This is a genomic window from Paenibacillus sp. KACC 21273, from assembly GCF_028736095.1.
GTDB lineage: Bacteria > Bacillota > Bacilli > Paenibacillales > Paenibacillaceae > Saccharibacillus > Saccharibacillus kyungheensis.
Window position 1 is genome coordinate 1,356,029 of the sequence record NZ_CP117876.1, and the last position, 57,671, is coordinate 1,413,699.

The 57,671-nt window shown below is 40.2% G+C and carries 47 protein-coding genes (1 of these 47 cut by a window edge); 39 read left to right on the top strand and 8 right to left on the bottom strand.

The annotated features are described in order from the left end of the window. The 15 genes from PQ460_RS06325 to PQ460_RS06395 all read left to right on the top strand — a co-directional run. A protein-coding gene (locus PQ460_RS06325; RefSeq protein ID WP_274172084.1) for a helix-turn-helix domain-containing protein crosses the window boundary here: on the top strand, nucleotides 1-2,357 show its 3' portion. 76 nt of this gene lie to the left of the window's left edge; only the last 2,357 of its 2,433 coding nucleotides appear in the window; the start codon falls outside the window, past its left edge; it ends in the stop codon at nucleotides 2,355-2,357. A 259-nt stretch (nucleotides 2,358-2,616) separates the two neighbouring features. Continuing rightward, complete coding sequence (locus PQ460_RS06330; protein ID WP_274172881.1) at nucleotides 2,617-3,516, top strand: ABC transporter permease; 900 nt, start codon at nucleotides 2,617-2,619, stop codon at nucleotides 3,514-3,516. 102 nt (nucleotides 3,517-3,618) lie between these two features. After that, complete coding sequence (locus PQ460_RS06335) at nucleotides 3,619-4,491, top strand: carbohydrate ABC transporter permease (protein ID WP_273613309.1); 873 nt, start codon at nucleotides 3,619-3,621, stop codon at nucleotides 4,489-4,491. Between the two features lie 565 nt (nucleotides 4,492-5,056). Next, nucleotides 5,057-6,559: an extracellular solute-binding protein gene (locus tag PQ460_RS06340; RefSeq protein ID WP_274172085.1), complete on the top strand. Its 1,503-nt coding sequence runs from the start codon at nucleotides 5,057-5,059 to the stop codon at nucleotides 6,557-6,559. Nucleotides 6,560-6,595: 36 nt separating this feature from the next. Further along, complete coding sequence (locus PQ460_RS06345; protein ID WP_274172086.1) at nucleotides 6,596-8,095, top strand: extracellular solute-binding protein; 1,500 nt, start codon at nucleotides 6,596-6,598, stop codon at nucleotides 8,093-8,095. A gap of 271 nt (nucleotides 8,096-8,366) precedes the next feature. Further along, on the top strand, nucleotides 8,367-9,221 hold the full coding sequence (locus PQ460_RS06350; protein WP_274172087.1) for an SDR family oxidoreductase: 855 nt from the start codon (nucleotides 8,367-8,369) through the stop codon (nucleotides 9,219-9,221). 149 nt (nucleotides 9,222-9,370) lie between these two features. Next, nucleotides 9,371-9,943, top strand: coding sequence for a DUF2569 family protein (locus tag PQ460_RS06355; RefSeq protein WP_274172088.1), 573 nt, complete (start codon nucleotides 9,371-9,373; stop codon nucleotides 9,941-9,943). A gap of 68 nt (nucleotides 9,944-10,011) precedes the next feature. Continuing rightward, complete coding sequence (locus PQ460_RS06360; RefSeq protein ID WP_273613304.1) at nucleotides 10,012-10,530, top strand: GNAT family N-acetyltransferase; 519 nt, start codon at nucleotides 10,012-10,014, stop codon at nucleotides 10,528-10,530. A 246-nt stretch (nucleotides 10,531-10,776) separates the two neighbouring features. Beyond that, nucleotides 10,777-11,523 (top strand): type I methionyl aminopeptidase, encoded by a 747-nt coding sequence (gene map, locus PQ460_RS06365; RefSeq protein ID WP_273613303.1) that lies wholly within the window; start codon nucleotides 10,777-10,779, stop codon nucleotides 11,521-11,523. 466 nt (nucleotides 11,524-11,989) lie between these two features. Then, nucleotides 11,990-14,884 carry a type I pullulanase gene (pulA, locus tag PQ460_RS06370; protein ID WP_274172089.1) on the top strand — a complete coding sequence of 965 codons (2,895 nt, stop codon included), beginning with the start codon at nucleotides 11,990-11,992 and terminating at the stop codon, nucleotides 14,882-14,884. A 294-nt stretch (nucleotides 14,885-15,178) separates the two neighbouring features. Beyond that, nucleotides 15,179-16,138 (top strand): Ppx/GppA phosphatase family protein, encoded by a 960-nt coding sequence (locus PQ460_RS06375; protein WP_273613301.1) that lies wholly within the window; start codon nucleotides 15,179-15,181, stop codon nucleotides 16,136-16,138. Between the two features lie 249 nt (nucleotides 16,139-16,387). After that, entirely contained in the window at nucleotides 16,388-17,764 is a 1,377-nt protein-coding gene (locus PQ460_RS06380) for a GntP family permease (protein ID WP_273613300.1), read from the top strand. Between the two features lie 45 nt (nucleotides 17,765-17,809). After that, nucleotides 17,810-19,393, top strand: a complete 1,584-nt coding sequence (gntK, locus tag PQ460_RS06385) for a gluconokinase (RefSeq protein WP_273613299.1) — start codon at nucleotides 17,810-17,812, stop codon at nucleotides 19,391-19,393. Between the two features lie 208 nt (nucleotides 19,394-19,601). Further along, nucleotides 19,602-21,179 carry a PTS sugar transporter gene (locus tag PQ460_RS06390; RefSeq protein WP_274172090.1) on the top strand — a complete coding sequence of 526 codons (1,578 nt, stop codon included), beginning with the start codon at nucleotides 19,602-19,604 and terminating at the stop codon, nucleotides 21,177-21,179. Then, on the top strand, nucleotides 21,176-21,652 hold the full coding sequence (locus tag PQ460_RS06395; protein WP_274172091.1) for a GNAT family N-acetyltransferase: 477 nt from the start codon (nucleotides 21,176-21,178) through the stop codon (nucleotides 21,650-21,652). Before PQ460_RS06390 ends, PQ460_RS06395 begins: the two co-directional genes overlap by 4 nt. Nucleotides 21,653-21,809: 157 nt before the next feature. Here PQ460_RS06395 and PQ460_RS06400 read toward each other — a convergent pair whose 3' ends face one another. Together PQ460_RS06400 and PQ460_RS06405 are read right to left on the bottom strand one after the other, a co-directional pair. Next, nucleotides 21,810-23,534 carry a glycoside hydrolase family 13 protein gene (locus PQ460_RS06400; RefSeq protein WP_274172092.1) on the bottom strand — a complete coding sequence of 575 codons (1,725 nt, stop codon included), beginning with the start codon at nucleotides 23,532-23,534 and terminating at the stop codon, nucleotides 21,810-21,812. 103 nt (nucleotides 23,535-23,637) lie between these two features. After that, nucleotides 23,638-24,192, bottom strand: a complete 555-nt coding sequence (locus PQ460_RS06405) for a GNAT family N-acetyltransferase (protein WP_274172093.1) — start codon at nucleotides 24,190-24,192, stop codon at nucleotides 23,638-23,640. Nucleotides 24,193-24,436: 244 nt separating this feature from the next. Here PQ460_RS06405 and PQ460_RS06410 point away from each other — a divergent pair, with 244 nt between their 5' ends. Further along, a complete protein-coding gene (locus PQ460_RS06410) occupies nucleotides 24,437-25,636 on the top strand; it encodes an acyltransferase family protein (protein ID WP_274172882.1) in 1,200 nt (399 codons plus the stop codon). Here the strand turns inward: PQ460_RS06410 and PQ460_RS06415 are convergent. Further along, complete coding sequence (locus PQ460_RS06415) at nucleotides 25,552-26,406, bottom strand: LysR substrate-binding domain-containing protein (RefSeq protein ID WP_274172094.1); 855 nt, start codon at nucleotides 26,404-26,406, stop codon at nucleotides 25,552-25,554. The genes PQ460_RS06410 and PQ460_RS06415 overlap by 85 nt on opposite strands. Before the next feature lie 81 nt (nucleotides 26,407-26,487). Between PQ460_RS06415 and mdcA the strand changes: the two genes are divergently transcribed. From mdcA to PQ460_RS06470, 11 genes are all read left to right on the top strand, one after another. After that, nucleotides 26,488-28,155, top strand: coding sequence for a malonate decarboxylase subunit alpha (gene mdcA, locus PQ460_RS06420; RefSeq protein ID WP_274172095.1), 1,668 nt, complete (start codon nucleotides 26,488-26,490; stop codon nucleotides 28,153-28,155). Between the two features lies 1 nt (nucleotide 28,156). After that, on the top strand, nucleotides 28,157-29,128 hold the full coding sequence (locus tag PQ460_RS06425) for a triphosphoribosyl-dephospho-CoA synthase (protein ID WP_274172096.1): 972 nt from the start codon (nucleotides 28,157-28,159) through the stop codon (nucleotides 29,126-29,128). Beyond that, on the top strand, nucleotides 29,128-29,427 hold the full coding sequence (locus PQ460_RS06430; RefSeq protein ID WP_273613291.1) for a malonate decarboxylase subunit delta: 300 nt from the start codon (nucleotides 29,128-29,130) through the stop codon (nucleotides 29,425-29,427). The genes PQ460_RS06425 and PQ460_RS06430 overlap by 1 nt, the downstream gene beginning before the upstream one ends. After that, nucleotides 29,417-31,147 carry a biotin-independent malonate decarboxylase subunit beta gene (locus PQ460_RS06435; RefSeq protein ID WP_274172097.1) on the top strand — a complete coding sequence of 577 codons (1,731 nt, stop codon included), beginning with the start codon at nucleotides 29,417-29,419 and terminating at the stop codon, nucleotides 31,145-31,147. Before PQ460_RS06430 ends, PQ460_RS06435 begins: the two co-directional genes overlap by 11 nt. Beyond that, nucleotides 31,138-31,800, top strand: coding sequence for a malonate decarboxylase holo-ACP synthase (locus PQ460_RS06440; protein ID WP_274172098.1), 663 nt, complete (start codon nucleotides 31,138-31,140; stop codon nucleotides 31,798-31,800). The genes PQ460_RS06435 and PQ460_RS06440 overlap by 10 nt, the downstream gene beginning before the upstream one ends. A 28-nt stretch (nucleotides 31,801-31,828) precedes the next feature. Next, nucleotides 31,829-32,761 (top strand): malonate decarboxylase subunit epsilon, encoded by a 933-nt coding sequence (gene mdcH / locus PQ460_RS06445; RefSeq protein ID WP_274172099.1) that lies wholly within the window; start codon nucleotides 31,829-31,831, stop codon nucleotides 32,759-32,761. Nucleotides 32,762-32,941: 180 nt separating this feature from the next. Then, entirely contained in the window at nucleotides 32,942-34,411 is a 1,470-nt protein-coding gene (locus PQ460_RS06450; protein WP_274172100.1) for a carboxylesterase/lipase family protein, read from the top strand. A gap of 398 nt (nucleotides 34,412-34,809) precedes the next feature. Further along, nucleotides 34,810-35,856 (top strand): HD-GYP domain-containing protein, encoded by a 1,047-nt coding sequence (locus PQ460_RS06455; protein ID WP_274172101.1) that lies wholly within the window; start codon nucleotides 34,810-34,812, stop codon nucleotides 35,854-35,856. Nucleotides 35,857-36,050: 194 nt separating this feature from the next. After that, complete coding sequence (locus PQ460_RS06460; protein WP_274172102.1) at nucleotides 36,051-37,010, top strand: DNA-3-methyladenine glycosylase family protein; 960 nt, start codon at nucleotides 36,051-36,053, stop codon at nucleotides 37,008-37,010. A 476-nt stretch (nucleotides 37,011-37,486) separates the two neighbouring features. After that, nucleotides 37,487-39,529: a S9 family peptidase gene (locus tag PQ460_RS06465; RefSeq protein WP_274172103.1), complete on the top strand. Its 2,043-nt coding sequence runs from the start codon at nucleotides 37,487-37,489 to the stop codon at nucleotides 39,527-39,529. A 59-nt stretch (nucleotides 39,530-39,588) separates the two neighbouring features. After that, nucleotides 39,589-40,140, top strand: a complete 552-nt coding sequence (locus PQ460_RS06470; RefSeq protein ID WP_274172883.1) for a GNAT family N-acetyltransferase — start codon at nucleotides 39,589-39,591, stop codon at nucleotides 40,138-40,140. A gap of 190 nt (nucleotides 40,141-40,330) precedes the next feature. Here PQ460_RS06470 and PQ460_RS06475 read toward each other — a convergent pair whose 3' ends face one another. Further along, complete coding sequence (locus PQ460_RS06475) at nucleotides 40,331-41,053, bottom strand: S-layer homology domain-containing protein (RefSeq protein WP_274172104.1); 723 nt, start codon at nucleotides 41,051-41,053, stop codon at nucleotides 40,331-40,333. Between the two features lie 402 nt (nucleotides 41,054-41,455). Between PQ460_RS06475 and PQ460_RS06480 the strand changes: the two genes are divergently transcribed. Beyond that, a complete protein-coding gene (locus PQ460_RS06480; protein WP_274172105.1) occupies nucleotides 41,456-41,602 on the top strand; it encodes a hypothetical protein in 147 nt (48 codons plus the stop codon). A gap of 250 nt (nucleotides 41,603-41,852) precedes the next feature. Then, nucleotides 41,853-42,644, top strand: coding sequence for an alpha/beta hydrolase (locus tag PQ460_RS06485; protein WP_274172106.1), 792 nt, complete (start codon nucleotides 41,853-41,855; stop codon nucleotides 42,642-42,644). A gap of 137 nt (nucleotides 42,645-42,781) precedes the next feature. Here PQ460_RS06485 and PQ460_RS06490 read toward each other — a convergent pair whose 3' ends face one another. From PQ460_RS06490 to PQ460_RS06500, 3 genes are all read right to left on the bottom strand, one after another. Then, nucleotides 42,782-43,867, bottom strand: a complete 1,086-nt coding sequence (locus tag PQ460_RS06490; protein WP_273613281.1) for a mechanosensitive ion channel family protein — start codon at nucleotides 43,865-43,867, stop codon at nucleotides 42,782-42,784. A gap of 154 nt (nucleotides 43,868-44,021) precedes the next feature. Continuing rightward, entirely contained in the window at nucleotides 44,022-44,279 is a 258-nt protein-coding gene (locus tag PQ460_RS06495; RefSeq protein ID WP_069329254.1) for a GlsB/YeaQ/YmgE family stress response membrane protein, read from the bottom strand. 263 nt (nucleotides 44,280-44,542) lie between these two features. Beyond that, nucleotides 44,543-45,445: a manganese catalase family protein gene (locus PQ460_RS06500; protein ID WP_273613280.1), complete on the bottom strand. Its 903-nt coding sequence runs from the start codon at nucleotides 45,443-45,445 to the stop codon at nucleotides 44,543-44,545. Nucleotides 45,446-45,794: 349 nt separating this feature from the next. Here PQ460_RS06500 and PQ460_RS06505 point away from each other — a divergent pair, with 349 nt between their 5' ends. From PQ460_RS06505 to PQ460_RS06515, 3 genes are all read left to right on the top strand, one after another. Next, nucleotides 45,795-46,730 (top strand): DNA-binding transcriptional repressor DeoR, encoded by a 936-nt coding sequence (locus PQ460_RS06505; protein ID WP_273613279.1) that lies wholly within the window; start codon nucleotides 45,795-45,797, stop codon nucleotides 46,728-46,730. A gap of 174 nt (nucleotides 46,731-46,904) precedes the next feature. Continuing rightward, the gene (locus tag PQ460_RS06510) at nucleotides 46,905-47,363 is read left to right on the top strand and encodes a MarR family winged helix-turn-helix transcriptional regulator (RefSeq protein ID WP_274172107.1); all 459 of its coding nucleotides are present in this window, start codon (nucleotides 46,905-46,907) and stop codon (nucleotides 47,361-47,363) included. A 93-nt stretch (nucleotides 47,364-47,456) separates the two neighbouring features. Continuing rightward, the gene (locus PQ460_RS06515; RefSeq protein ID WP_273616341.1) at nucleotides 47,457-48,791 is read left to right on the top strand and encodes an MFS transporter; all 1,335 of its coding nucleotides are present in this window, start codon (nucleotides 47,457-47,459) and stop codon (nucleotides 48,789-48,791) included. Nucleotides 48,792-48,888: 97 nt separating this feature from the next. On the opposite strand, the gene PQ460_RS06520 is transcribed toward PQ460_RS06515, so the two are convergent. Further along, entirely contained in the window at nucleotides 48,889-49,896 is a 1,008-nt protein-coding gene (locus PQ460_RS06520; protein WP_274172108.1) for a formylglycine-generating enzyme family protein, read from the bottom strand. Nucleotides 49,897-50,201: 305 nt separating this feature from the next. On the opposite strand from PQ460_RS06520, the gene deoC reads away from it, so the two are divergent. The 7 genes from deoC (at nucleotide 50,202) to PQ460_RS06555 (ending at nucleotide 57,109) form a co-directional block, all read left to right on the top strand. After that, on the top strand, nucleotides 50,202-50,867 hold the full coding sequence (deoC, locus tag PQ460_RS06525; protein ID WP_069329256.1) for a deoxyribose-phosphate aldolase: 666 nt from the start codon (nucleotides 50,202-50,204) through the stop codon (nucleotides 50,865-50,867). A gap of 147 nt (nucleotides 50,868-51,014) precedes the next feature. After that, nucleotides 51,015-51,422, top strand: coding sequence for a cytidine deaminase (locus tag PQ460_RS06530; protein WP_273613276.1), 408 nt, complete (start codon nucleotides 51,015-51,017; stop codon nucleotides 51,420-51,422). 148 nt (nucleotides 51,423-51,570) lie between these two features. Next, a complete protein-coding gene (locus tag PQ460_RS06535; protein ID WP_274172109.1) occupies nucleotides 51,571-52,755 on the top strand; it encodes a NupC/NupG family nucleoside CNT transporter in 1,185 nt (394 codons plus the stop codon). A 246-nt stretch (nucleotides 52,756-53,001) separates the two neighbouring features. Beyond that, nucleotides 53,002-54,183 (top strand): phosphopentomutase, encoded by a 1,182-nt coding sequence (deoB, locus tag PQ460_RS06540; RefSeq protein ID WP_274172110.1) that lies wholly within the window; start codon nucleotides 53,002-53,004, stop codon nucleotides 54,181-54,183. A gap of 394 nt (nucleotides 54,184-54,577) precedes the next feature. Beyond that, complete coding sequence (gene deoD, locus PQ460_RS06545; protein ID WP_069329260.1) at nucleotides 54,578-55,291, top strand: purine-nucleoside phosphorylase; 714 nt, start codon at nucleotides 54,578-54,580, stop codon at nucleotides 55,289-55,291. 24 nt (nucleotides 55,292-55,315) lie between these two features. Beyond that, nucleotides 55,316-56,617, top strand: a complete 1,302-nt coding sequence (locus tag PQ460_RS06550) for a pyrimidine-nucleoside phosphorylase (protein ID WP_273613273.1) — start codon at nucleotides 55,316-55,318, stop codon at nucleotides 56,615-56,617. A gap of 309 nt (nucleotides 56,618-56,926) precedes the next feature. Further along, complete coding sequence (locus PQ460_RS06555; RefSeq protein ID WP_274172111.1) at nucleotides 56,927-57,109, top strand: aspartyl-phosphate phosphatase Spo0E family protein; 183 nt, start codon at nucleotides 56,927-56,929, stop codon at nucleotides 57,107-57,109. Nucleotides 57,110-57,671: the final 562 nt, after the last annotated feature.

Here is a 57,671-nt window from a genome sequence, read left to right on the forward strand (position 1 = left end):
TTTCGTATACATTAGCAGCCGGTGATGTGGAACAAAAAGTACAGGATGGGAATGCACAGTTATTAAATGAGACTCAATTACGTGTAGATCAGGTGCTCAAAACGTTGCAGTTATCGGCAGTACAATATGTTAATTCTCCATTAGTGACTGAAACAATGAAACAGCCGTTACAGTCAGGAGACTTTGAAAAGATACGAAATTTAACAACAGGCTTTAATAATTTGCAAACGATTACATCACTGGATCAAATACGGTTAATTAACTTTGAACACAATTGGGTGGTATCGGGAACATCATTTAGCCAGGTGTCTGATGCAGACGATCAAGCTGTGCTTCGCTCTTATCGACACAATCGAAATAGCATGTTCTGGGTAACAGATACTTCTATCGCTAATAACGGATATACGTCAAATATAGATATGATGACTGAAAATGAATTAACCTCGATCTCTTCCGAAAAGAAAACCAAAGTAGTCAGTATGGTGTTCAAAATTCCATTATTGCCTTCAACCGGTGAACCACGTGGACTGTTAGTTTTAGATATTGCTAATGATGAGATTGATAACTGGGTCACCAGCAGTACTCGTCTTGGACAAATCTATGTATTTGATCAATATCAACAAGAATTTCTAGATAGTGGTCAGAATACGCAATATCCAGGCTTGCAGAATGAAGTGTTTAAACATGTGGAACAAGGGGAACGACAAGGATTTTTTAATTGGAAAAGTGAAGGCAAAGAAGTAGGTGTAACTTATTCTTCGTCCACATTAAATGGATGGGTGTATGTATCTGTGGTATCAATAGGACAGATTACGTCCCAGACACGAAAAATAGCGATTTTGACAATTAGTGTCTGTGTAGCGATGTTGTTATTAACGGCTTTATTAGCTTTTCTTAGCAGTCGGCGTATGTATTCCCCTGTCTCCAAATTAATGCAGTTGTTGGGAGCAGGAGATTCAGCAGATTATCAGGCAGGACTGAACGCAGAGCAACCGTCTACAACGATCAGGCAGCTACGGTTTCCATTTGGAAAAAGCAATTCACTCACTGGATATGACAAAAAGTCTGTGAAGCGAAGAGATGAATTTGCGTATATTGGTGAACAAGTAGAGCGGATGCGCTTAACAGGAAAAGAGCTTGAAGAGCAGATTCGAGAGCAAATCCCGCAGTTACGTGAATTATCGGTTATCAAGCTGATTAGCGGACAGATTCCAGCTAATGAATTTGAACGTCGTCGCCAAATCTATGGATTCCCTAAACCTGTGCATTCTATGGCGGTATTGGTATTACAGATTGATACAGTGCAAGGAACACGTTATGAAGAGACGGATCGTGAACTGCTTCTATTTGCTATTAATAATATGGTGTCTGAATTGATTTCGGCAGAGCATCGATTTAGCCCTGTATTGATAGAACAATCTCAAGTCAGTATTCTGGTAGAACCTCTAGATAATGAAGATGCGACCTTATGGTATCATGCTCAAGCAGAACGGGTGCGTACACAGGTTCAAGACTATTTGTCGTTATCGGTAAGTATCGGGATTAGTCGTCCTTTTGAACATTATCAAGGTGCTCCTGATGCGTATGGAGAAGGATTAGAAGCGCTCAAGCAACGAATGAGTCTGGGGAACAAATTAATTATCCATTTTGAAGATATCGATCATAGTACTTCTATGGAAGTGGCTGTGTATACTCAGCTCAAGCAGTTAGAAGATCGGGTGATTCAATCGCTCCAAAATGGAGATTACGAGCAGACACCTCTTTATTTTGATGAGTATATTACTCATGTGATGGAAAAAGAAATTCATTTTCGCGATTATCCGGTGTTGTTGACTCAATTAGCGGCTCGTGTCTATGAGATTGTGCAACAAAAAGGTGGAACTGTAAATAGTGTATTAGGCAAAAAAGCATCGCTTCATAAATTGCTAGAATTGCAGATGGTAGAAGAAATCAGGCAGTGGTTTACACACTCATTATTTGAGCCGTTACAGCAGTTTTTGCAAAGTCAGGCAGAGTCACAATATATGAATATCGCCGATCAGATGATCCAGATGATTCATCAGCGGTATGAGCAAGATTTGTCATTAGAAATGTGTGCAGAACAGCTTAATTTCCATCCCGTGTATCTGAGTCGTGTATTCAAAAAAGAAACAGGGATTAAGTTCAGTGATTATGTAGCTGAATATCGAATGAATCAGGCGAAGAAGTGGTTAGAAACGACAGACTGGCGAATTGCCGATATTGCAGAAAAATTAAGCTATAGTAACACGACCGCATTTATTCGTACTTTCCGCAAAATCGTCGGCACTACACCTGGTAAATATCGAGAAGAACATCGCAGTCGGAAGTTAATATAAGAATATTATAGTTGAATCTAGCATATATAGAGGTTGAAAAAAGGTTATTCTTTCTCGAAAAAAAGAAGCTAAAACCCTGATACAGCAAGGATTAGCTTCTTTTTTTACATATAAAGCTAAAATTGGATGATAGCCTGTTATCCTTCTGGAAGCGACAATAAGTCTATACAAATGTTAACGCTTTCAAGGAGGGTGAAGGATGGAAGCCAAATCAGTCAAATCATCTACACGTATACGTACAAAAGAAAGCCAAGCGAATATGTCATGGAGGGAATTTTACAAAAATCGTTGGTTATACATTATGTTGTTACCCGGGATTATTTATTTTGTCATATTCAAGTATGTACCGATGTACGGCATTGTAATGGCATTTCAAGATTATGTTCCGTACCGTGGAATATGGGAAAGTAACTGGGTAGGATTCAAGCACTTTGAACGCTTTTTCAGTGAACCGCAGTTTTGGATGTTATTTCGTAATACATTGATTCTGGCGTTATACAATATTATTTTCTTTTTCCCTTTACCTATTATTGTATCGTTGATGTTAAATGAAGTCGTGACAGAACGATTTAAACGTTTTGTGCAAACATTAATCTATGTACCGCATTTTGTCTCATGGGTTGTTGTTGTCGGTGTATTTTATATGATCTTTACGACAGAAGGCGGAATTTTAAACGAATTGATCTTTGCGATAACCGGTCAAAAAATAGCGTTTTTACTTGAGCCGGGTTGGTTCCGTACGATGATTATTTCGCAATCGATCTGGAAAGAAGTCGGTTGGGGAACGATTATTTTTCTAGCGGCGTTGTCAGGTGTAGATACTCAATTGTATGAAGCTGCGCGAATGGATGGAGCAAGCCGTTGGAGACAGTTGTGGCATATTACTTTGCCTGCTATCCGCAGTACGATCATCATTTTACTTATTTTGCGTCTGGGTACTTTTTTGGATACCGGATTCGAACAAATTTTCTTAATGTTGACTTCCACAAATCGGGATGTGGGTGAAGTCTTTGATACGTATGTGTATGTAAAAGGAATGACGCAAGCGCAGTATAGCTATAGTGCTGCTGTTGGATTGTTCAAATCAGTGATTGGCTTGCTGTTAGTGGTCGGAGCGAATCAGTTAGCGAAAAAATGTGGAGAAGAAGGTATCTATTGATTTATCTATTTTTTGTAGAAAGAAATCAAATAGTATAAAAAATCTTTTGCAAACGATGTTATGCATTCTAAAGTTACCTATCGTCCGAAAGGAGACAACATCATGAAACAAGATCGTACATTAGGGAATCGGCTATTTGATTATACCAATCATACCTTGTTGTTATTGTTAGGGATTGTAACGGTATTGCCTTTTATCTATATCACTGCTGTATCATTTACCAGTCCAGCAGAAGTCGCTAAAGGGGGATTTATTCTTTTTCCGAAAGAATTTTCGCTTGCTGCGTATCGGTATATTTTCTCTACATCTACACTATTGAATAGCTTATGGGTATCAATCTATATTACAGTGCTCGGCACATTTATTAATTTACTGCTGACCACCTTGATGGCGTATCCGTTATCACGTCCTTATTTGCGAGGCAGAAAGTACATTATGCTCGGTGTATTGTTCACGATGTTATTTAGTGGCGGTATGATTCCGACGTACTTTGTTGTCAATTCTCTTCATTTGACCGATACGTTATGGTCGCTAATGATTCCAGGCGCGATCAGTGCTTTTAACTTGATCGTACTCAAAAACTTTTTCCAACAAATCCCTGATGGACTGGAAGATGCCGCCAAAATCGACGGATGTAACGACGTCTCAATCCTTTTCCGTATCGTGTTACCGTTATCGCTACCAGCCATGGCAACATTCGCATTGTTCTACTCGGTAGCTCACTGGAATAGCTTCTTCAGCGCTATTCTGTATATTAACGATAGCGACAAATGGCCTGTACAAGTGTGGCTACGCGAAATTGTTATTCTAGCTCAAAGCCGAATCGGAGACACCAGCATCGAAGAAGCCGATATCCAACCACTTACGATTCGAATGGCAGTTATCGTATTCTCAACATTGCCTATCTTAATGGTCTACCCATTCCTACAAAAACATTTCGCCAAAGGCGCACTTCTAGGCTCAGTCAAAGGCTAAATTGCATCCATAACCATGATTACTTAATAACGTAATTTAAAATAACTTAAATAAGTAAAATGAACCAAATCCTTATTCTCACCATTTAATTCAATAACCAAACATCACACCCATACATGTCCATCACTAACCATTACACTAACTACCTACAACAATTGTCGCACCCAAAAAAATCATTACCAAACCCAATAAAACCTACATTACATGCTAAAAAACCATCTCAACTCGCACTACAATAATTATTAAATCCTTAAATCCTTAAATCCTTAAATCCTTAAATCCTTAAATATTTAAAACTTTAAAACTCAAGTCCCTAATCCCTAATTTTCAAAAACTCAAAAACTCAAATCCCTTAAAACGATCTTAAAAATCTTTACATCTTTTCTGCCACTACCCACCCAATTGTGCTAGGCGGAGGGGGAGATGGATTCTGAAAGTCGCCTTTAAGACTGGGATATCGACCGCCAGCGGTCAAATCAAGATATCCCTGTCTTACCAGCGACTGCAAGAACCATCTCCCCCGCAGCCCTCCACAACCCCCCTCAACGAAAGGAGATAATTATTTATGAAAAAACAAACAGCAGTTTTAATGTGCCTTGTATTAGCAACATCTACTGTACTGAGTGCATGTGGAAGCAAAGGATCTCAGGGAGCATCGGTCGATGATACGATCACGATGGCGATTTCTCAAGTAGGCGATATTCCATCCGCAGGCAACCCGATTCAAACGCAAATTGAAAAATACACGGGCAAAAAATTAGACGTTCAATGGATACCGAACTCGGCATATGATGACAAGATCAATGTCATGATCGCTTCAGGAGATATGCCTGATATTTTAAAAGTGAATTACACACCTGCTGTCACTAACGCGATGCGTAACGATGTATTCTGGGAAGTCGGCCCGTATCTCAAAGATTATCCTAACTTAGCGGCACAAGCAGATGTATTTTACGATAATGTTAAAGTCGATGGCAAAATCTATGGGGTACCTCGCTTTTCCGATATTGCACGTGCGACATTGCTCTACCGCTCGGATTGGTTTAAAAAGCTCAAGCTAGATGTACCGAAAAGCACAGAAGACTGGTACAACGATGTGAAAGCGTTAACATTAAATGATCCTGATGGAAATGGGAAAAAAGATACGTATGGCATGATGTTGTTCAAAAAATATAACGAAGGCGAGTATGCATTTACAACACGTCTAGCTGTCAGTCTAGGAGCACCGAATAAGTGGAAAGTGGAAGATGATGGTTCGTTTACTCCAGAATTCATGACTGCTGAATATAAAGGTGTAATGGATCTACTCAAGCGTCTATATGATGAGCAATTGATCAATCAAGATTTTGCAGTATTTGATTCAACTGAAGCAGATAAGAAATTCGATTCCGGTCTAACCGGTATGAAGATCGCTGTGGCACAGACTGCCAAAAGTCAGCTTGAACGTTTGCAAGAAAATGTACCTGATGCCGAAGTCGATCTTGCCAAATTAGAAGGGCCGGACGGTTATCGTGTACCTGCTCAATCCGGTAATGCAGGTATTCTGGTATTTCCCAAAGTCTCTGTGCCTACAGAAGAAGACCTCAAAGCGCTGTTGTCTTTTTTGGATAAATTAATGGACCCTGAAATGTCTACACTGTTATTGCGTGGAGTCGATGGAAAGCATTATAAAAAGTTAGAGGATGGACGGGTAGAAATGACCGATTTTGCTGCTTTTCAACGTGAAGTAAAGCCTTATCGTGATAATCTGCCACTGGTAGAAGGATATAATGTGCCTGCGCAAAAAGATACCAAAATTGGCGAAAAAGGAGTAGCAATGGCAAAAGAAATTACGCAGTATGCTATTCCGAATCCAGCATTGACGTTGTATTCACCAACATATGAAGAGCGCGGTGGGGATCTCGATCAATTGATTAACGATGCACAAACCAAATATATTATGGGCAAAATTGACGAAAACGGCTGGCAACAACAAGTGGAACTATGGAAAACATCCGGCGGCGACAAAGTGATGCAAGAATACGCAAGCTCCTACAAAGAACAGCAACAACAAAAGCAAAGCAAATAACCATGTTCATACCATAATGACCGGGAGGAAATAATAATGAAATTTGTGGTTAAACAAACTGCTTGTTGGACACTTACTGCTGTATTGGCTTTGGGATTAACAGGTTGTGGGAACAGCGATTCAGGAGCGGCAACAGCGGATTCTTCAACCGTACGTATTTCACTCATGCAAGTCGGCGATATTCCCAAAACTGGAAATGATGTAGAGACAGGACTGGAAAAGCATATCGGCAAAGATTTGGATATTCAATGGATTCCCAGCTCTGCGTTTAACGATAAAGTCAATGTCATGATCGCTTCAGGCAATTTGCCTCATATTATGCGTCTGAATTATATTCCAACAACAGTGGGTGCGATTCGTTCAGATCAATTTTGGGAGATTGGCCCTTATCTTAAAGACTATCCGAATCTAGCGGCTCAAGATCCTGAGTATTACAGCAATATCACGGTCGATGGTAAATTGTACGGCGTTCCGAATTTCCGCGATATAGGGCGGGCTGCTATCGTATACCGCAAAGACTGGTTTGATACATTGAAATTAGGGGTGCCCAAAAGTATAGATGATTGGTACAACGCCGCCAAAGCGATAGCCACTAAAGATCCTGACGGTAATGGCAAAAACGATACGTATGCTTTTCCATTATTCAAAACATATACTGAAGGTTCTCAAGCTCCTCTGACTCGTATTGCAGTCAGTCTGGGTGGCGTTAATCGCTGGGGAGTAGATGACAATGGCAAATTCACGCCTGAATTTATCACACCGCAATATACAGAAGTGTTACAAATGATGCATCGTCTTTATGCTGAAAAATTAATCAATGCTGACTTCCCTTCACTGGATTCTACAGAAGCCGATAAAATGATGGCCTCCGGTAGAATCGGTATGAAACTAAATGGCGTAGCAACCAACGGAAAAAGTACACAACAATTATTAACAGCGGCTGTACCGGATGGAGTGGTTGATATTTCTCCATTTGTCGGACCAGAAGGGATTCGTATTGCAGGTGAACCGGGTAACTTTGGTTTTCTAGCTTTCCCCAAAGCGACCGTCCAAGACGAAGCACAACTGAAAGAATTATTAGGTACACTCGATAAACTGATGGACGAGCCTACAAGTACATTGCAATTGCGCGGGATCGAAGGCAAGCATTACAAAAAAACAGCAGACGGCAAAACAGAATTTATCGATTTCGATGGATATCAACGAGATGTGAAGCCTTATCGTGATAATTTGCTAAATATTGAAGGTTATCATGTACCTGAATTGGTCGATACCGAACTTGGAACCAAAGGAGTAAAATTATCAAAAGATGATCGCAAATATGCTATCTCCAATCCTGCGTACAATCTCGTATCGGATATCTATACAGAGCGCGGACAAGAGCTAGATCAGATGATTAGTGATGCACAGACCAAATACATTATGGGTGAGTTAGATGATGCTGGCTGGCAACAAGCGATTACAAACTGGCGTACTGCCGGTGGTGATCAGTTGATTAAAGAGTACGAAGAAGCGTATGCCAAATTAAAGCAGTAAATCATTTGTTGCATAAACAAATAAATGATCAGCGATAACGAAATGTTTATCAAAACGATTCTATAATGCTAGGTAACAAAAAATGCTAGATACCAAAAAACTGTAATTTACTTCTTGTGCTATTCTGCTCAGACAGAGTAGGCAATGAGTTGTAGTTACAGTTTTTTGGTATGTCATCTGCATGATTTGAATCTATTACTAATCAGCAGATGCGTAGAAATAGATGGACTGGTTTATTAACAAGAAAAGAATCACTTACAGGAGGAACATCATGAATACAAAACGTGTATTGATTACAGGTGCCAATTCCGGCATGGGACTTGCTTCTACTATAGAATTAGCCAAGCGTGGCTATGAAGTTATTATGGGCTGTCGCAATGAAGAACGTGGACAGAAAGCATTACAAGAAGCACGTGAAAAAAGCGGTTCTGACCAGATTACACTGATGAAATGTGATCTAGGGTCACTGCAACATATTCGTGAATTTGCAGAACAATTTAATCAGAAATATGATCGGTTGGATGTTTTACTTAACAATGCAGGTGTGGTGAATTTGAAGCGTCAAGAAACAGAAGATGGATTTGAAATGAGTATCGGGGTCAATCATCTCGGTCATTTTTTGCTGACTCATTTGCTGTTAGATGCACTCAAAGCTTCCCCACAAGGACGAATCGTTGTTGTCAGTTCAGGTGCGTATAAGATTGGTAAAATTCATTGGGATGATCCTCATTTACACAACGGATATACAGTCATCAAGTCATACGCTCAATCCAAAATCGCGAATATCTTTTTTACACGTGTTATGGCGGAAAAGTTAAAAGATACTCAGGTAACGATCAATTGTCTGCATCCTGGAGCAGTAGCGACTAATATTGGAGTAGATCGGGATACCGGATTTGGTAAGCGCATTTTGGCTGGAGTAGCGTATCTTCCTTTTTTCCAGACACCCGAGCAAGGCGCAGAAACGGCTATTTTCCTTGTAGATGATTCTTCTGTAGCTCAACATTCAGGAATGTATTATTATCGCCAAAAGATCCATAAGCTCAAGCCCAAAGCACTGGATGATGCAGAAGCGCTTCGTTTCTGGGAATGGAGTCAAGAGCAGGTGGGCTTACAAGAGCAATAAGAAAGTAATTTCGGTCAAAGACAGTATCAGGTCTAATCGTTGTAATCTGTTATGCGATCTGTCTTACATGATCTATCATCTACTGGTACAATAGAATCATCTGATATTTGTTATAATCAGAACAAAAAAAGAAAGGATGATGATACCGAATGAGTAACGAATATCCGCCGAATCCTAATGACGTTCAGCAGAATCCGTATCAAGCTCCACCTCAACAGCAATATGGAGGAATGCCACCATACCCGCCGTATATGCAACCACCTTTGCAAGGATTAGGCGGCTGGTTAGCTTGTTTTCAAGTGTATATGTATTATGTACTTATTGCTTTTATGTTTACTATTCCTAGTTACATATTTTTAATCTGGATGTATAAGAATCCAGGGCAGTTTGATGCGGTAGTACCTGGTATGACTAATAGTGTATTTTCTGTTTATGGCAACAACTTTATGTTGGTGATGATTATGGGGATCGTCTTATCTATTATTTCGTTTCTGTGGATGATTACTAATCTAGTGTTCTTTTACAAACGTAAAAAATTCTTGCCACGTGTTATGATTGCATACTGCTTATTCCAAATCGCTGTAAGCGTTGTGACATTGTTGTTGATTCCAAAGGTAGGTATATCACCAACAATTAGTAGCATTTTTGGTATTGCTACGCTGGTTGCTTGGATTTTCTACTTTATGCGTTCTGTACGTGTCAAAAATACATTTGTTCGTTAATCCGTCACGTAATCTTTCGTCAATCACGCTGATCTTTACATTTGTTTTTATACAAGGAGGCAGATTAAATGAGTGATCAACATTTACCTTACACGATAGAAATAGCTAGACAAGAAGATTTACCTGCTATTGTCGATATCTACAATTCTTCTATTCCTGCAAGGTTGGCTACTGCGGATACAGAACCTGTAACAGTAGAAAGCCGACAAGCGTGGTTCGATGAGCATGTTCCTGATCGTCGTCCATTGTGGGTGCTGTGGCAAGATGGACAGATTGCAGGTTGGGCAAGTCTACAGACTTTTTATGGACGACCTGCTTATAACGGTACGGTAGAGCTAAGTGTATATGTACACAACGATTATCAAGGAAAAGGTATCGGTAGCAAATTAGTCTCTTATGCGATTGAGCAAGCTCCAGCAATGCATATACATACGCTGCTTGGTTTTGTTTTTGCTCATAATGATCCAAGTCTGAATTTGTTGCGTAAATTTGGATTTGAAGATTGGGGACATTTGCCGCGTGTTGCTATTTTGGACGATGTAGAACGTCATTTGGCGATTGTAGGCAAACGTATAGAAGCCAAGTAACAGAGGTTAAAACATTAACTGTATAGATGCAACCTAACACCTGATAATGCGTCTAATGATTATCAGGTGTTTTGGTCTATTTCGGCAAACAACAACTGATTGCTAGCATGATATGATCCGCTCGGTAGGTTGCTCAAAGATACAGTTGACGGTAATATGTATGAGGAACCATATCAGTTATATAGAGATAATACGTATTCGGGGCAGATGCCCAAAGGAAATAGCTTGTGGAAAGGAAGCCGATCAATGATCATACTGAAATCACCTCAAGAAATAGAAGAAATGAAAACGGCTAGTCAGATCGTAGCAGATTGTCATCGTGAAATTGCCAAGCTGATTCAACCGGGAATTACAACGATGGAAATCAATGAATTTGTCAAAAAGCATATTACTAAATTAGGTGGTAAACAATTCACCAATGGATATAATGGGTTTGAATATGAGACTTGTGCATCGGTTAATGATGTAATCGCTCATGGTTTTCCAAATCGTACGCCTTTACAAGAAGGCGATATTGCCAAAATCGATATCGTTGCTGAATATAATGGTTGGCTAGGCGATTCTGCATGGTGTTATGCAGTCGGTAACATTTCGCCAGAAGCTGAAAAGCTAATGCGTATTACCAAAGAATGTCTTTATATCGGAATAGAACATGCTATCGTAGGCAATCGTCTAGGAGATGCGATGGCTCCGCTACAACATCATGCCGAAAGCAATGGATTCCATGTGGTACGTGATCTATTGGGTCATGGCATCGGACGTGATCTTCATGAAGAACCTAACTTTACCCATACAGGCAAACCGGGCAAAGGTACACGTTTAAAAGAAGGTATGGTATTTACGATTGAACCGATGATTAATGAAAGCACGTATCGGATGACGATTGATGCTGATGGCTGGACAGCACGCACAGCCGATGGAGGATGGTCTGCTCAGTATGAACATACTATAGCGATTACAGCAGATGGCCCGATTATTTTGACAGCTCAATAATAGTTTGCTGCGATAAAGTGGTTGAACATATCGATGTAGTAGCAGTTTTAACAAGTGCATTGTTGAGACTGCTATCATGGTATTATCATAGGTAGCAGAGATAAGGTTTAGGAATTGTTATCCTTTTTTGTATTCAAAAGCAAGTTATTGAGGTAAATAATAAACACACGATATGCAATACAACCTCCGCTTTTCCAACTATACAATCGCTAATCGGATAAATAATAATAGTCGGTATGATATTCATTAAATATTTGTGCCAACGATTGCACGTTTTGAATATTACAAAAACCCCCATGACATAGGACTAAAGTTCCATCAAACCTTCAACAATTCGACAAAATTTCCGATACTATTATTATAAGCATTTGTAAATAAATACTAGACTTGTTAGTAAAGCTTGATGGTATGAAGTGAAGATGAGCATTGATGCTCATTGTTAACCTAAAATATGGTGGTGAATATAATGTTAGATAAAATGAATCATTCCTTAATTCGAAACTTAGACGTAGCGGCTGACTACTTTTACGATATAGATGATCTTGGACTGCACTATACGCCTCAGCAAAGTATATTCAAACTTTGGGCACCTGATGCAATTCAAATGGATCTAATGTTATATACAGATATGGGTGTGTATGATGAAGATGGTCTTGTACATGATCATACAACAGGTGAAGCTCATAAAATGAAAGCAGAAGAAGGCGGCGTATGGCAATGTGTGCAATACGGCGATCTTGCAGGTCAATATTATATGTACCGTGCTACATTTGCTGACGGTTCTGTACAATACGCTGTTGATCCTTATGCTCGTGCAGTGTCTCCGAACGGGCAACGTACGGCTATTGTAGATCTACAGACAACCAATCCTGAAGGATGGGAAAATGATATCAAACCTCGTATGTCCAGTGTTACTGATGCGGTGATCTACGAATTGCATGTGCGTGATTTCTCGATTGATGAATCTTCGCGTATGAAGCATAAAGGTCAATATCTTGCTTTTACTGAAAAAGGTCTGCAAGATGAACATGGCAATTCTATCGGTATCGATCATCTTAAAGAACTGGGTGTGACTCACGTTCATTTATTGCCGATTGCTGATTTTCATACAGTCAATGAATTAAAAGTACAAGATCCTGAGTCTACTCAAATCAAATACAATTGGGGTTATGATCCACAGCATTACAATGTGCCTGAGGGTGCTTATGCGACCGATCCTACAGATCCAACATCACGTATTCGTGAATTTAAGCGTCTGATCCAAGCATTGCATGCCCAAGGTCTGCGTGTAGTCATGGATGTGGTATATAACCATACGTATTCTGTAGATGATGGACCTTTTGATCGTTTGGTGCCGGGATATTTCTATCGCACTGATGAAAAAGGTCAGTTAACCAATGGTTCGGGTGTTGGTAACGAGATTGCAACAGAGCGTCCAATGGTACGCAAATATATCAAAGACTCACTACGTTACTGGGCGAATGAGTATCATTTGGATGGATTCCGCTTTGACTTGATGGGCTTGATCGATACAGATACAGTTACTCAATTGACACAAGAGCTACGTCGTGATGTAGACCCTTGTATATTGATCTACGGAGAGCCGTGGACAGGTGGTTGGTCACTTCTTCCACAACAGACATTGAAAGGCTCTCAACGTGGTAAAGGATTTGCTGTATTCAATGATAATTTCCGTGAAGCGATCAAAGGTGATAGCGATGGGGATACACAGGGATTTGCTACAGGATCATTTGGCGTAGAAGGCGATGTTGTCAAAGGCATTTATGGGGCTATCGGAGACTTTACCGATCATCCTAGTGAAACGGTCAACTATGTGACTGCTCATGATAATTTGAATCTATGGGACAAGCTTGTACGCACTTACGGGCAGGATGATGCACTTTCATTCCTGCATATGGATAACGGTCAATTAGCCGATGGAAGCAGTGTAGAAGAAGCGGTACAAGCGGCAGAGCCTTACAAATATATCGATCCTGAACATGTATTATCGAATGATTGGGTTCGTCGTTCTTTATTAGCTAATGGTATTGTGTTAACCAGTCAGGGGATTCCATTTATCCATGCTGGTGATGAAATGTTACGTACCAAATTTGGCGATCATAACAGTTATCGCAGCCCTGATGTGATCAATGGATTACGCTGGGGAAATAAACATCGTTTCCGTCCGGTGTTTGATTACTATCAAGGTCTAATTCAGTTAAGGCGTTCTCATCCTGCTTTTCGTATGGATCAACGAGAAGATGTCGAAAAACATTTAAAAGTATTGCGTAGTGATAAGCAAGTGGTTGCATTTCAACTGGGAGAATATGCGCATGGTGATAAATGGAACCGAATTATAGTCATTTATAACGCTAGTACTCATGATCAGACCGTGTCTTTGCCAGCGTCGGTCAGTCCATGGCAAATCGTTGTTAATGAGAACCAAGCCGGTATTCATCCATTAGCAAGTGTAGTCGGTCAAGAAGTGATCGTTCCTCAGTTGTCTATGATGGTATTGTACGATGAAGAAGATCAATATATTCCAGTAGCAGCTAGCTTGGAGTGGGATTATACGCCAAGTATTATGGAGCCAGGTGAAAAGTTACAACTCAAAGTAACTCCACGCGATCAACGTGGACGTATTTTTGAAGCAGAAGCTGTAGTGTTCCGTTCTTCCAATGAGCAAAATATTATCGTTCGTGAAAATGGACAGATTATTGCTCTACACGAAGGAGACAGTACAATCTGTGCTTCTTGTGGCAGTGTGAAAAGTACGCTTTTGTTACATGTAGAAACTTTGGTGCCACATATGATTCATTTACATGGAGAACATCAGGTGTATGGTGGCAAACGCATTCCGTTAAAAGCGGAAGTGCTAGATCAATACAGTCGTCCTATTGCTCGCCCGAAAGTATACTGGGATTCCAGCGACAAACGAATTATTCGTGTTAACAAAGATGGATTGGTGCGTGGCATTCGTCCGGGTACAGCGAAGATTACAGCTTCTTGTGGCAAAGCGACTGCACAGTGGTTAGTAGAAGTGTTGCCTTATATTCCTCGCAGTATTGAAGTAGAATACGAACGTCCGAATCAAGATTACAAAGGTTGGAATCTGTGGGTATGGGGGCCGATTTTAGGTCACAGACAGGTGGATTTTGAACGGATCGAAGAAGGCAGAGCGGTTGCCAAAATTATTGTAGCCCCTGAGGAGACCAGTGTAGGCTTTATTATCCGTCTGAAAGACTGGCAAGCCAAAGATGTCGATACCGATCGTTATATTTTCGTAAATACCAATCAAGACGCGATCAAAGTATTAATTAAAAGCGGCGATCCGCAATTTGAAATAGAACCTGTTATATAATGACTCCAAATAGCTACTTCTTTATAAACAAAGAGTGGCTATTTGTTGTTATTTTTGATAATAAATAGGGTTTCTACAGAGTAATTATGGAAATGAGAGACCGTTCCTGATAAAATCATAACCAACTAAACATTTGACAATATAGATCTGGTGTCAAATGAACAAGATGGTTGCAAAGTCAAATATGTATAAAGAGGTTAAGAATGTGGAATAGCCAGCACCTAAATTAGATAGAAGGAGGAACTCGTTAATGGCGATTAATGGAATAGCGGACGCGTTCATGGCAAATATACGATGAGCGAAAACCGGAATCGACTCGGAGTCATTGATATTGGTTCAAACTCAATCCGTCTGATCATTTATGAAGCAGGTGCAGATGGAACCTGTCGTATGATACACAAAGCCAAAGAAACGGTTCGACTCGGTGTACGCAGGGATGAGAATGGCAGCATGATTGAGGAAGATATCCGAACGGTTATTCCTATCCTCCAGAAGTTTAAGCATATTTGTGCAACCAATCATACAGGTCAGATTCGCGCTGTAGCTACAGCCGCAGTCAGACAATCAACCAATACCAAAGATATTATTGCATGTTGGGAAAGCCATACAGATATCAAAGTTCAGATATTATCAGGTGAAGAAGAAGCTTATTTTGGATTTTTGGGTGTGATGCGCTCAATGCCAGCTTATGTCACAGAAGGATTTATTGTTGATATTGGTGGCGGCAGTACAGAGATTTCATATTTCAAAAATAATCAATTAATACAAAGTACATCATTGCCTTGCGGGGCAGTGAATATGACGATGCAAAATGGTGGAACAGACCATTGGAGCGAACAATCGACAGCGCAGTTGGAACAGAAAATCAATCAGCAATTAGCAGATTATCCCTGGACAGCGATGCATCCTGATTTGCCTTTAATCGGTCTGGGTGGAGGGATTCGTGCTCTGGCAAGAATGGAACGAGAACGCAAACGTCAATCCAAGCCAGCTAGTGATCCTTATCGCATTGATCCCGATACTATTTTCTTTTATGCAGAAGCGCTAGCAACGCTTAGTCTGGAAGAACGTGTTAATCAATTTGATCTTGGTAAAGACCGTGCAGACATTATTGTAGCAGGTACACTTATTTTGCGTACGCTGTTAAAGCATATGAAATGTTCGGCATTGCTCGCTAGTTGGCGGGGGCTCAGTGACGGTCTTTCGCACCATTTTTTTACAGCTGAATCTGCTTCTTCACGTCCTCGTTCATAAATACAAAAAAGCTGTTAGTACACATCTAACGATGAAGTGCTAACAGCTTTTTTTGCGTTGTATACGTGTTATCTGCAAAGGTATGCTCAGTCTGTCTCTTTTCTGTATTCTCAGAAAATGTAAACGGTCACAAATGAGCATGAAATAATTAAAATGACATTATCGTTTGAAAAATCTTTAATTTGGGGTAATAATAGAAGGGGTTTATTTGGGAAAAGATGTACATAAGCAGAAAAAGGAGGAAAATGAATGTATTCCATTTTTGGTTTGAGCCATGAAACCACACTATTGGTATGGGCTCTTGTTGCTATTGTTATTTTGATTGTCATGATTGCGAAGTACAAATGGAATCCATTTGTCGTTCTGCTCATGGCATCCTTGTTTTTGGGATTGATTATCGGGATGGAGCCACTAGACGTGGTCAAATCGGTACAAAGTGGTCTAGGTGGGACACTGGGTTCGATAGCGATCGTTATTGGTCTGGGTACCATGCTTGGTAAAATGATGGCTGAATCGGGTGGTGCGGAACAGATTGCCACGACGATGGTCAATCGATTTGGGGAGAAAAATATTCCCTGGGCGATGCTGATTGTAGGGATTATTGTAGGGATGCCGGTCTTTTTTGAAGTCGGTATTATTTTGCTGATTCCTATTTTATTTACCGTCATTCGCAAAACGAATATTTCGCTATTGCGTGTCGGGATTCCGATGCTGGCAGGTCTATCGACTGTACATGGACTGTTGCCTCCGCATCCTGCACCTATGATTGCTATTGATGCTTTTGGAGCTAGTATTGGGAAAACGATTATTTATGCGTTGATTGTAGGGATTCCTACAGCGATAGTAGCTGGGCCGTTATTCGGTTCATTTATTGGGAAACGAATCATCGTGCATCCGCCTGAAGGATTGGCAGAGCAATTTACAACGAATAATAAATTAGATCGTCCAGACAAACCGTTGCCGGGATTCGGTATTACGATGTTGACGATTTTGATGCCCGTTATTCTGATGTTAGCAGGATCTATCGCTGAAATTGCTGATCCGCAAAGCACTCATGGTATAAGTGTATTTTTGCGATTTGTTGGTAATGAGATTGTAGCGATGTTTATTGCGACCGTGTTTGCCTTTTTCTCTCTTGGATTTGCACAGGGCTTCACCAAAGAACAAGTATCCAAATTTGCAGGAGATTGTCTGGCGCCAACAGCTTCGATTATTTTGATTATCGGTGGTGGTGGAGCATTCAAACAGGTATTGATTGATAGTGGTGTCGGTGATGCGATCGCCGCAGTGGCTACATCAGCCCATGTAAATGTAATTGTATTTGCTTATCTGGTTGCTGCATTGATTCGTGTCTCGACAGGATCAGCTACAGTAGCGATGACAACCGCAGCAGGTATTGTTGCGCCTGTACTGGCTTTGACACCGGGAGCAAATATTGAGCTGGTTGTACTGGCAACAGGTGCAGGTTCATTGATCCTTTCTCATGTGAATGATGCAGGTTTCTGGATGGTCAAAGAATTCTTTAATATGACCGTTCCACAGACACTGAAATCATGGACAGTGATGGAGACCTTATTGTCTCTAGTGGCGTTTGGTTTAATTTTGCTACTGAATGTAGTAGTCTAAATAAGAAAAGAAGTTCTGGAAATTAGAGCGAAAGTAGGTTAGATCATGAGCACGGCAAAATATATGATCGGTGTAGACATCGGAACAACCAGTACCAAAGCTGTATTATTTGAAGAAGATGGCAAAATTGTAGCACAAGGTGGAGCAGAATATCCTTTGCATACACCTGTGCCTTCCATTGCTGAACAAGATCCAGATCAATTGTTCCGTGCAGTGATTGATTCTGTAAGACAAACGATGGACAAAAGCAGTGTAGCACCGGAAGATATTTTATTTGTATCTTTCAGCTCAGCGATGCACAGTATGTTAGTCGTGGATAAAGAAGGCAAGCCGATTACACAGTGTATGACATGGGCGGATAATCGGAGTGCAGCGTATTCTCGTCAATTGCAAAAAGAGAAAAAAGGGCATGAGATTTATATGCGCACAGGGACACCGATTCACCCGATGTCTCCATTGACCAAAATTATGTGGATTACACATGATCGCAAAGAAATTGCCAATGCAGCGTACAAATACATTTCGATTAAAGAATATATTTTCCTAAAATTGTTCGGGGAGTATGTTGCTGACCATTCGATGGCTTCTGCGACAGGCTTGATGAATTTGAAGGAACTCGATTGGGATCAAGAAGCGCTAGAAACAGCAGGCATTACGCGTGATCACCTATCTACATTAGTACCTACAACACATGTGATGCATGGCTTACATGCGACATATGCCACTGAAATGGGTCTGATCGAAAGCACTCCATTTGTACTCGGAGCAAGTGATGGAGTACTTTCGAATCTAGGTGTAAATGCGATAGAACCGGGTGTTGTAGCAGTAACGATCGGAACCAGTGGAGCGATTCGTACAGTAACAGATAAGCCGGTAACCGATCCTAAAGGACGCTTTTTCTGTTATGCACTTACTGAAGATAAATGGGTTGTCGGTGGGCCTGTAAACAATGGTGGTATTATTTTCCGCTGGATTCGTGATGAATTCGCCGCTTCTGAAGTAGAAACAGCGAAGCGTCTTGGACTTAGTGCGTATGATGTACTGACTCGTATCGCTGAAAAAGTACATCCTGGCGCAGACGGACTACTATTCCATCCGTATCTATCAGGGGAACGCGCTCCGTTATGGAATCCAGATGCAAGAGGTTCATTCTTTGGACTTGCATTGCATCATAAAAAAGAACATATGATTCGCGCGGCACTGGAAGGCGTTTTGTTCAATTTGTATACAGTGATGTTAGCAGTAGAAGAGCAAATCGGTGTACCGAAAAAAATCCATGCGACAGGCGGATTTGCACGTTCTGAATTGTGGCGTCAGATGATGGCTGATATTTTCGATCAGACAGTAGTCGTTCCTGAAAGTATCGAAAGTTCTTGTCTGGGTGCGGCAGTACTTGGATTGTATGCTCTTAAACGGATCGATTCTTTAGATGAAGTGTCCAAAATGATCGGTACAACGTATGAGCACAAACCATACAAAGAACATGTTGCCATTTACCGCGAGCTATTACCGATCTATATTCGCATATCTCGTAAATTTGAAGAAGATTATGAAGATATCGCTGATTTCCAGCAAAAAATGTTGGATAAATACACACCTATCGACAAAAAAGATAGCGATGATCTGTAATCATTGATAATAGTAGAAATAATGAATAAGCAAACAACATAGATATTTACTGAAAAAAGATTACTGTGTATATTAGCAGTAATCTTTTTTTCGTTTACAATAGGTTACTTCCGGTTAAGTATATCGGGTTAATGAGTTATCGCTTTACCACAGAATCGTTAAAAAGGTATAGTAATTAGAATCGAACACATAGACAGGGGAGGATCGTATGAAAAATATTATTATCTTAGGGAGTAGCGGAGGCAATTTATATAGTCTTGGTGGCAAAAATCCAGAAGGGCTATTGCAAGAATTACTGATACAATTAGAGGCAGCAGAGCTTCATTGTGCAGGTATCCAATTTATTGCTGCGCAAACATCTATGGATCATATCAAAGAATCCACCCCTGCTTCTTTATACATATGGAACGAAGAAGAACAACGTCCGGTGATTAGTGTGGAAGGCACGTTAGAAGAAATCAATCAAGCGGCTGTAGCCCAAGATGAGCGATTAGCTGCGATGATTGCTAGTGGTGAAGTCGATGGTGTGATTTTGATGAGTGCAAGCCCTGGTGGAGCGAACCGATTAGCGATTGAAGCGGCGGCAACTGCTCAATTGCCCGTTACAGGTACAGGTGGAACATCGATGGCGGCAGCGGCAACCAAAGGACTGAAAGTGATCTCTACGTCCGGCACCACAGGAACAACGAACCGTACGCGTGCAGTTTCTTTTGTTACTTCTTTGAGCAAGTATTGGGGTCTGTCGTACCGTCCGGTGATCGGCAAAGCTTCCAGCGGGCAAGGGATACAGCAAGGTACAGGATTTTCACGTATTAATATTCGAGGGATTATGCTGGCATCACTACCGGGATTTATAGCGATGGCGTTGATTCTAGCGGCAAGTCAGATTCCTGGATTGACTGCTTTGAGTAAAGTGTTTGATATTATGATTGCGGCATTGCCTGTTATTATTGCAGTGGTTGCCGCTAAGCAAGTGGCTGAATTAGATGAAGTATCGATTGTAGCTGGGATTGTAGCCGGGGTATTGTCTGTGAATGGTGGTATTATTGGCGGATTGATTGGCGGGATCGGAGCTGGATTGTTAGCCAATTATTTATTTCGTAAATGTGTCGAATGGCGATTTCCTGCCACAACCGTTAATATAGTAGCAGGTGGAGTATCGGGTCTTGTAGCAGGATTGGTGGTGTACTTTTTTATCGCACCTCTTGCCGCTCAAGCTGGTGAAGGGATACGATATTTATTAGAAACACTGGTAGCCGCCAATAGTGCACTTGCTGGTCTAATTGCTGGATTGTTAATCTGGCCTGCTATTTTGGGTGGAGTCTACCATGCTGCCATTTTGCCAATCGTATTGTTAGAAATGGAACGAAGCGGTAACAGCTTTTTGGGAGCTGTCGATATGACAGGCTTGGTGATGGTGTCTGCCGGAATTACACTTGCCAATATTATTGCTCCACAAGATAAAGGCGCAGCCGCTGTAGCCGCACCCGGATTTCTAATTAATATTGGCTTTGGCACATTTGTAGAAGCGGCTTATCCGTTTATGTTTGCAAGTAAATGGGTATTTGGAGGAGCGATTGTATCTGCTGGGTTAGGTGGATTGTTAGTTGGTGTACTAAATGTACGTGGGATTGCGTATGTTCCAGCATTTGCCGCTCCATTCTCATCGAATCATATCGCAGGTTTTGCTATCGCTATGCTAGGAAGTCTTACCTGTTCGTTTGTAATTACGTTGATCATTAATCTTATTTTTAAAAACCGCAAAAAGAAAGAGGCTATTGTATGATTGAATTAGTATTGATGAATCAGGAGCAATATGAAGCTTTTCGCGATCAATCGGCAGCGGATTATGCTGCTGAAAAAGTATTGGCAGGTACATGGGATGCTGCCGATGCACAGCGATTAGCCCAAGAAAGTTTTGCCAAATATTTGCCTCAGGGAAAAGATACACCGGGAGCTTATATTTATCATATTGTTGAGGTAGCGAGTGAGCAGATTGTCGGATATATCTGGTTACATATCAGTGATGCTCCAGCAGGGAAGCAAGCCTTTTTATACGATATTTTGATCTATGAGGCACATCAAGGCAAAGGATATGGTCAAGCAACGATGCAAGCACTTGATCAGGTGGCAAAACAAGAAGGAGCAGTCAAAATAGGACTGCATGTATTCGGTCATAATCTTAAAGCGCTCCATGTATACGAAAAAGCAGGCTATCAGATTACAGACTATCAAATGTCCAAAACATTAACTCTATAAATAAATACAACATTATTTATACATTTAAAAAAGCTAAAAATCACAGAATTTTATTAAAAAGACCTTTTTCTAATCTGCTTGATTGTGCAGAAGAAAAAGGTCTTTTTGATCATTAGATTCATTTATTCGATGATAAGTATTGATTGGATCGGCGGAATTACATCCGATAAATCAATACTTCATAAGGACGCAAATATTGCAGATCATCAATATGATGTTCTTCTTCCAGATGAGGAGGATGAGCGTTATGAGGATAATTGCCGAGAATTTTGACCATCGAAGTAGGAAAGACTCTATACTCCTGTGTCCAATCAATCTCGGCTTCTATATCAGCAAAATTCAATAAAATTAACCATCGTTGTCCTTGCCATTCTCGTATAAAAGCAAACACTTCTGGATGATCTTTTAATAACATCGTAAACGAACCATGAGACATAATCGGGAACTGCTTACGCATTGCAATCAGATGACGGTAATACGAAAGTACAGAGCCGCGCTGTTCTTCTTGTTCAGTCACACTCAAGTGGGTTAGATTCTCTTTAGCTGGAAAAGGAATCCAGGGTGTTGTAGTAGCAGATGGGCTAAAGCCAAAGTTCTCACGATTTCCATCCCACGGCATAGGTGAACGTGAACCATCACGACTGCGCTTATGAATACCAGATAACACTTCTTGCGAAGACTTACCTTCTTGTATCGCTTCGTTATAATAATGAATTGTTCCTTGATCACGGTAATCTTCAATTCGATCGTAAGTAGTATTACGCAGTCCCAATTCTTCACCTTGATACACCAGTGGTACACCGGGAATAAGATGGAGAAATGTGCCTACTAATTTGGCGGCTGTCATATTATGTTCATTATGCCCGATCACATCAGGAATCATACGTGGATGATCATGGGTACTCAAGTACACACCATATTCTCCACGTGCAAAAACATGTTCATACCATTTGGATACTGATTCTTTTAACTGTAATACTGACCAATCGGCTGAATCCCACGGATCATGAGGATCTTTACCAATACGCATCATATCCATTGCCAGTACCATATTCAATTCTTTACGTTCAGGCAACGTATATTCCAACACTTGTTCCATCGTTAATGAAGGCGCTTCTCCTATCGTCAAAATATGTGGATAATGAGCAAACGTTTCTCGATGTAACTCTTGCAAAAACTCATGAATGCGAGGGCCATTTTTATAAAGTTTTTGTCCGATTGGATGTGGATCTTCTTCTGAAGCATCAGGAAGATCAGGATGCTTGGAGATCATATTAATCGCATCCAGACGAAAACCATCAATCCCTTTATCTAACCACCAGCGTATCATTTTGTAGACTTCCTGCCGTAATGGTGGATGTTCCCAGTTCAGATCAGGTTGTTTGCGGTCAAATAGATGTAGGTAATACTCGTCAGTCTGCTCATCATACGTCCAAGCCGATTCACTTTGAAAAGAACGCCAGTTGTTCGGTTCAGTGCCATCGCTTTTGGCAGGTCGCCATATATAGTAATCCCGATAAGGATTGTCTTTCGCACTCTTGGATTGTTGAAACCATGGATGTTCGTCTGAAGTATGATTAATGACTAGATCCATAATTAGCTTCATATCTATATCATGTAACTGATCAAGTAGAGATTCGAATTGTTCCATCGTGCCATATTTGGGATCAATCTGATAATAATCTCTGATATCATAGCCATTATCAATCATCGGCGAATCGTAAATAGGGCCGAGCCAGATCGTATCAATGCCCAGTTGATGAAGATAAGGAATCCGCGAAGCAATCCCATTGAGATCTCCCCAACCATCGTTGTTGCTATCCATAAAACTAGGCGGATAAATCTGATAAATAACAGATTCTCTAGCTTTTTTGTTTTCCATGATGATCCTCCTATGCATGTTAACCAAGCTATTAATTTCAATTATTTAACATAATTAGCCTTTAATACATGGTTAAACATCGGAGTACATGTTCAAACAATAGCTACACTATCTTAATCATCCGATAAAATTCATGTCCATTCACAGTGATCTGACCATCTTCGGTATAGCCTAACCGCTCATATAATTTTCTCGCTTTAGGATTTTCTTTATCAACAATCAACATTACTTTGTGATGCCCTAATTGCTGTGCTTGCTGTTCAAAAGCATGAATTAATACTGTTCCAATTCCTTGTCCTTGATAAGCCGCATCGACAGCAAGTGAGTCGAGATAATATTCGTCTTCCCGAGCTTCAGGAATAATAGCTGATGGATCTTGTCCACGTTGTCGAACACGTTCGATAAGGGGCGCATCGAGAGAAGCAATCTGACTGCCATGATAAGCAAGCACAAAGCCAATCACTTGATCTTCACGTTCTTCTACGAATATATTTTCATAACTGATTCGATTGCCGGTTTGCTCAAACAATGGACGAAGAGCAATTAGAGATTGTTCTTTGTTATTTGTCCCTGTAAAAGCATGGGCAATATCACCAATAGCGGTATACATTAATTCTAAAACAACAGGTGCATCTGTAGGTGTAGCGGGTCTTATCATAATATCCTCCTGATTTGAAACATGATTTGTACGTCTTGTTCTATACCAAATAGGTTATAAGCTGATAACTCGTTCTGTATTATACATAGCCGTATATCTGTTCTACTATTATAAATGTAAGGGAATTGAATATGAGATTTCAAGCGCTTGATGATACATATTCATCGTAAGGATTTTATTCAAAAAGAACCGTTAAGCCATGTGCAATACATTGTGGCTGGTCACTGGAGGTGTCATTTTGAGTATGTCATCCACATCTCCTGCTGTGCGTGTAAGTGGAGCGACTGAGCCGGAGATCATGAAGACGTTAGCGGTAAGTGCTGTAATATGGCAATTGATGTTAAATGTTATGTTACTTCATTACCATAGTACAGCCCAAAAGATAGAAATTGGCATATTATACGATCTGGTTAAATTTTCAGCACCTATGTTTATTTTTGCGATTGCGTTTGATCTGGCGAAGTTAAGAGACCCCCATTATTCTCATTATGTATGGCACAAAACGAAAGAGATTATAGGGCCTTATCTTGCCTGGACAGCGGTCTATATGATTGCTTTTAATGCAGGTCATTATTCAACGATCTGGAGTGTTGTTAAAGGTATTTTACTTGGCGGTGCCGCACCACAGCTCTGGTATACGATTATGATGTTTCAGATTCATCTGTTGTTGCCACTGCTTACAGGATTGGTATTCTTTTTACTGAAAAATAAAAAGAATACGATTGGGGTAATGATCATTACCATAATCATCTATGCAGGGTTGATTGCATGGTACTCTATTTATGCGTTCCATAATCAAGAACATCCCGGCTGGGTTCAGTGGGATCGATTGTTGTTTATGTTTGGCATTTATGCAGTACTCGGTGTGATTGCTTCTACGTACAATCAGCAATGGCGTGCATTAGTAGAACGTATTCGCTGGTGGGCATTACCTATCGGTGCATTACTATTTATACTGGTCAATCATGAATTATTTTCATTCGGACTGGATACGCTAAATTTACTAGATGCCAGTTATTTGAAATGGTCGATGGTGCTATTCAATATTACATTGATTATTATCGTGTATGGATTCACTGTATCGTTAATCAACACAGGCTCCAAATCGTTACAGCACTTTAAATTTATCGCTAAATATGCATTTCGTGCGTATCTCGCCAGTTATTTTGCGCTCCAACTTACAGTGGCTTTGATAGGAAATTATTTTAGTGAGATTCCTTTAGGTCTGAATCTGTTGATAACTTTTGGAATAACTGCTTTTTTCTCCTTTGCTATCGTGTATATCGTAGAATGGATTTGCAAAAAAATAATGGCTTTATTTCGCAAATCATCCCTACCGACATCACAGCAGACGACTACTCAAGACAATGTGGTAGGATCAGAAGCATTGGCAAAAAATTCAATCGTAAATTCACGAAATACGAGTGCAGCACGAGACAAATAATGATCTCCACGCCATGAGATACCAATCGTGCGCTGACAGACAGGTGTATGGATAGGAATAAGCGAAATATCCGGTCCTGTCGATCCTTCCCACGAGACAGCCGGAATAAAAGCAACACCTTGTCCAGCTCGAATCAGTCCGCGCACTGTAGCAGGATCGTCACTTTCAAAAATATGCTTAGGCTTAAAGCCAGCCATATGACAATAATCATCGGTCGTCTCACGCAGGCTATGTCCATGACGAAGCCCGATAAAATGTTCGTGAGCGGCTTCAGACAGAGCAATACTAGGGCGATCTGCTAGAGCATGACCTTTGGGTACAGCTAGAAATATCTGTTCTGTTACCAGTGGAATACTTTGCATATGTTCATAATTCAGCGGCAATGAAGAGATGCATAGATCGAATTCAGGTTTGACATTTTCTTCGTAATGCTGAAGCAATTGAAAATGAATATCAGGATATTGTTCACGAAAAGCTGTGATTAGATTCGGTACGATATGTGAGCCAACAGGAAAAGCAAGCTTAATATAGCCTACAGTACCTGTCGCCAGATCATGAACTTCGCGGGTAGCGTCTTCCAGCGATTGTAGCGCCTTTTCCACATGTTTGAGAAATGTTTTTCCATATTCGTTGAGTGTAATATAACGTCCGGTACGGTCAAATAAAGAAACACCGAGTTCGGTTTCGAGCATTTTAATCGATTTACTCAGTGCAGGTTGAGCGATATGAAGTTCTTCCGCAGCATGGGTCATATGTTGAAGTTTTGCCACTTTGCAAAAATATTTTAAGTGAAGCAGTTCCATTCAGAACACCATCCAATCTCAGTTAATCAAACATCAAGGAGGAGTATCATGTCAACCCACATCAGCAAGTTGAAAACTGGAACACCGCGTATTTGGACGACCCGTCGTGATGAAAAAAAACGTCGTATGGAAAAAGTTCGCTCGATGTTAAACGGTGTGATTTTGCCTACAGATCATATTGTAGATGCACTGGAAGTACTATTGGTTAGCGGTGATCGAGTAGCCTTAGAAGGTAACAATCAGAAGCAAGCTAGCTTCTTATCTCAAGCATTATCCAATGTGAATCCGCAAGTAGTGAACAATCTGCATATGATTATGTCCAGTGTATCTCGTCCCGAACATTTAGATATTTTCGAGAAAAATATTGCGAGCAAACTCGATTTTTCTTATGCAGGGTCTCAAAGTCTGCGGATTGCACAAATGGTGGAAGATCAGACACTAAGTATCGGTTCGATTCATACGTATCTAGAATTGTATGGTCGAATGTTTGTTGATCTGACTCCTAATATTGCACTGGTTGCCGCAGACAAAGCGGATCGTCAAGGAAATCTCTATACAGGAGCCAATACCGAGGAAACGCCAACGATTATTGAAGCCGCTGCTTTCCGTGATGGGATTGTAATTGTACAGGTCAATGAAATTGTAGACGAATTACCACGTGTCGATGTGCCAGCTTCATGGATTGATGTGATTGTCGAAGCCGATCAACCGTATCAATTGGAAGCTTTATTTACTCGTGATCCTCGTCATATCAAAGAAACGCATATTTTAATGGGGATGATGGCGATTCGCGGGATCTATGAACGTCATCAAGTGCAATCGCTGAATCATGGGATTGGGTTCAATACAGCCGCTATTGAACTATTGTTGCCTACGTATGGTGAATCGCTTGGATTACGGGGTAAGATTTGCAAAAATTGGGTGCTTAATCCGCATCCTACATTGATTCCAGCTATCGAAAGTGGTTGGGTGGAAAGTGTGCATTGCTTTGGTGGCGAAGTAGGAATGGAAAAATATACAGCTGCTCGCCCGGATGTCTTTTTCACCGGACATGATGGTACGATTCGATCCAATCGAGCTATGGGACAAGTAGCCGGACAGTATGCCGCAGATATGTTTATTGGAGCCAGTCTACAAATCGATCCAGATGGTAATTCATCGACCGTCACTTCGGGTCGGTTAAGCGGTTTTGGTGGTGCACCGAATATGGGTAGTGATGCTCGTGGTCGCCGTCATGATACAGAAGCTTGGCTGAATATGATTACAGACAAAGAACCAATTGTACGCGGACGCAAATTAGTTGTGCAAATGGTCGAAACGTTCCAATCAGGAGATCAACCGACATTTGTCGATTCTTTAGATGCGATTCAAGTCGGTCATGATGCAGGTCTACCGCTCGCTCCAGTGATGATCTATGGAGATGATGTGACCCATGTCGTTACAGAAGAAGGAATCGCTTATTTATATAAAGCGCAAAATATCGAAGAACGTCGTACAGCTTTGGCGGCAATCGCAGGAGTCACACCTTTGGGACAACGTCATGATACCGATCTGAATGAGAAGTTACGTCAGGATGGATTGATCGCTTTTCCAGAAGATTTGGACATCCGCCGTACGGATGCGAAGCGTTCATTGTTAGCTGCTAAAAGTATAGAAGAACTTGTAGACTGGTCAGATGGACTATATGAACCACCATCCAAATTCCGGAGCTGGTAATATGAGTACTCTTAATATTTTCCCATCTGTATCTATACCAAGTCAGCGAAAAGCAGAAGCCGATTATTATGCAAGGTGGTTAGGTGAACTTGCTGTCACTGCTCTGAAAGACGAAGCTTCATTGACACCTAAGCCCGGGCTTGTCGATCTACATCATAATGGTTCACATCAAGATATGAATATAGAGTTAATGTATAATTCAGCAGAATCATTGCGCTCTACATTTATCCAGATAGCTCAATCATCTTACGGTAATAGCGCTAATCAATCATTACGTGAACAACTGGCTTGGATCGGGCGTCATGGTGAACAACATATGTTAGAAGTGACCAAAGGTGTGAATACCCATCGGGGCGCTATCTGGGCGTTGGGATTGTTAACAGGTGCGACTTCACTATGGATCGCTGAATCGTATCATCCATCAGCAGATGTATCATCATTAGATACTATATCTGCTACACAAATCGCTGATATAGCAGCAACTATCGCTCGCTATACCGATCGTTATGCACCTAATAGTGGTTCGCATGGAACTCATGTGAAGCGTCAATACGGAGCAGGTGGAGCAAAAGACGAAGCAGAGCGTGGATTTCCGCATGTGATTGATATCGGTCTGCCAGCGTTGCAACAAGCTCGCCATCATGGGATCGCTGAATGTTCTGCCCGTTTAGATAGTTTACTTTCGATTATCGCTGTGTTGCCAGACACCTGCATTTTATATCGTGGAGGGCAGCAGGCACTTGTGCAGACACAGGAGCATGCGTCAGCGATTTTGGCGCAAGGTGGAACATCTACTAATAAAGGCTGGCAAGCGCTATTAGCATTCGACCAGTGGATGGTGAAGCATCATTTTTCACCCGGTGGTAGTGCTGATCTGCTTGCAGCTACTTTATATATTGATTCTATACTTACAGGTATTACACATATGTCGTATACCGAATCCTTTTCAAAAACGACAGGAGGTCGTATGTAATGCAAATTATTCATCTGCAATATCCAGCTCAGCAATCGTTGACCCAGCGCGCTCATATTGGTGTAGCAGGTTCAGGAGATTTGGAACTATTGATCGAACCTTCAACAGACAATCAAGCTTATATTCAGATCAGTACAAGTGCTAATGGATTTGAAGAGATCTGGCGTGCAGTATTTGATCGTTTTTTCAAACTTTATTCTTATGCGGTTAAGATCGAGATCAATGATTTTGGCGCTACACCAGGTGTTGTTAATTTGCGGTTAACTCAAGCCATGGAGGTGCTTCGTGATGAACAATAATACTCAACCGATAGAGATCGCTAATGCAAGCTTTATCGAATTATCTGGACGGGAACGGGCGCAAGCTGTATTGGATCAAGGAAGCTTTCGTGAATTGATCGGTCCTTTTGATCGAATCACTTCACCTCATTTACCGTTACAAGGAATAGTGGCACAAAGTGATGATGGTGTCATTGTAGGTAGAGGAACGATTGATGGAGAACCTGCGGTAGCTATTGCTTTAGAAGGTGCTTTTCAAGGTGGAGGCATAGGGGAAGTCTGTGGAGCCAAAATCTCAGGTGCATTAGAGCAAGTACTGCTTGACCATCAAAAAGGGATCAAAACACGTCCGGTATTATTGCTGGAAACAGGTGGAGTACGACTACAAGAAGGAAATTATGGTCTGCTCGCTATTGCCGAGATTGGCGCAGCTATTATGGCACTTCGTCCATACACCCCGGTCGTTAGCGTTATCTCTGGTATGATTGGCTGTTATGGTGGGATGTCGATCTGTGCGGCAGGATTATCCAGTCATTTGATTATGACCCGTCAAGGTCGCTTACAACTGAATGGTTCAGAAGTCATTGAGCAAGAAGCAGGGATTCAAGAAATGGATGCTTCTGATCGTTCCCGAATCTGGTCGATGGTAGGCGGTGAACAACGGGTAGGTGCTGGATTCGCTGATGCACTTGTAAATGATGATGTACAAGAAATCAATCAAGCGATTCATGAGGTATTCCGTCAAGGGATAAAAGAAGTGACTCGTACAGCTCAAGTGGAGCGTTACCTGGAATTACTAGCAGCAGTAGATGCCGATACATTAATTGTACCATCGTCTATTCGTGAATCATGGAAATCCGGTGTCGTAGATCAAGAGACTCTTCAACAACAGCAAGCGAGAGCAGAGCAAGTTCAAGTCAATAGTAGTGAAGCACCCATCACTAGAGGACGGACATGGTTCGAAGCGTTGTCTGGTCGATCCGCATCAGACCAACAAGGCATTGCTTCTGTATTGTGTGCCGATACCTCGTTAGAAGGTCAATCGGTACGTTATATCTCGGTTGTTCCAAATCCTAATGCGCGCTTTGTCCGAGCTCGCCAAGGAGAGATTGGACTAGAAGAAGGCTGGAATATTGCCCGTTATATTCGTGAAGCTATTGAAGCAGACCAAGACGGAGAAAAGCGTGCTATTGTAGCGATAGTTGATGTGCCCAGTCAAGCCTATGGGTACCGCGAAGAAGTGTTAGGTATTCATTTATCATGCGGATCAGCGGTAGATGCTTATGCTAGTGCACGTCTTGCCGGTCATCCTGTGATCGCTCTCATTGTAGGAAATGCGATCTCTGGAGCATTTCTAGCACATGGCATGCAAGCGAATCGATTACTTGCGTTAGATGATGAAAAAGTAACTGTACAAGTTATGTCCAAACAGTCTGCGGCACGTATTACCCGTCGCTCTATCGATCAACTAAATGAAGCAGCAACCAAAGTGCCAGGTGCAGCATATGATATTCGTTCCTTTGCCAAATTGGGGGCGCTAGATCAATTGATCGAAGGTATCGAAGCCGATCAACCACAATCAGAAGATATCGAACGTATCCATCAGTATCTGATGACAGCGATCACAGATGCACGTCAAGGTTCTCGCGATCTCAGTAACCGTCTAACTAGTGCAACAGCGGCTACAGGTAGAGCTTCTTCGATCAAAGTAAGACAGTTGCTTGCAGAACAATGGGATTAATTACAGCACCTCATGATCTGCTCCAATTGCATCCGCACTGGACAGAAGCAGAAGAGTTACAGGATGTACCGTCATGGGTGCATGTGTCTTTACAGCAGACACCGTGGGTGGTCGTGCGGCGTGCTCCTGCATTAGAAGGACAGATTGCTGTTGGTGTGCGTGGTCAAGAGCGACATTTACGACAAGCATTAAATATTCCTGCATCGCTAATTGTACAAAAAGTAACACCAGAGCAATTGATAGCATTACAGTTCGATTCGAATCTACAGACTGCATCTGCCAACGATCGTTGGGACAGTATGCCAGCGTTGCAAGCATTAAAGCAACTGTATTCACACTGGAACAACAACCAGATGATCTGGGGACCGACAGGCAGTGCTGGATTTGAATTGGCTACAGGGCATCCTACATTAACGATGACTAGCGATCTGGATATTTTACTACGCTGTTCTCAAGCTCTTGATCGAGTTAAAGCAGAGCAATTATGGCAACAGACGCTTGATCTGCCTGTGCGTGTCGATGTGCAAATCGAGACACCTTATGGAGCAGTCGCTCTTAGTGAATGGGCAAAGCCTGCTACTGACCGTGTGTTGATGCGTACACTACAAGGGCCTGTACTGGTGAAAGATCCGTGGAATCCACGTCTAGCATAGACATGATAAGAGAAAGGAGCGATGCCAGATGAGTGTAGTGATGCTTTTTCCAGGGCAAGGTTCACAGCGTCCCGGAATGTTGCATGAATTACCTGATCATTCTGTTATCAAGCAGACACTGACAGAAGCAGAAGAAATACTGCAATTATCGATCCAACAACTGGATAGTGAAGAAGCATTACAGACAACAGATCATGTACAGATGTCTCTATGTATTGCAGGAGTAGCGGTGTCTAGAGCTTTGGCAGCAGAAGGTGTTTTTCCTGATCTTGTTGCGGGTCATAGTGCAGGTGCTTTTGCTGCGGCAGTGGTTGCCGGCTCACTTTCATTTCAAGATGCTTTGCATTTAACCCGTTTACGTGGACAATTGATGATGCAAGCTTATCCACAAGGATATGGAATGGGCGTTATTACAGGAATGACTGCGCGTCAGGTAGAACAGATTCGCTTGGGTATTCATTCAGATGAACATCCCGTATACATCGCTAATCTAAATGCACCAACACAGATTACAGTAGCTGGACAATGGGAAGCGATCGATCAGTTATTAACGACTTGCAAAAGTAATGGTGCGCATACTGCCAAACGACTCAATGTCAGTGTGCCTTCCCATTGTCCTTTGTTATCTTCGGTCTCTGATCAATTAGCTACAGCGTTGAGCAAGATGGAAGTATCTCGACCTAAAATTCCTTATGCAGGCAATTATAAAGGACGAGCTGTGCGTACAGAAGACGGTATTATCGAAGATTTGTCATTAAATATTGCACACCCTGTACGCTGGCATGAAGTAACGACTTTATTTTACGAACTGGGTGCTCGCTTATTTCTTGAAATGCCTCCGGGTCAAGTGCTCAGTGGTCTGGCTTCTGCTGCTTTTCCAGAAGCACGTGTCGAATCACTGTCTTCCAGTCGTCTGGATAATGCTGTTATTTTAGCGAAGCGAGAGCAGAATACATTGTAGTTGGATATGATCATGTAGATATATACGTGTAATTTTGGTAAACATACGCGCTCTTATCTTCAAAAAGAGGGCGTATGTTTATATACATAGAAGAAGTGTACTATACTAAAGATAGTCATTATGTATAAATGACCATTTGATCGATTGTTGTTGCAGCGTATTAGAGAGGATGAGACAAAGATGGAAACGACACAAATTCATACACAATACGGAGAAATACAAGGTATACGTGAACATGGAGCAGTGATCTGGAAAGGGGTTCCTTTTGCAGAACCACCTGTGGGAGAACTGCGTTTTCAAGCTCCAAGACCGCCGCAACCATGGCAAGGTGTCAAAGAAGCATTGCATTTTGGTCCGATTGCTCCTCAGCCAGTATACGAGGGAGCGAGTATGTTTGGTTCTGGAAGTGAACCTCCTGTACAATCAGAAGATTGTCTGTATTTGAATATATGGGCTTCTGATAAATCCACTCAAAAACGACCGGTGATGGTCTGGATTCATGGTGGTTCTTTTGTAACTGGTGCAGGCAGTATTCCTTTATATGACGGAACATCGCTTGCAGTCAATGGAGATATGATTGTGATTACGATTAACTATAGATTAGGGCCGTTTGGATTTTTGAATTTGTCATCATATGGTGATGATTATCATGCTAATGTAGGCTTGCTGGATCAGATTGCAGCTTTAGAATGGGTCAAGAATAATATTGAAGCTTTTGGTGGCGATCCTGAACGAGTAACGGTGTTCGGTGAATCAGCAGGAGCGATGAGTATTGCGTCTTTATTAGCGATGCCAGCAGCTAAAGGGTTATTCCAAAGCGCTATTATGCAAAGTGGAGCTTCCCAAGCGATGCCAGCTGAAGTTAGCAGACAAATTGCAGACGGATTTGTACAAGCACTTGGTGTAGGCGAACAAGATTTATCCAAATTGTATACCGCTTCGACAGAAGAGATATTACAAGCAGGTAATCGTGTTAGCCAAACGCTGGATAATGATACATGGGCGTTGTTGTTCCAACCAACGATTCATCCACATACATTACCGGTTGAACCTGTACAAGCGATCAAAGATGGCTCTGCCAAACATATTCCTTTGATTATCGGTACTAACTTGGAAGAAGGTACATTATTTTTCAATCAACCGACTCAGTTAATGAGTGAAAGTCAAATTGTGAATATTGTCCAAGCGTTGCTCGGAGAAGATACTCATGGATTAGCGAAGCAATATCCGTTAACAGTAAGAGGTCATGCGGATCTGATGACTGATTTGTTCTTCTGGCGTTCGGCTTTACAATATGCAGAAGCACAGGTTGGACATGCTCCTGTATGGATGTATCGCTTTGATTGGTGTCAACCCGGTCATCCGTTGTTAGGAACAGCTACACATGGTGCTGAAATTGCATTTGCATTTAACAATCTACCTCTATTTGCACATCTTGGATTAGAAATAGATGAAGATACGTATAATCTAGCAGAGCAAATGCAGACCGCCTGGATTAATTTTGCACATAACAGTATGCCAGTTACAAGCAATTTACCATGGTCTGATTATGATCTTAAAGAGCGTTCCACAATGCTCTTTAATCGCGAACTGAATGTGGTACACGATCCAGAAAGTGCAAAACGTCAACAATTAATTTCGTATTCTTAAGCTGTTGCAGATGTAATAAATGATCTTAATAGGTAAATAAATAATGAGAGATGAACCGTTTATTAGGCGGTTCATCTTTTTTGATATGAGATGCAACAGCATAATTCGCAAATAAGAGATTTCCTTCAAAAAGAGATCATCCACACTATAAATCTATTTTTGCATAAAGGCGAAGGTCATTTTACCTAGAATTGAGGATTAAGAGCTATACAATATTTCAGTAATTTGTCGATATAATAGAGTAAATATCAGAAAAAGGTATACATAATTTTAGAAAAACATCTGTGTATCATTTACCTTCTATCTATAGTTACTGATCTGGCTTCTATTTACTCGTATATACGCTATTTTGATTTTTGGCATGTAAATATAAAAAACGATGAAATGGGGAAAAATATTTGATTATACATATTACTGAACTCAAGCAAGGACAGCGGTTAAGCAGTGATACCTTTAATAGCTCGGGTGTCCCATTACTCAAAAAAGGAGTAGATATCAAAGAAGAAGATATCACTCTATTACTACGTCATAAAGTAGAATATGTGGATATTGAAGCAAAAGAAGAAATCAAACCAGTCGCTAATATGATAGCGATTACAGGTTTATCACCTGTGTTGAAAGAGAAAATCAATCGTTCGATTGATGCATATCAGTCGATCTTTTTGGAAGCTCTTACGAAAGGCAAGTTCAATGCTGATGTGGTTGACGAATTGTTGCAACCGTTACTGCTAGATCTGGATGCACAAAAAGATGTAGTCGCTCTTTTATTGCATTTGGAAAAAGAAGACGATCATCTGTATAGTCACTCGCTCAAAGTAGGATTGTTGAGTTACTATATTGCAGAATGGCTTGATTATTCCAAACATGATTGTTATCGAATCAGCAAAGCCGGGTATTTGCACGATATCGGCAAAAGCCGTTTGCCTTCTATTTTGCGTAGTCGTCCTGAAGAATTAAATGCTTCAGAGCTGAAAGAATACAAAAACCATACAACATACGGTTACGATATTATTATGGAATCGATGAATGATAAAGTGACAGCATCTGTTGCTCTACAGCATCATGAACGTGGAGATGGTTCAGGGTATCCGAATCGTCTGTACAAAAGAGGAATTCATCCGTTTACCCAGATCGTTTCAGTAGCAGATGTATTTGTAAATATGACTGCCGCCAAAAATGAACAAAACAAACAGGGGTTTGTGGCTGTACTGCAAAGTATTTATGAATTAGGATTTTCCAAATTAAATGAAAAACCTGTTCAAGCATTGATTCATCATCTTGCACCTAACTTGATAGGCAAAAAAGTACAATTAACCAATGGAGAACATGGCACGATTATTCTAAATAATCCGCTTGATATTTTTAGACCATTGGTACAGATTGACGACCAATTTGTAGATTTGACTAAAGTAAGAGAATTGCATATCGAAGAAATTTTTGTGTAATAGCATAATACAATATTGATTACTGAAGGGACTTGTTAATGCAAGTTCCTTTTTGTGTTGTTTACCGTTATCCGTTCATATTGGATATCATTCCGTTAATGAATAGACAGAGATGGTTAATAGGTTGATACATCCTGATACGGATACATGGTTATTTTGTCGATCAAGGATAGGAATGGAGGCAGTCTAACGCTATGCAACATGAACTTCATGCTCACTCTAATCTATCGATTACGAATCAAATACAAGATCATGGACAAGATATGTTGATCTCTGTACCGAAGGAATTTAGCTTTACCGAAAATTACAGTCATTTATCAACGGCTACCAATGAAAGTTTATATACTTTAAGAGACGGTATGATTTACAAAGCGATTGCTGTCGATCAAGAGGCGGCGATTGTAGAGATTAGCAATTATAATGAACACCATATGTTAATTCGATTTGTAGACGAACATCAGTCGATCTCATCTGCATTACGTATAGGTGTTGCTCAATATGTATACGATTGGTTCGATCTAGGCACAGATTTAGCTCCTTTTTATAAAATGGCGGCTCAAGATCCTTTGCTAGAACAAGCAGTTGTTTCCTTTTATGGATTGCGAAATATGGGCATTCCTGATCTATATGAAGCGATCTGCTGGGGGATTCTAGGGCAACAGATCAATTTAGGATTTGCTTATACTTTAAAAAGACGCTTGGTAGAACAATTTGGACAAGCGCTGACGTATGAAGGGGAGACGTACTGGCTTTTTCCAACAGCCGAAACGATCGCTAGCCTTACTGTAGATGAATTGTCTGCCGCAGGTATGACTACAGTCAAAAAGTGTGAATATCTGATCGATACTGCAAAGTTAATCGTAGATGGCACATTGTCCAAAGAACAATTATTACAAGTTACAGATGTCAAACAAGCTGAAAAATTACTGGTGAAAATTCGCGGTATCGGCCCCTGGACTGCTCATTATGTATTGATGCGCTGTCTACGCATGCCGTCCGCTTTTCCTATTGATGATGTAGGTCTACACAATTCGATTAAGCATGTATTGAAAATGGATGCCAAACCGACAAAAGCCCATATTTTAGAACTTTCCGCAGGTTGGACGTTATGGGAGTCCTATGCAACATTTTACTTGTGGCGGTTTTTATATTGAAAGTGTATAAGGTGTTCGTAGGGACGCTACGGGCGGTGGATGGTTCCTATCGTCGCTGGTAAGATCGGATATCTTGAATGACCGTCTAGCGGTCGATATCCGAATCTTAAAGGCGACTTACGGAACAATCCTCCGCCCTTCGCTAGCAGCATTTGGAGGTGAACACAAGATATACACTGAAATATAATGGGGGATTGGTAGTGGGGAAGATTGTGGTAGTTTTAAGTTGCTATATCGAGTTTTTAGAAAAAAGGCTATTGAGTGATAATTGTAAGTAATCTACCAGTGATGAGAGTTCCTTGAAATGTTGACTGCTAGAGGAAATGTAATAAAAGGGATTATACTTTAATAGTGATGGTAAAAAAGATCGTAGTGTAGGAGTGATCTTCTTGCGATTGAAAATGTTATCATATAGTATTTAAGCAAGAATACGCATACATTTTGTACACTCTAAATAGGATGGGGGATAACGAAATATGGGAAGTAGACGTGGAGTCATCGCTGAAGATTTATATCGCTTTAACTGGGTCAAAAATCCAGTCATTTCTCCGTTAGATGGTACGATTGTATATGAGGTGCAGAAAGTTAACGCCAAGCAAGACGGGTATGATTCGCATTTGCGCCGTATGAATGCAGACGGTAGTGAAGATATCCAATGGACTGCTGGACAAAGTGATCGTTCGCCTGCATGGTCACCGGATGGCAAACAGCTTGCTTTTTTACGTAAAAGTGGGACAGAGCAGCATCCGCAAGTCTGGATTATGTCTGCTTATGGTGGAGAAGCGCATCAAGCAACAGATATAGCAGATGGAGTCAGTTCTTTTATATGGTCGCCAGATAATCAATCTTTATTAATTGCAGCAACAAATAAATCATCACAACCTCATCAAGCCATCTCTAATCAATCCGAACAATTAACATCGACAAATTCAGATCATGCTGAGGATCAATCAGTTCCTTTATCAAAAAAGGCTATCGAAATCAATCGCATCATTTACAAATCAGATAGTGGTGGATTGTGGGATGGAGGTCGAACGCATTTATATGTACATAAGATAGCAGACCAGTCTGGAACATGGATTACGTCAGGTGATTATGATATTGACGATTTTGCATGGTCACCGGATGGCAAACAAATCGCTTATATTGCTCATATTCCATCAGCAGATGAAAGTGATCCTGATTTTTCGCTTAAAAATGATCTGTTTACGATCAATGCAGAAGGTCATGAGCGCCATCAGTGGACACAACATCAATATGTGATTTCGAGTGTGAATTGGTCACCGGATGGACAATTTATCGCTATGGTAGCAGACGATCAGTCTTATTATAATGCTACGTTAAATCGATTGTATCAATTGTCATTAGCTACAGGAACGATCACTGGATTATGTGATCATGATGATATTATGTTGTTAAATTCTGTAGTCGGGGATACAGGACTCAGTTCAACGTATAAGCCGATCTATCAAGCGAATGGTCAAGCGATAGATGTGTTATGCACTACATTTGGAGCTTGTCATTTGCTATCGATAGCAACCGATGGATCAGGAGTGCAGACGATATTAGGTGGTCAGCGTAATATTCATTATTTTGCCCGCACAGCAGAGCAACATCTGATCTTTATAGCGGCTGATCCACTACAACCGGGTGAATTGTTTGGCTGGAATGTAGAGACGGAAGTAGAGACACGTCTGACTCATCATAATGATGATTTGCTACAACAACTGATTTTGAGTAAGCCTGAAGAAATGAGTGTTACCTCTGTAGATGGTAAAAGTCTGCAAGCTTGGATTATGCGTCCGGCAGGTGATCAAGCAGATCATACCAAAGTACCGACCATTCTAGAAATTCATGGCGGGCCGCATGCGATGTACGGGTATACGTTTATGCTTGAATTTCAATTGTTAGTATCACAAGGGTATGCTGTCATTTTCGGTAATCCGCGGGGTAGTCATGGATATGGACAATTATTTGTGAATGCGTGCCGTCATGATTATGGTGGTGGAGATTATCAAGATTTAATGGAAATCACAGATTATGCGCTAGAACATTACGACTGGATCGATAAAGATCGCTTAGGTGTAACTGGCGGTAGCTATGGTGGATTTATGACCAACTGGATAGTAGGGCATACTGATCGTTTCAAAGCAGCAGTGACTCAGCGTTCGATCAGTAACTGGATTTCAATGTATGGAGTAAGTGATATTGGTTTTCACTTTGTAGAAGATCAGATTGCCGGTAATCCGTGGGATCAATTGAATACATTGTGGGATCATTCGCCATTAGCTTATGTGGCTAACGTCAAAACACCTATTTTGATTTTGCACGGGGAAAAAGATTTGCGTTGTCCGATTGAACAAGGAGAACAGTGGTTTATAGCGCTAAAACGGTTAGGTGCTGTGACCAAGTTTGTACGTTTCCCGGATGCCAATCATGAGTTATCTCGTAGCGGTCATCCACAATTACGTATACAACGACTCAATCATATTGTAGGTTGGTTCAATGAGTATTTATAAATGTACCTATAAGATTCAAACCGATGATCCAAAAGTCAGATTGAAGGAGCTGAAGGCATATCGAGTATACCGATCAAGAATTACACATTCGCCCGATAACTGAAGTTGATATCCCAATACTATGGGAATTGATATACAAAGAAGAATCTCCAGAATGGAAAAAGTGGGATGCTCCTTATTATGATCATGTTCATGTTCCGTATGAGCAATACTGGCAAGATCGACTGCGTATTATAGACAGTCCAAGCTTTTGGATTATTGAAGTGAATCAGCATATCATCGGGATCGTCAGTTATTACTGGGAGCATGAACCTTCACTGTGGTTAGAGGTAGGAATTATTATTTATGAGCCTGCTTATTGGAGCGGAGGATATGGTACTAGAGCGCTGACATTGTGGATCGATCATTTATTTACAGCAATGCCACTGGTACGAGTAGGTTTCACCACATGGTCAGGCAATGAACGGATGATTGCAGTCGGTTACAAATTAGGCATGACGATGGAAGCGCGTCTGCGTAAATGTAGATTGTATAACGGTGTCTACTATGATTCGATTCGTATGGGTATTTTACGTGAAGAATGGAATCAGCAGATGCAAAACGGGATCTAAATGATAAATAATCACGATTTATAAATATATCGCGGTATATTACAGCAAAAACAGAGTCTATTCCTACATTGCGATAGGGATAGACTCTGTTTGTTTATACTCGTTATCAATTGGAGAATGTGATTGAGCTATTTGATAGATTAATTAGATTCAGAAACTATTCTTTTACAATTCCAAGTGAACGTTATTTTTATTTATCCAAACTATCATCGGATGGAGAAGGGGATGGTGATGGTTCAGGTATTGGATCGATAGTAGGTGTTTTGATTTTACTCATATATTCGAGAGCATTATAGATCATCACTGCTGCTTCTGCGCGAGTAACATCGCCTTTCGGATCGAAATTACCTTTGCTATCTAATGTGTTAATATCGAGTGCTAATGAACGTTGAATTGCTCCCTGATAAGAAGGATTGATTTTGCTATCGTCTTTGATATCAACCGGCTTAATATTAATCATAGGTAGATTGCCCGCTTTTTCCATCGCTTGCATCACAAATGTTGTGAATTGCTCTTTGGTCATTTTAGACGCAGGATTCACATTTTCAGGAATATCTACACCGTTAAGCTTGGCAATAATAAAAGCATCAGAGTACCACACATTGTCTTTTACATTATCATAAGAGTCTTTTGCTTCTGGAGCTTTGATGAAGTTAAAGTTAGCCAGACTCAATTGGAAGCTTTTTACGATCATTTGCACGCCTTGTGCTGAATTGATGGTTTGATTAGGTTTGAATTGATCATCGGTAACACCGTTAATAAATCCACGATCTTTTAACGATTCAATTTTTTCATGTCCAGGTACTTTACTGATATCTGAAAAATCTCCACTTGCTGCAAAAGTTGGAGCACTCAACGATAATGTTAATACAGAAGCCGCTACTACAGTCATCCATTTTTGTTTATTTTTCATGATCCATCACCTCAATAAATTATTAGCCTGATTTGGCTTGCTTATCGTTACAGACGCAAGCTATTCCAAATAAGTTGCAAATGGATAGTTAAAAATTAATAGTTTAAATTTAGGAATATATTTTATTGGTTTTATATGTAACTAAAGTCATATTGTCGATTATAGGACTTTAGAATTTGTTTTCTACAGCATCCGACAAACGTGATCCTGGTTAACATAACCCTTTTGAACTTGGATCAGGGTCTATAGAATCAATTACCAAAAATATACTAAAATATGTGTTATTTATGTTTTCATTCGCAAAAAGCAGGGGTATATACACATTACAAGATACAAAACAAAAACAAACAAATTCGATGAACGAAAGGAAGCGTGAAGCAAATGAATATGAGTATCCACCACATGACACCATACAACCACAACCATTTCAGACAGCAATCTAACGCAACCGTTCAAAAAGCTGTAGACAAAGAAACACCTAAAAGCTTTCAAGATATTTTGAACGCACAATTGAGCTCTACACGAATCCCTGTTAAAACTCGTGCTTAATCCAAATAGTATAAAATAATATATACATATTAAGCATGTTTCTTTATGAATACATGCTTACCGTTATGCATACCATAGAACACCTGCAAAAGTAACCCGGTGAATATAATCACCAATGGTTACTTTTTTTGTTTGCTTTTCTTTATATCATCATGATATCGCTTTCATTAGTGAAAAAAGGTATGATAGAAAAGAAGAATAGATGTCTCAACAAATGACACATAAGCACAAGTTCGAGGAGGATATCATAATGGCTTTGATTCAATGTGATTTTTATTCAGAAGTACTAGGGCTTTCATCCACGATGAATGTCATTTTACCACAGGAAACTCATTCTCAGATCGGGATGGAAGGCAAAGTAACCGGTGGTAAGCATCCTACATTGTATTTGTTACATGGTCTTTCAGATGATCATTCGATCTGGTTACGACGGACATCGATTGAGCGTTATGCAGCAGAGTATGGTATTGCTGTTGTTATGCCTGCGGCGCATCGTAGCTTTTATACAGATATGAAGCAAGGTGGCGACTATTTTAAATTTGTCAGTGAAGAATTGCCACAGCTCGCAGAATCGTTTTTCCCGCTATCTAATCGTCGTGAGGATCGCTTTGTAGCAGGTCTATCTATGGGCGGATATGGAGCGCTCAAGCTAGGCTTACGCTTACCTGATCGTTACGCAGCGGCAGCAAGTCTTTCCGGTGCGACAGATGCGTCAGCTTTGTTCGAGCGTGGCGATGTAGCATACACTCAAGAACTAGAACGTATTTTTGGAACAGTAGAAGAGTTACGTGGTTCTGATAATGATTTATTCTATTTAGCTGAGCAATTAGCTTCAGATAAAAGTAAGCAAGCTCCACAATTGTATCAATGTTGTGGCACAGAAGATTTTTTGTATGATCATAATATTCGTTTTCGCGATCATGTGAATGGGCTTGGGTTGCAATTAACGTATGAGGAAGAGCCTGGAGAACATGAATGGGGATATTGGGATACCAAAATTCAGCGTGTTCTTGAATGGTTGCCTTTGCGCAAATCTATCTAGTGGCTATAACACTGTAACACCGCTGACAAACTCTACAACAAACAAAACCACCTGTCTTGTGCACGAAGCAAGGCAGGTGGTTTTGCTGTGTAGTGATTAGTTTTGATAAGATAAGTATACATATCTGATCGACTATATTATGAAGAAGCTTCGGCTTCCTGCATGACAATACGTTGCGTGGGATAAGCTAATTTTACTTTTTCTTCTTCTAAAATATCCAGAATCATCAAATTAAGATATTGACGGTATTCTAGATTTTCGCCCCAGGCTGCTGTTTTGGTAAAACATTGTACCAGAATCCCCAGACTACTTTCGTTAAATTCATTAAATTTGACCATTGCTGAATCATCTACAACATTCTCATCCTTTTCTAACTGAGATTGAATACGAGATACCACTCGTGATAATGCATCACGATTAGAATCTAGCGCAACCCGTAGTGGGAAAGAAATTTTGCGCTTCCCCATCTGACTACCATTTGTAATCGGCTGAGCTGCTAGTTTGGAATTCGGAACAATCACCAGTGCATCGGTAAATGTACGGATTTTGGAACTACGGAATGTAATATCTTCTACGATTCCTTCGATATCCGGTGTAGAGATCCAATCCCCTTTCGAAAAAGGTCTTTCCAAAATAATAATAATCCCTGCAATCACATTACTTAATGTCTCTTGAGCAGCGAGAGCGACAGCCAGACTACCCAGTCCCATACCGGCGACTACACCGTTAATACTGAATCCCCATTCTCCACCTACAATTGTTATAACAAGTACTACCACGATCACACGCAATACTTTAGATAAAAAAGGAATAATCATACTGGTTGCATCTAATCCAAATCGCTTACTCATACCTTCTAGCATAATAGAAGAGGAGGCAGACACGTTATAAATTCCCCAACCTAATAGAATAATACCGATACTACGATAAATACGATCTATACCGATAATAAAAGTCCATTGTTCATGCATAAAGTATCGTAACGCCAAATACGTCCCGATCAATGTGAAAAAAGCTTGTAAAGGTCGTTCAAATGCTTGTAACCAGCGCAGCATCGCTAAATGACCATCAAATCGTCGTAAAACAAAAGTGAACAAATAGCGGGTAAATAATTTGCGAAAAGCCAGAAAAATAAACAGGATAACGATTGATACAAGCAAATCGATCCAGCGGATATTGTAATACCACGCAACAATATTATCCCAAAACGAATATAAGTACATATCCACCATCCCTTGCTACATCTTCTATGTTGTTACGTATTATTAACCGATTTTCCAGTGTACGATAGAATGATTTCCAAAATCATAAAAAAAGCCTGCTCCAAAGGAACAGGCTTCTGATTGAATATTATATTCAAGTTAAGTATGCTTTGTGTTAACCGCGTGATCTTCTAGAAGAACGCATGATAGCACTCACGATAGCAATCACGATGACTGCACCGATAATCGCTTGAATAATAAAGAATCCACCGATTTCAGGACCCCAAGTACCAAGCAACATGTTACCTAACCAACCACCGATGAAACCAGCGATGATGTTACCAATAATACCACCTGGAACGTCACGTCCTACGATCATACCTGCGATCCAACCAATAATACCACCTACGATTAATGCCCATAACCAACCCATTGTTGTCGCCTCCTAATAATTGAATGTCTTTTTTAAGATAGTTGAATAACTACACTAAATCACTTTTCATAACATTTGTGTTACAACAAGCACTTAGAAGATTTATTCAGCAATCTCTTCTCGTCTATTTATTAACCATTGTTTAGCAATCGAAACCATATGTTCAAAATTTAATAAATAAATAACTAAAAATAATAGGTGTAATTCGCTAAATATGAAGAATAAATTATGTAAAAAAAGGCTGGAAACCAGCCTTTTTTGCTTTAGTCTGTGATGTTACCAGCCATTTTGAGACGCTTCGCAATTTCTTTGAAATCTTCTTGAGAAATTCCTGGAGCGAACTCTTCATCCAATGGAGGATACTCAGGAACAGGCACACCTTGAGGGAATCCATGAATCACTTCAAGCGGCAAACCGTCTTCTGGATGAGTACCTTTCCAGATCTGATCGATAGCTTTGAAGTCCTCTGTGCTATGTGTATACAGACGAGTATGAACGCCTTTTTCCTCGTATTTACGTGCTTCATTAAACGATTTGTTGCTTAATGAAGGAACAGGTACAAGTTTGGTTACATTGACGCCTGTTGCAACTTCAAGTGCTTTAGCATAAGCAACAACGTGTACACCGCCACGTACTAGAAGGAAACCAACAACTTCGCGTGCAGCTGGATGGTCAGTTGTTTCATAGACTTTCATTTTATGTGTTCTTGCGCCACACTCTAAGAAGAAGTTATGCAACAAATCTTCTACAAGATTACCGCTGTTAAATACATTATCACCTGTCCAAGGACGACCCATAGAATCACGAGGCATTGCACCTTGTGCGCCTGCTAAATGATGATAGCTTAGACGAACATCTTTAAGCGGATCAAGTGGTGTAGAATCAGGTTCGCCTGGCAAGCTAGAACCTGCCAAAATTTTGTTAATCCCATGGGCAACTAACTCAACGTGACCCAATTCTTCTGCTGTAATACTGGTTACCAGGTCATAAAAAGGCTTTAACTTGGATTTATTGCGGAAGTTAAACGATTGGAATAGATAGTTGTTCAAAGTCGACATTTCACCGAATTTACCACCTAGTAATTCTTGTACAGCCGCAGCTGCATTAGGATCTGGTTTTTTGACATCCGGGATTTCAATCATGATTTGGTCAAGACGTGTGAACATTATCTTACCTCCAGTATTATTGTATTTGTAGCCTTCTGCAAAAATGTTCAGCAATGGGTGTGCACCCAAATTGTTGAAATAAAAGGCCCTCTTAATCCATACCCTATATTGCCGAAAACAAACGCCTTATATGAAGGAAATTCTAACCGACCATCGGTAAATAACAACTTGCTAAAAATATAAAGGAAGTAGACAAAGCTGTTAACAACTGGAAAGCGAGAAGCAACAATGATCTTAAGCGTTCTTGAAATAAATTTTTAAAAAATGTATAAAAAATGTATAATATGTGAAATGAGATGCTTTGAGCTGTTCAACTAGATTCTGATAGAGATGTGGGATGATAAAAGCCGTGGATAATGACAAACAGCGTTTGAGTATAGAAACAGCAAGGTTGTATTACCTTTCTGATTATAGTCAACAAGAAATAGCGACTAAGCTAGGTGTATCTAGACCAACTGTATCTAGATTGTTACAGTATGCGAAAGAAAAAGGTTATGTGCGGATAGATATTGTAGATCCTCTAGAAGATTTGGATGCACTCGGAGAACAATTGAAAAAACGCTATGGATTAGATACAGTACATGTCTGTTATTCACCGATCAATGAATATAAAGAAATCCAAAAGCATATTAGCAAACGTGCCGCAGATTATTTATTTGATACTGTCAAAGATACCGATATTATTGGAGTCACATGGGGAACAACGATGCATGCAGTAGCAGAACATCTGGAACAAAAACAAGTACGTGGAGTGGAAGTCGTACAGCTCAAAGGCGGAGTCAGTCACTCGCACGTAAACACGTATGCCGCAGAAACAGTCAATCTGTTTGCAGAAGCTTATCATACGATTGCTCGTTATTTGCCATTACCTGTGATTTTCGATAGTATCGAGCTCAAAAAAATGGTGGATGAAGATCGTCATATTCAGCGTATTATTGAATTAGGTAGACAAGCGAATATCGCTGTATTTACAGTAGGTACAGTGAAAGAAGATGCGCTTTTGTTCAGGCTGGGTTACTTCAATGAAGAAGAACAACGGTTGTTACAACAGACCGGTGCTGGTGATATTTGTTCTCGCTTTTTTGATAAAGAAGGTAATATCTGTAGTCCTGCGATTAATGATCGTACAGTAGGCATAGATCTGGTCGATTTGCGCAAAAAAGAAAAATCAATACTGGTCGCTGGAGGTCAGCGCAAAATTGAAGCAATCGAAGCTGCGCTAATCGGCAAGTATGCTAACATTTTGGTAACAGATCAATTTACAGCCCAAGCATTATTAACATAAACAAGAAAAAATATACTTATCTTATGTCAACAGCCTTTTACTGCTTTGTAAAAGGCTGTTTTTGTTTGTTTTGTGCGATATTGAAATAAAAATATAATCATCAACTTGTATTGACAATAGTTTTATTTTGAAATAAAATTAGTTCGAATTCGAACTAAGAGAGAAGGAGACATATTGAGTTCAAAAGATAGAGAGCAACAAGAACAGTACGCACAAGCAGCTTTGAATAGTCCTACACCCTTAATCAAAAAAACATATATAACGATTAAGCGTCAGATTGAGCAGTCTTTACGCTCACTAGATATGACTTCACAGCAAAGTCAGGCTTTATATGAAATAGCGACCCAACCCGGTATTACCAATCATGAGCTAGAACATCAATTACTGATAGAGAAATCCAGTGTGACCAGTCTGGTAAATGGTATTGAAAAAAGAGGCTGGATCGTACGCTGTTCTCATCCGAATGATGCTCGCATGAAGCAAATAATGCTCACTCCGGCAGGTCAGCAAAAGCATATTCAAGCTCAACAAGCCGTAAATGAAGTGAAAAGTCGTTCTGCTCATACATTTACCGATCAAGAGTTAACCCAGCTTAAAAAGTTGCTACAAAAATTAGTAGATGTGTATCAATAACAATCAAAATAAGCAGTAACGGTATGAGTAGAGAGGATGACAGCATAAGTGTCTACAAAACAAGAACGAGTCTATCCTAATGGTGATAAATTAATGCGTGTACTCGCATTTACATTAGTATTCTCGGTAATGAACGCTTCGATGTTCAATGTCGTAATGCCTACTATCAGTAAAGAATTTAATATTGGAGCCGCAGATGTAACATGGTTATTGACCGGTTATATGATTGTGTATGCTGTAGGTTCGGTCGTATATGGTAAGCTTGCGGATAAATATCGGTTAAAAGATTTGTTAACGTTCGGTCTGATCTTTTTTGCATTAGGATCTGTAGTTGGATTATTTGCTAGTGAATTTTGGATGATGGTGGTCGGACGTGTACTGCAAGCCGCCGGAGCCGCTGTAATTCCAGCAACAGCAATGATTGTACCTGTACGTTATTTTTCTCCTGAAAAAAGGGGTAGAGCACTGGGTACAACAGCGATTGGTCTATCTCTCGGAACAGCGATAGCACCGATTGTTGCCGGACTGATCACAAGCTTTGGAAGCTGGCGCTTTTTATTCTTATTATCTCTGTTCCCTTTGATTGCTTTGCCATTTTTCCGTAAATATCTTGATGATTATCGGGGCGAAGCGCAAAAGATCGATTTTATCGGTGGACTGTTATTAAGTGGAACTGTAGCGATGTTGTTATTATCTATTTCTCAAGGAAATTGGTTGTTTGCTGTCATTGGAGTCATTTTGTTGATCTTATTTATTATTCGGATACGTACAGCAGCAGAGCCTTTTATCCAGCCCAAGTTGTTTAGCAACAAACAATATTCATTCGGGTTGTTGATTGCTTTTCTAGCGACAGGTCTCAGCTTTGGCTTACCGTATGTAACACCGCAATTTCTAAGTGCTTTAAATGGATTATCTCCAGCATTGATCGGATTAATTATGTTCCCGGCGGCGATTTGTTCAGCTTTGTTAGGTCGTCAAGGTGGAAAGTTAGCCGATCGTAGAGGAAATCCATTACTTGTGTATATTGCGACAACATTAATTTTTATTTGTTTTGTCTCATTATCAATCGTGGTCGGAATATCTCCATATATCGTCTTATTTATTCTAATTTTCGGTAATGTAGGGCAGACCTTTATGCAGATAGCTATGTCTAATACGATCTCACGTACATTAACTAAAGATCAAGTCGGTGTAGGGATGGGATTGTTCTCACTGTTAAACTTTATAGCAGGAGCCACAGCAACCAGTATTATTGGTAAAATGATCGAAGCTAATCATGGATCGGTTCATTTGAATCCGCTGGCAATATATGCAGACGGATATGTATTTAGCAATATTTTCTCTATACAAGCATTGTTAGCGATTGTGATTATTGTTTTATATTATGTACAATCTCGTATAATTACTCGTCCTGCCATTTCAAAATAACCAATCAACCCCCGTCAGCTTGGAAAGCGAACGGGGTTTTTGGTATAGATTTATTTGCAATAAAGCTGTTGTTCATACGCTAGTGATACTATCGCTCTTATAGCCGAATAATGCGCCGATAATGCATCGAACTGATTCGTTCATTCCACTCCAATTGATCTTGATAAGGATTACGGTAATAAGTCGCTACAGGTAAATAACCTAATAAAATACCAACACCTCCACAGATGCCACTACCACCGTCACTTCCTTTGTCGATCACCTGATTGTCTGACGTAATCGTTAGTTCTGCTTCATAAGGATCGCCAAGAAAATAAATACCGAATCCGTTTGGTTGTTCCAAGTCGTAAGGAAGTGCAGAGTCTGTATCAGAAGGATCATCTTCCGCTGGATTTAGATTGCCGTAATGTCTGACATTCATCGTATAGTCAAAGCTGTCTCCCCATGGAAATAAGGTTCGAGCTCCACCGCCATATACATATTCCCATTCATCTTCGGTAAAAATAGTAAATGGATGTTCTAGAGAAAGCTTTTGCCATTCATGAACATCTTCTGTTTCTTCAAATAGATAAATACGGATTTGTTGCCCGTCTCGTACGAAGCGATAATCTTGATACATTTCATGACTGCTATAATTTGAAAGAGAGAAGGTAGCGCGAGCGTCTATAATCTCTTTATTTTCGATAGGATCAAGTTCTTCAAGTGTGTATTCCTGCCAACCTACAGAATGAGTACGGCGTTCTACTAATAACGATGGAATATGTACTGTTCGCACAGGAGACATTTGTTTGGCTATCATCGGTATAGCTTCGTCTATAGTTAGCTCGATTTCTTCTAATCCACTTTCCAAGTCCTCTAATGTAGATGGATCCCATGACACATAAGGATCATTCCAACCGAGTGTAACTTCATCACCAGGTACAAAAACAAACTCAGATTGTTGATATGAAAAAATACCTGTTTCGATCTGTTGTCCATATCTGTTAAAGGATTGCATGTTTTTCAAAGCAAACCCTTCAGGAAGACGGTTTACTAATTCTTGCAACCATTGAAGCCGTTGCTCATTACTGAGCTTATTCCATGTATAACGTGTCCATTGAGTCATGATCTAATCTTCCTTTCAGAAGTGAAGTGGTAAAGTCATAAAGGAAATCATCCATCAAAAAAGCTACATACAATACCGTATTATAACGAAAAAATAGCACGAATCCTACTTTCCTGTTACACTGATATGCGGCTAGCGGACAGAGTAATGCAATCTGCAAAAGAATGTTTACAAGATCATCAAATTGTGTCTGAACATAATTTCAAAAATCATTTTACATATGTTCATGTTGGTGTTATGATGTGGATATTGAAGCGATTTACTACTATGTTTCCTATCTAATTTACTCAAAGGAGCTTAAAAATATGAACTTAGCAAAATTGATCGACCATACGTTATTGAAAGCGGATGCTACACAAGCAGAAGTGACTAAATTGACAGAAGAAGCTAGAAAATATGAGTTCGCATCTGTATGTGTTAACCCAACATGGGTAGCGTACTGTGCAGAACAATTAAAAGGTAGCCCTGTCAAAGTATGTACGGTAATCGGATTCCCTCTAGGAGCAACAACTCCAGAAGTGAAAGCTTTTGAAGCAAGCAATGCTATTGCAAACGGTGCTACTGAAGTTGATATGGTTATCAATATCGGCGCATTGAAAGATGGTAATAACGAGCTAGTGCAACGTGATATCCAAGCTGTAGTAGATGCTGCTAAAGGTAAAGCTTTAGTCAAAGTCATTATCGAAACATGCTTACTAACAGACGAAGAAAAAGTTCGTGCTTCTGAATTGTCTGTAAAAGCTGGAGCTGATTTTGTAAAAACATCAACTGGTTTCTCTACAGGTGGAGCAACACCGGCAGACGTAGCTTTGATGCGCAAAACAGTAGGACCTGATGTTGGCGTAAAAGCATCTGGTGGCGTACGTAATCTTCAAGACTTAAACAACATGGTTGAAGCAGGTGCAACACGCATCGGTGCAAGCTCTGGTGTCAAAATCGTTGAAGGCGAAGAAGGAACTTCTTCTTACTAGCATTTGGCAGTAAAAATGCGACATCTTCTAGTAGGATAAAAAGTGATTTTTGCAAAGCAAAATATCTTACCTACAGCATTTGGCAGTAAAAATGCGACATCTATCTTAACAATCTAATTATCTTATCCGTCAGAGGAGAGACCTATCATGAAAGATCAATTGATTCAAGCAGCAATCGAAGCACGTAAAAATGCCTATGTACCTTATTCTAAGTTTCAAGTAGGTGCTGCTCTGCTTGCAGATGGCAAAGTCTACGGGGGATGTAATGTAGAAAATGCTTCTTATGGTCTTACCAATTGTGCAGAACGTACCGCTATTTTCAAAGCTGCATCTGAAGGTCAGCGTAAAATCGAAGCGATTGCGATCGTAGCGGATACAGAAGGTCCGGTCTCTCCTTGTGGTGCTTGTCGTCAAGTTATTGCTGAATTCAGTGATGAGAATACGAAAGTATACCTGACTAACCTTAAAGGTGATGTTACCGAGTGGACGATATCTCAAATGTTACCAGGATTTTTCCAGGCACATGATATGGACCATAGCCAGCCTGCTGAATAATCCAAAAAAAGAATATATCCGCAAGGATTTGTTCTTTTTTACGAATAATGTAAGCGCTTAATGTATAATTTCTGATTATTTCAATTTGTTTCAAAAGATTTTAAGTAAGTGATTATGAAGCAGAGTGCAGAATGGGAGCTAATTATTTATGAGTTATATTATCGCAATTTTGGGGATTCTTTTGGTGTTTGCATTAGCTTACTTGGGAAGTAACAATAGAAAAAATATTCGTTATCGTCCATTGTTTGTTATGATCGTGTTGCAAGCCATTTTAGCATTTCTACTTCTGAATACAGTAGTAGGAACATGGATTATCGGAGGATTTGCAACTGTCTTTAAACACTTATTAGCCTATGCTGGTGAAGGTATTAGTTTTGTATTTGGTGGATTTGTCTTTGCAGAAGGTTCTACACCATTCTTCTTAAGTGTTCTTATGCCTATCGTATTTATTTCAGCATTGATCGGTATTCTGCAATACTTCAAAATTCTACCGTTTATTATTAAATACATTGGTCTTGTGCTTAGTAAAGTCAACGGTATGGGTAGATTGGAATCATACAATGCGGTTGCATCTGCAATCTTAGGTCAATCTGAAGTATTTATCTCTGTTAAAAAACAAATCGGTGCGCTTCCTAAACACCGTCTGTATACACTTTGTGCATCAGCCATGTCTACGGTATCGATGTCTATCGTAGGTGCGTATATGCAAATGCTTAAACCTGAATATGTTGTAACTGCATTAGTGCTTAACTTATTCGGTGGCTTTATTATCGCTTCTATTATCAATCCTTATGTTGTTACCAAAGAAGAAGATATTTTAGAAGTACAAGAAGAAGAGAAGCAATCCTTCTTCGAAATGTTGGGCGAATATATTTTAGATGGATTCAAAGTTGCTATTATCGTAGCAGCCATGTTGATTGGTTTCGTAGCATTGATCGGTATGATCAACGGTCTATTCGGCTTAATCTTCGGTATTACGTTCCAACAAATCTTGGGTTATATCTTCTCACCATTTGCATTCATGATGGGTGTTCCGTGGAGTGAAGCTGTAACAGCAGGTAGTATTATGGCAACGAAATTGGTATCGAACGAGTTCGTAGCGATGCTAGATCTAGTTAAACACACAGAACTTAGCTCACGTACACTAGGTATCGTATCTGTATTCTTAGTATCTTTCGCTAACTTCTCTTCTATCGGTATTATTGCTGGTGCTGTAAAAGGTCTACACGAGAAACAAGGTAATGTTGTAGCTCGCTTTGGACTGAAACTGTTATATGGTGCTACACTGGTAAGTGTGCTTTCTGCTACAATTACAGGGTTGTTCTTAAAATAAGTAAGATGTCTCCACATTTGTTACCATCAATACAGTTTGGTTTATAATTAGAGGAGCAATGTTACATCTTCATATCATGAACCGACTTTTCAAAAAGTAGATATAGGTATAACATAGAGCATTTGGTACACTATTTTTGCATAAGCATGATAGCAGCCAAATGCTCTACTGCGCATTTTGGATATGGGAATGTATACGAGCAACGAGCACAATAGAATATGGACAACATTGAAAGGGGTAATACAAATGAGCGAATTTAAACGTATTCATCTAGTAGTTATGGATTCAGTAGGAATCGGAGAAGCACCGGATGCGGCTGAATTTGGAGATGTTGATGTCGATACATTCGGACACATTGCACGCGAAAATGGCGGTCTGAACATGCCACATATGGCAAGTCTAGGATTATCGAATATCAGCGAGATTCAAGGCGTACCTGTAGCTGATCAACCGCTTGCTTATTACACTAAAATGCAAGAAGCATCTCTCGGTAAAGATACAATGACAGGACACTGGGAGATCATGGGATTATATATTGATACACCTTTCCGTGTATTCCCGGACGGATTCCCGGATGAATTGATTGGACGCATCGAAGAAAAAACAGGACGTAAAGTGATTGGTAACAAACCTGCAAGTGGAACAGAAATCATGGATGAACTAGGCGAAGAACATGTGAAAACAGGCGCACTAATCATCTATACTTCTGCAGATTCCGTATTGCAAATTGCAGCACATGAAGATGTTGTTCCTTTGAAAGAATTATATGAAATCTGTGAATTCTGTCGTGAAATTACACTTGAAGATCCGTACATGTTGGGACGTATTATCGCTCGTCCATTTATCGGCGAAGTAGGTAACTTCCAACGTACATCCAATCGTCATGACTATGCACTCAAACCGTTCAAACCGACGACAATGAACGCTTTGCAAGATGCAGGTCTAGATGTAATTGCTATCGGTAAAATTGCTGATATCTACGACGGTGAAGGCGTAACAGAATCGATTCGTACCAAGTCTAATATGGACGGTATGGATCAACTGGTGAATGTGCTAGCGAAGCCTTTCCATGGACTAAGCTTCTTGAATCTGGTTGACTTTGATGCGCTATTCGGACACCGCCGCGATCCAAAAGGATACGCTGATGCATTGGAAGAATACGATGCTCGCTTACCAGAAGTATTTGCAGGTATGGAAGAAGATGATCTATTGATCATTACAGCTGATCACGGTAACGATCCAACCTACACAGGAACAGATCATACTCGTGAATATGTACCATTACTTGTATATTCCAAACGTTTTGCTAATGGTGGTAAAGAATTGCCACTACGCACAACATTCTCAGACATCGCTGCTACAGTAGCCGAAAACTTCGGTGTAACAAGCCCTGAGTACGGAACAAGCTTCCTGTCTGACCTTAAGTAATAAACACATTGATTTAAGTTGGTCAAACAACAATAGAATTCCTAAAGACGAAGCTCACATCTATTGAGGTATTACAAGAAGTATCAAACCATACCCCAATCCTAAACCAATGTCTAAAATCAATATCAATGTTTATCATTTAATCCTTGCTCTACCCGGTCAAGCGAATCCCAGCGCTGACCACCAATCTTTTTGTTTTATCATATTGTTGCATCCGCACAGAGCGAAGGCTAATGGATTGGAGTGTAGTCTCTCCTCGTAAGTATAGATATCGACTGCATCAGCAGTCTTTCAAGATATCTATGCTTACCAGAGAGCGGAACCCAATCCATTAGCCGTAGCGGATCAACCTAAGCAACCACTATTAAACACACACTTTGGAGGTTTTTATAAAATGAGCGTTCATATTGAAGCCAAAGCTGGCGAAATCGCTGAAACAATTCTTTTACCAGGTGATCCACTTCGTGCTAAATACATCGCAGACACGTATCTTGAAGATGTAGTCTGCTACAATCAAGTGCGCGGTATGCTTGGATTTACAGGAACATACAAAGGTAACCGTATCTCTGTACAAGGTACAGGTATGGGCTTGCCATCGATCAGCATCTATGTCAATGAACTGATCAGCGAATACGGCGTCAAAAACTTGATCCGTGTAGGTACATGTGGCGGAATGCAAGAAAATGTACGTGTTCGTGACGTCATTTTGGCACAAGCATGTTGTACCGATTCCAGCATGAACCGTCATATTTTCGGCGGATACGATTTCTCACCTGTAGCTAGTTTCCCTTTACTCAAAGCTGCGTATGATCGTGGTGTAGAAAAAGGATTGAACTTGCATGTAGGTAACGTGTTCAGTTCAGATTCATTCTACCGCGACGACAAAACAGTAACAGGACTATTAATGCAATATGGCGTACTAGGCGTTGAAATGGAAACAAGCGCATTGTACACATTAGCAGCGAAGTTCGGTGTGAATGCTTTGACGATTCTGACAGTAAGTGATCATTTGCTAACAGGCGAAGAAACTACATCTGAAGAAAGACAATCTACATTTAACGAAATGATGGAAGTTGCACTAGATGCAGCAATCTCTTTTCAAAAATAAAACGTACAAGGAGCTAGAATAATTATGAGAATGGTAGACCTTATTGAAAAAAAACGTGATGGTAAAGAACTAACAACAGAAGAAATTAACTTTATTATTAATGGCTATACACACGACGAAATTCCAGATTACCAAATGAGTGCATTTGCAATGGCTGTCTTTTTCAAAGATATGACTGAACGCGAACGTGCAGACCTGACAATGGCTATGGTGAACTCCGGTGATACGATCGATCTATCGGCTATCGAAGGAATCAAAGTCGACAAGCACTCCACAGGCGGCGTAGGCGATACAACAACATTGGTATTGGCTCCTCTTGTAGCTGCATTGGATATTCCAGTAGCTAAAATGTCCGGTCGTGGTCTAGGTCACACTGGTGGTACAGTCGATAAATTGGAAGCAGTAGAAGGTTTCCACGTAGAAATCACGAACGAAGAATTTATCAAATTAGTGAACGAAAACAAAATCGCAGTTATTGGACAAAGCGGTAACTTAACACCTGCGGACAAAAAGTTATACGGTTTGCGTGATGTAACAGCAACGGTTAACTCAATTCCGTTGATCGCAAGTTCAATCATGAGTAAAAAAATCGCTGCTGGATCAGACGCTATCGTATTGGATGTTAAAACAGGCGCTGGTGCATTTATGAAAACAGCAGAAGATGCTAAAGAATTAGCTCATGCTATGGTAAGTATCGGTAACAACGTAGGACGCAAAACAATGGCAGTTATTTCAGATATGAGCCAACCACTAGGTCTAGCTATCGGTAACTCTCTTGAAGTGAAAGAAGCTATCGATACACTAAAAGGTGAAGGCCCTGCGGATCTAGAAGAATTGTGCATGGCACTTGGAAGTCAAATGGTATATCTTGCAGGTAAAGCAAGTTCACTTGACGAAGCAAGAGAAAAATTGAAAGAAGTTATCGCTAACGGTAAAGCGTTAGAGAAATTTAAATTATTCCTTGCAAGCCAGGGTGGAGATGCATCTGTTGTCGATCAACCAGAACGTTTGCCACAAGCTAAATTCTTGATCGAAGTTCCCGCGAAAGAAGACGGATTTGTCGCTGAACTGGTAGCGGATGAGATCGGTACAGCAGCAATGTTGTTAGGTGCTGGACGCGCAACGAAAGAATCCGAGATCGATCTTGCTGTAGGTCTAATGTTAAACAAAAAAGTAGGCGACGCTGTTAAAGTGGGCGACTCTCTAGTAACCATCCACGCTAATCGTGAAAATGTAGACGATGTATTGAAAAAACTATACGAAAGTATTCGTATCGCAGATCATGCAGACGCTCCAACATTGGTATACGGAACAGTTACGGAATAATAGATATATCCTTTATATAATGTAAAATGATAAAAACCCGACTAATGAACAGATTGTTCAATAAAGTCGGGTTTTTTCTATTTGCATATAGCTACCAACGTAGCACATGTGATTATAATGTCGAATAAAGCAGACTTCGGAACTATTCACACAACAGTCAAAACTGCTCGATATAAAGTATATAGAAAAAAGAATAATCGATTTTTATATGCTCTTTATAGATATCAGATTAGAAAAAGTAACAGAATAATAAAGATGATAAAGATCTGTCTGTATCCAAGAAAAAATGAGAGGGAGTAGAGTGGCACATTGAACTTACACCAATGCCTACAGAAAATAGAACAACAACGTCAAGAGATGCATCAATTAGCTGAAATGTACGGATTTTCAGATGATCGTGTTTTGGATAAATCTCAACAATTAGACGTAACTCTAAATGAATATAATCAATATGCTATCCTCTATCAAAGAACACATATGAATATGTTCTAACTCTACATCAATAGTCCAATAGCCAGAATAGCCACTCCGCCTACGGCAATAGCGCCAAAAGCTATATAGCCAAACCAGCGTATCGGAGCAGGCATATCCGAAATATTTTCGATATTCCCGGTACGGGAACCCCTAGAATCGTATGATTGTATTCGGTAACACTGTTAAAAGAAGAATCTGTGTTCATTTCTATCGTTGATCTTGATTCAGCAGATGAATGATGAGGTTGAGTCATTAGTATTCACTCCATTCGTATCTATCGAATATGTAAGCTGTGTATCTTATCCTAAGTCAGTCTACTAATCTAAGAGCTTTTTCGAAATAACTTCGCTACCAACCAACGTACTGCGATCACAAAAGCGACCAATACAATAATAGACAAAATAAGCCCGTATATACCTATACCCTGTAACATCATATACCCTCCTTTAGATTAAATAATATACTAAAAATGAAATATATTTCAATTTCACGGTATTTCTACTATTTTACAATAAAATAAGTTGATTTAATTGTAAAATAGCATAAGATAAAAGAAACGATCCTTTGATGATCTTTATTT

Bases quoted from the DNA above. Each gene is read 5' to 3' on its own strand.
- PQ460_RS06330 (WP_274172881.1), top strand. From the start codon at position 2,617: ATGTCATGGAGGGAATTTTACAAAAATCGTTGGTTATACATTATGTTG.
- PQ460_RS06335 (WP_273613309.1), top strand. From the start codon at position 3,619: ATGAAACAAGATCGTACATTAGGGAATCGGCTATTTGATTATACCAAT.
- PQ460_RS06340 (WP_274172085.1), top strand. From the start codon at position 5,057: ATGAAAAAACAAACAGCAGTTTTAATGTGCCTTGTATTAGCAACATCT.
- PQ460_RS06345 (WP_274172086.1), top strand. From the start codon at position 6,596: ATGAAATTTGTGGTTAAACAAACTGCTTGTTGGACACTTACTGCTGTA.
- PQ460_RS06350 (WP_274172087.1), top strand. From the start codon at position 8,367: ATGAATACAAAACGTGTATTGATTACAGGTGCCAATTCCGGCATGGGA.
- PQ460_RS06355 (WP_274172088.1), top strand. From the start codon at position 9,371: ATGAGTAACGAATATCCGCCGAATCCTAATGACGTTCAGCAGAATCCG.
- PQ460_RS06360 (WP_273613304.1), top strand. From the start codon at position 10,012: ATGAGTGATCAACATTTACCTTACACGATAGAAATAGCTAGACAAGAA.
- map (WP_273613303.1), top strand. From the start codon at position 10,777: ATGATCATACTGAAATCACCTCAAGAAATAGAAGAAATGAAAACGGCT.
- pulA (WP_274172089.1), top strand. From the start codon at position 11,990: ATGTTAGATAAAATGAATCATTCCTTAATTCGAAACTTAGACGTAGCG.
- PQ460_RS06375 (WP_273613301.1), top strand. From the start codon at position 15,179: ATGAGCGAAAACCGGAATCGACTCGGAGTCATTGATATTGGTTCAAAC.
- PQ460_RS06380 (WP_273613300.1), top strand. From the start codon at position 16,388: ATGTATTCCATTTTTGGTTTGAGCCATGAAACCACACTATTGGTATGG.
- gntK (WP_273613299.1), top strand. From the start codon at position 17,810: ATGAGCACGGCAAAATATATGATCGGTGTAGACATCGGAACAACCAGT.
- PQ460_RS06390 (WP_274172090.1), top strand. From the start codon at position 19,602: ATGAAAAATATTATTATCTTAGGGAGTAGCGGAGGCAATTTATATAGT.
- PQ460_RS06395 (WP_274172091.1), top strand. From the start codon at position 21,176: ATGATTGAATTAGTATTGATGAATCAGGAGCAATATGAAGCTTTTCGC.
- PQ460_RS06400 (WP_274172092.1), bottom strand. From the start codon at position 23,534: ATGGAAAACAAAAAAGCTAGAGAATCTGTTATTTATCAGATTTATCCG.
- PQ460_RS06405 (WP_274172093.1), bottom strand. From the start codon at position 24,192: ATGATAAGACCCGCTACACCTACAGATGCACCTGTTGTTTTAGAATTA.
- PQ460_RS06410 (WP_274172882.1), top strand. From the start codon at position 24,437: ATGTCATCCACATCTCCTGCTGTGCGTGTAAGTGGAGCGACTGAGCCG.
- mdcA (WP_274172095.1), top strand. From the start codon at position 26,488: ATGTCAACCCACATCAGCAAGTTGAAAACTGGAACACCGCGTATTTGG.
- PQ460_RS06425 (WP_274172096.1), top strand. From the start codon at position 28,157: ATGAGTACTCTTAATATTTTCCCATCTGTATCTATACCAAGTCAGCGA.
- PQ460_RS06430 (WP_273613291.1), top strand. From the start codon at position 29,128: ATGCAAATTATTCATCTGCAATATCCAGCTCAGCAATCGTTGACCCAG.
- PQ460_RS06435 (WP_274172097.1), top strand. From the start codon at position 29,417: ATGAACAATAATACTCAACCGATAGAGATCGCTAATGCAAGCTTTATC.
- PQ460_RS06440 (WP_274172098.1), top strand. From the start codon at position 31,138: ATGGGATTAATTACAGCACCTCATGATCTGCTCCAATTGCATCCGCAC.
- mdcH (WP_274172099.1), top strand. From the start codon at position 31,829: ATGAGTGTAGTGATGCTTTTTCCAGGGCAAGGTTCACAGCGTCCCGGA.
- PQ460_RS06450 (WP_274172100.1), top strand. From the start codon at position 32,942: ATGGAAACGACACAAATTCATACACAATACGGAGAAATACAAGGTATA.
- PQ460_RS06460 (WP_274172102.1), top strand. From the start codon at position 36,051: ATGCAACATGAACTTCATGCTCACTCTAATCTATCGATTACGAATCAA.
- PQ460_RS06465 (WP_274172103.1), top strand. From the start codon at position 37,487: ATGGGAAGTAGACGTGGAGTCATCGCTGAAGATTTATATCGCTTTAAC.
- PQ460_RS06475 (WP_274172104.1), bottom strand. From the start codon at position 41,053: ATGAAAAATAAACAAAAATGGATGACTGTAGTAGCGGCTTCTGTATTA.
- PQ460_RS06480 (WP_274172105.1), top strand. From the start codon at position 41,456: ATGACACCATACAACCACAACCATTTCAGACAGCAATCTAACGCAACC.
- PQ460_RS06485 (WP_274172106.1), top strand. From the start codon at position 41,853: ATGGCTTTGATTCAATGTGATTTTTATTCAGAAGTACTAGGGCTTTCA.
- PQ460_RS06490 (WP_273613281.1), bottom strand. From the start codon at position 43,867: ATGTACTTATATTCGTTTTGGGATAATATTGTTGCGTGGTATTACAAT.
- PQ460_RS06495 (WP_069329254.1), bottom strand. From the start codon at position 44,279: ATGGGTTGGTTATGGGCATTAATCGTAGGTGGTATTATTGGTTGGATC.
- PQ460_RS06500 (WP_273613280.1), bottom strand. From the start codon at position 45,445: ATGTTCACACGTCTTGACCAAATCATGATTGAAATCCCGGATGTCAAA.
- PQ460_RS06515 (WP_273616341.1), top strand. From the start codon at position 47,457: ATGCGTGTACTCGCATTTACATTAGTATTCTCGGTAATGAACGCTTCG.
- PQ460_RS06520 (WP_274172108.1), bottom strand. From the start codon at position 49,896: ATGACTCAATGGACACGTTATACATGGAATAAGCTCAGTAATGAGCAA.
- deoC (WP_069329256.1), top strand. From the start codon at position 50,202: ATGAACTTAGCAAAATTGATCGACCATACGTTATTGAAAGCGGATGCT.
- PQ460_RS06530 (WP_273613276.1), top strand. From the start codon at position 51,015: ATGAAAGATCAATTGATTCAAGCAGCAATCGAAGCACGTAAAAATGCC.
- PQ460_RS06535 (WP_274172109.1), top strand. From the start codon at position 51,571: ATGAGTTATATTATCGCAATTTTGGGGATTCTTTTGGTGTTTGCATTA.
- deoB (WP_274172110.1), top strand. From the start codon at position 53,002: ATGAGCGAATTTAAACGTATTCATCTAGTAGTTATGGATTCAGTAGGA.
- deoD (WP_069329260.1), top strand. From the start codon at position 54,578: ATGAGCGTTCATATTGAAGCCAAAGCTGGCGAAATCGCTGAAACAATT.
- PQ460_RS06550 (WP_273613273.1), top strand. From the start codon at position 55,316: ATGAGAATGGTAGACCTTATTGAAAAAAAACGTGATGGTAAAGAACTA.